Source organism: Halopseudomonas formosensis (assembly GCF_900115905.1).
GTDB lineage: Bacteria > Pseudomonadota > Gammaproteobacteria > Pseudomonadales > Pseudomonadaceae > Halopseudomonas > Halopseudomonas formosensis.
Genome location: NZ_FOYD01000007.1, coordinates 86,492 through 142,695 on the forward strand (window position 1 = coordinate 86,492; position 56,204 = coordinate 142,695).

A 56,204-nucleotide genomic window follows, 5' to 3' on the forward strand; every position below is an offset into this window, starting at 1 on the left:
TTCATCTCGTGGTAGAAGTCGTTACCTTCACGGGTACGCTCACCCACACCGGCGAACACGGACAGACCGCTGTGCGCCTTGGCGATGTTGTTGATCAGCTCCATCATGTTCACGGTCTTGCCCACACCGGCACCACCGAACAGACCGACCTTGCCACCCTTGGCGAAGGGGCAGATCAGGTCGATGACCTTGATACCGGTTTCCAGCAGATCGGTACCACCGGCCTGCTCGGCATAGCTGGGCGCCGCGCGGTGGATGCCCCACTGCTCGTCGCACTGAACCGGGCCGGCTTCGTCGATCGGCTCGCCCAGTACGTTCATGATGCGGCCCAGGGTGCCTGCACCAACCGGTACGGAAATGGCCTTGCCGGTGTTGGTCACGTCCAGGCCACGCTTGAGGCCTTCGGTGCTACCCATGGCGATGGAACGGACGATGCCGTCACCCAGCTGCTGCTGGACTTCCAGGGTGGTTGCTGCGCCGACGACTTTCAGCGCGTCATAGACGTTCGGCACCTGATCGCGCGGGAATTCCACGTCGATGACGGCACCGATGATTTGAACGATACGTCCGCTACTCATTGTTGGTTCCTCTAAGTGGTATGAAACCGTTTCGTCTTGCCGGTCCTGTCTGCCCTGGCCGGGTCAGACCGCCGCGGCGCCGCCGACGATTTCCGAAATTTCCTGGGTGATCGCTGCCTGACGAGCCTTGTTGTAGATAAGCTGCAGACTGTCGATGATGTCGCCCGCGTTGTCGGTGGCGTTTTTCATCGCGATCATCCGGGCTGCCTGTTCGCTGGCACTGTTCTCGACCACGGCCTGGTAGACCTGGGACTCGATATAGCGCTTCAGCAGACCGTCCAGCAGCAGCTGGGCATCCGGCTCGTATACATAGTCCCAGCGCTCCTGCAGCTCATCGGTATCCGAGGCCACCAGAGGAATCAGTTGCTCTACCCGGGGCTTCTGCACCATGGTATTGACGAACTCGTTGGACACCAGATACAGACGGTCGATGCGGCCCTCGTTGTAGCCGTCAAGCATGACCTTGACGCTACCGATGAGGTCGTTCAGCGAGGGTTCCTCACCCAGACCGCTGATCGCCGCGACGACGTTGCCACCGTAGCTGCGGAAGAACTGGGCACCCTTGGTACCGATCACGCACAGTTCGGTTTCGACGTTACGGTCACGCCACTCCTTCATGTTTGTTACCAGTGCCTTGAACAGGTTGGTGTTCAAGCCACCGCAAAGACCACGATCCGTGCTGACCACGATATAACCAACCCGCTTGACTTCACGCTCCTGCATGAAGGGGTGGCGATATTCGGGGTTGGCATTGGCCAGATGGCCAATGACCTGACGAATCCGCTCAGCGTAGGGGCGGCTGGTCGCCATGCGCTGCTGTGCCTTGCGCATCTTGCTGACCGCCACCTTTTCCATGGCGCTGGTGATCTTCTGAGTACTCTTGATACTCGAAATTTTACCGCGAATCTCTTTTGCGCCTGCCATGTCACACCTTTCAGGTTAGCCCGTGGCCGTATCGCACGAAGCGGGATGAAGCCTTGCCCCATCCCGCCCTCGGCTTACCAGCTTTGGGTCGCCTTGAAGTTTTCGATGCCAGACTTGATACCGGCTTCGATCTCGTCGTTGTAGTCGCCTTTCTCGTTGATCTTGGCGAGCAGATCGGCCTTCTCGCGCTTGAACCAGGCCAGCAGGGCGGTCTCGAAAGCACCTACCTTGTTGATCTCGATGTCGGCGAGGAAACCTTTCTCGGCGGCGTACAGGCTGATGGCCATTTCCGCAACGGACATGGGCGCATACTGCTTCTGCTTCATCAGCTCGGTCACGCGCTGACCATGCTCCAGCTGCTTGCGGGTCGCTTCGTCCAGGTCAGAGGCGAACTGGGCGAAGGCCGCCAGTTCACGGTACTGAGCCAGAGCGGTACGGATACCACCGGACAGCTTCTTGATGATCTTGGTCTGGGCCGCACCACCTACACGGGATACCGACACACCGGCGTTGACCGCAGGGCGGATACCGGAGTTGAACAGGTCGGACTCCAGGAAGATCTGACCGTCGGTGATGGAGATCACGTTGGTCGGTACGAAGGCGGATACGTCACCGGCCTGGGTTTCGATGATCGGCAGCGCGGTCAGGGAACCGGTCTTGCCCTTCACTTCACCCTTGGTGAACTGCTCGACGTACTCCTCGGAAACGCGGGAAGCGCGCTCCAGCAGACGGCTGTGCAGGTAGAACACGTCACCGGGGTAGGCTTCACGTCCCGGCGGACGACGCAGCAGCAGGGAGATCTGGCGGTAGGCCACAGCCTGCTTGGACAGGTCGTCGAACACGATCAGGGCGTCTTCACCGCGGTCGCGGAAGTATTCACCCATGGTGCAACCGGAGTAGGGTGCCAGGAACTGCAGGGCAGCCGACTCGGAAGCGGACGCGGCAACGATGATAGTGTTGGCCAGGGCGCCGTGCTCTTCGAGCTTGCGCACCACGTTGGCGATGGTGGACTGCTTCTGACCGACGGCAACGTAGACGCAGCGGATGCCGCTGTCCTTCTGGTTGATGATGGCGTCGATGGCCATGGCGGTCTTGCCGATCTGACGGTCACCGATGATCAGCTCACGCTGGCCACGGCCGATCGGAATCATCGAGTCGACTGCCTTGTAACCGGTCTGTACCGGCTGGTCTACCGACTTACGCCAGATCACGCCGGGCGCAACCTTCTCAACGGCGTCGGTCAGTTTGGCCTCGATCGGGCCCTTGCCATCAATCGGATTACCCAGGGCGTCAACCACGCGGCCCAGCAGCTCCGGACCAACCGGAACTTCCAGGATGCGGCCGGTGCACTTGGCTTCCATACCTTCGGCCAGGGTCAGGTAGTTACCCAGGATAACGGCACCGACGGAGTCCTGCTCCAGGTTCAGTGCCATACCGTAGACACCACCCGGGAACTCGATCATTTCGCCGTACATTACGTCTGCCAGACCGTGAATGCGCACGATACCGTCGGAAACGCTGACGATGGTGCCGACATTCCGGGCCTGGGTGTTCACATCGAGCTTCTCGATGCGCTGCTTGATAATTTCGCTAATTTCGGAAGGATTCAATTGCTGCATGCCATGTCCCTCAAATCAGGATTTCAACGCCTCGGCCAGCTTGGCAAGCTTGCCGCGGACCGAACCGTCGATGACCAGGTCACCCGCACGAATCAACACACCGCCGATAAGGGACGGATTGATGGTCACATGAGGAGTTACTGTGCGGTCTAACCGCTTGGATAAAGCGGTTGCCAGCGTTTTCTGTTGATCGTCAGTCAGCTCGAAGGCGGACTCCACCTCGACTGAGATACTGCGATCGTGTTCCGCCTTGTACTGCTCAAAGAGCTCGGCGATGTCCGGGATCAGGAGCAGACGGTCGTTATCGGCCAGGGTACGGATGAAGTTTCCGAACTCCGGAGTAACGCTGCCTTCGCATACCATGAGCAGATCATCGGCCTTGCGTTCCCGAGTCAGGGACGGGTCACGCATTCTCTCGACAAAAACCGGATCGGCGGCTACGGCGGCTGTCAGAGCCAGCATGCCCGACCAGGCATCCAGCGCAGCAGCAGAAGTAGCAAACTCGAAAGCCGCTTTTGCATAAGGCCGAGCCAGCGTAGTGATAGTAGCCATGCTCGCCTCGCTTAGAGTTGTGAGGCCAGTTTGTTGACCAGCTCACTGTGGGCCGCAGAGTCCACTTCGGACTCCAGGATCTGTTCGGCACCCTTGACGGCCAGCGCGGCAACCTGGGCGCGCAGCTGATCCTTGGCGCGGTTCATTTCCTGTTCGATTTCAGCCTTGGCAGCTGCAATCAGACGTTCACCTTCGGAACGTGCCTGCTCTTTGGCTTCCTCGATGATGAGGTTGGCACTCTTGTTGGCCTGCTCGAGGATCTGAGCAGCCTGTTCCTTGGTCTCACGCAGGGTCTGGGTAGCTTTTTCCTGAGCCAGGCTCAGGTCACGCTGGGCGCGGCCAGCCGCATCCAGGCCTTCGGCGATTTTTTTCTGGCGTTCCTGCATGGCGCGGGTTACCGGCGGCCATACGAACTTCATGGTAAACCAGATAAAAATAGCGAAGGCAATCGTTTGACCAAACAGCGTCAGATTAATATTCACAGCGATTTACCTCGTGCTATTTCGTTGAGTCCTGGAGGACAAGATCGACACGGCAGGACCATTGTCCTGCCGTTCATCGTTACCAGTCAGGAATTAACCGGCAACGCCAGGTGCTACAACGAAGATCAGGTACATCGCGATACCAACGCCGATCATCGGCACGGCGTCGAGCAGACCGGCCATCAGGAAGGTCTTGGTTTGCAGTTGCGGAGCCAGCTCAGGCTGACGGGCAGTGGATTCCAGCAGCTTGCCGCCCAGGATGGCGAAGCCGATACCGGTACCCAGAGCGCCCAGACCGATCATGATAGAGGCTGCGATGATAACGAGTTCCATAATTACTCCTAGAGATCAAAGGTTGTAGTTCAAGTTGGTTGAACAAGGGCTCGCGGCTGCTTAATGATTGTCCTCATGGGCAGCACTCAAATACACCACAGTCAGCACCATGAAGATGAAGGCCTGCAGCGGAATTACCAGAATATGGAAGATTGCCCAGGGCACATTGAGTACCCATTGCACGTAGAAGGGCAGCAGTGCAATCAGGATGAACACCACTTCGCCGGCATACATGTTACCGAACAGACGCAGCGCCAGACTCAGCGGCTTGGTCAGCAGACCCAGCACTTCCAGGAACAGGTTGAACGGAATCAGCGCCCAGTGGTTGAACGGAGTCAGGGTCAGCTCGCGGGTGAAGCCGCCCACACCCTTGATCTTGATGCTGTAGTAGATGATGAGTGCGAACACCGCGATCGACATGCCGAAGGTGGCATTGGGATCAGTGGTGGGCACTATCTTGAAGTAGTCCAGACCCAGCGCCATGCCGATGCCCGGGATGTAGTCCACCGGGATCCACTTCAGCGAGTTCATCAGGAAGATCCAGACGAAGATGGTCAGGGCCAGGGGTGCAATCAGCGGATTGCGACCATGGAAGGTGTCCTTGACGATACCCTGGACGAATTCGACGACGATCTCGACAAAATTCTGCAGACCGCTGGGGGTATCGACGGTGGCGCGCTTGGCAACGAAGCGGAACAGCCCGAGGAAGATCAGTCCCATGAAGATCGACCAGCCCAGGGTGTCCACATGAACCGCCATGAAGCCCATGTCGGCTGCCTCGGAACTGGTACGGGCCAGTGTCCAGGTCGCCTCTTCGACGATGCTGCCGTCGGCACGTTGATAACCTGCCGGCAGTTTACCGAAGGTCAGGTTCTGCAAGTGGTGCTGAATGTATTCAGCGGATGTAGTTGCCATATTTGCCTCAGACCTAATGCTTTGGAAAGCCCCTGACGATCAGCAGTGCGCTGGCCCCTGTTGCCAGCACCGCCAGGTAACTGCCGAACACGGCAGCCACGTTGAGCGGTTCCACTGCAAGCCATACCGTAATGAACAGTACAGCCGTCAATATCAGTTTGCCTGCCTCGCCGGAGTAAAACTCCCCGACGATGGCGCGGGCCGAACGGGCTCCGCTGTAACGGAACACCCGGAAGGCGAAATAGCTGTTGGGGATGAGCGCCACAAGTCCTCCCAACAAACCCGAGTAGCCTGCTACCAAGCCCTGGAAAAGCCACAGGACGAGCGCTACCCCAAGTGTCACTACCAGTTGCAACATCAAGACCGGGAACGCGGGAGTTCGGTGAAAGGGAGCCTTGTTGGGCGTCTTTACGACCATGCTGCCCCTCATCATTGCGACCTGCTCAACCGCGCACTCTGTGCAACAGACTGATGCATTTTGCCCAGCCAAAATAGCGCGAGGAGTATAGGTGCATTACGTAGTCGATTCAACTACAGCTGTTGATTTACGTGGTGCGCTGCAATGTCGCAGTTGTTACTTGATGTGCATGAGCACGCCGTCAAGTTCGTCCAGCGAGTTGTAGCTGATCACCAGTTTGCCCTTGCCTTTGGCACCGTGCTGGATCTTCACTTCGGCGCCGATGCGCTCGGCCAGATCCTGCTGCAGGCGCTCGATGTCCGGATTGCTGCGCGCAGGACCCGATTCACGGCGCGGGTTCAGCCACTGGCGCACCAGTGCTTCGGTCTGCCGCACGGTCAGGCCGCGGGCCACCACCTGGCGCGCTGCCTCACTCTGCTGTTCGGTGGGCAGGCCGAGCAGGGCACGGGCATGGCCCATCTCGATATCGCCGCGCTCGAGCATGACCTTGACGTCGTCGGCCAGGGACATCAGCCGCAGCAGGTTGGTGATGGTGACGCGGGATTTGCCCACCGCATCGGCTACCTGCTGCTGGGTCAGTTCGAATTCCTGCTGCAGGCGTTGCAGCGCCAGGGCCTCTTCGATGGGGTTGAGGTCCTCGCGCTGGATATTCTCGATCAGCGCCATGGCGATCGCGGCTTCGTCGGGCACTTCCCGGATCACGGCCGGGATGCGGTCCAGCCCGGCCTGCTGGGAGGCACGCCAGCGTCGCTCGCCGGCAATGATTTCATAACGATCATCGGCAATGGGTCGGACCACGATCGGCTGCATCACGCCCTGGGCCTTGATCGAGCTGGCCAGCTCCTCCAGCGCCTGGGGATCCATGTCCCGCCGGGGCTGATATTTGCCACGCTGGATCAGATCAACCGGAAGCTCACGCAGTTGTTGATCCTGAGCGCCGTCGTTGGAAGTCGCGTTGACGCCGGTCTGCCCCAAGAGTGCATCCAGCCCCCGTCCCAAGCCGCGTTTCTTGACCGCCATGCCTGTGCTGTCCTTTACCAAAAGAGTGGATTGTTCAACCGGCCGCCTCACTGGCTGCCTTGCGCGTGCGCCGTACCAGCTCCCCGGCCAGAGCCAGATAGGCCACGGCACCGCGGGACTGCTTGTCGTAGGCCAGCACCGGCAGCCCGTAGCTGGGTGCCTCGGCCAGACGCACGTTGCGCGGGATGACCGTCTGGTACAGTCGGTCCCCGAAATGCTCGCTCAGCTGCTCGGACACTTCCCGGGTCAGGCTGTTGCGCGGATCATACATGGTCCGCAGCAGCCCCTCGATCTTCAGGTTCGGATTGAGCACCGAGCCGATGCGCTGGATGGTGGTGACCAGCGCCGAAAGTCCTTCCAGCGCGTAGTACTCGCACTGCATGGGAATGATCACCCCGTCGGCGGCCACCAGGCCATTGACGGTGAGCATGTTGAGTGACGGCGGGCAGTCGATGAGGATGAAGTCGTAATTCTCGCGGACCCCGGCCAGGGCATAGCGCAGCCGACTCTCCTTCATCTTCATCTCCAGCAGCTCGACCTCGGCTGCAGTGAGATCGGCATTGGCCGGCAGCAGCGCATAACCGCCGGCTTCGCTGGTCTGCAGCGCATCGGCCAGGGTGCAGCGGTCGGTCAGTACGTCATAGACCGAGCGTTCCAGCTGGGACTTGTCCACACCGCTGCCCATGGTCGCATTGCCCTGGGGATCCAGATCGATGAGCAGCACCTTGCGCTTGGTTGCCGCCAGCGAGGCGGCCAGATTCACCGTGGTGGTCGTCTTGCCGACGCCGCCCTTCTGGTTGGCAATAGCCAGTACCTTGCCCACAGGAATCTCCTCTCGGTTTACCTTACGCCGTCCGTTGCAGAACCAGCAGATGCCGGCTGGCATCACTGCCCGGTACCGACAACTCGATACTGCGCTGCACACGGAAATCGTCGGCCAGCGCCTGCAGTTCATCCTGCGGATACAGCCCCTTCATCGCCAGCCACCGGGTCTGCGGTGTGCTCAGATGCCGGGTCAGTTCGGTGAAGTCGGCCAACGAGCTGAATGCTCGGGACACTATACCGTCAAAAGGCCGATCTGGGGAAAAGGCTTCCACCCGGCTGTTGACCACCTGCATGTTGTCCAGACCCAGCTCCAGCCTGACCTGGGTGAGGAAGCGGGTCTTCTTGCCATTGCTGTCGAGCAGGGTGAAATCGCTGTCCGGCAGCATGATCGCCAGTATCACCCCGGGCATGCCGCCGCCGCTGCCCACGTCCAGCCAGCGCCCCTGCTCTACATGGGGCAACACGCTGAGACTGTCGAGCAGGTGGCGACTGACCATCTCGTTGGGATCACGCACTGCCGTCAGGTTGTATGCCTTGTTCCATTTGTTCAGCAGCGCCATGTAGGCCAGCAGCTGCTCGGCCTGGTGCTCACTCAGGGCAATGCCCATCTGCTCAGCGCCGCGCGACAGCTGCCGTGCGTGATCGACCATCAACCTCAAGCCTCCCGGGACAATTTGCCATCATTGAGCGCATTGCGCTTCTTCAGATGGATGAGCAACAGACTGATAGCGGCTGGGGTAACGCCGGGCACCCGTGATGCCTGACCCAGGGTCTGGGGACGGATACTGGCCAGTTTCTGGCTGATTTCCTTGGACAGGCCATTGAGCGCGGCGTAATCCAGATCCTCCGGCAGGCGGGTTTCCTCGTGCTGACGCAGCCGGGCGATCTCATCCTGCTGACGCTCGATGTAACCGGCGTACTGGGTCTGGATCTCCACCTGTTCGGCGGCATCGGCGGGAATATCCACGCTGCCGGTCAACTCGGTCAGGGTGCGGTAATCCACCTCCGGGCGGCGCAGCAGATCCAGCAGGCTGTACTCACGGGTCAGCGGGGTGTTGAAGCGTTCGGCAAAGGCCTGGCTGACCTCGCTGCCGGGCTGCACCCAGGTACTTGCCAGCCGCTGGGTTTCAGCGGCTATGGCTTCGCGCTTGGCATTGAACACCGCCCAGCGCTCATCATCCACCAGGCCGAGTTCGCGCCCCTTTTCGGTCAGACGCAGGTCGGCATTGTCCTCGCGCAGGACCAGACGGTACTCGGCGCGGGAGGTGAACATGCGGTAAGGCTCGCGGGTGCCCATGGTAATCAGGTCGTCCACCAGTACCCCGATGTAGGCCTCATCCCGGCACGGGCACCAGCTTTCCAGATCCCGGGCGCGGCGTGCTGCGTTCAGTCCGGCCAGCAGTCCCTGGGCTGCGGCCTCCTCATAGCCCGTGGTGCCGTTGATCTGCCCGGCGAAGAACAGCCCGCCGATGACCTTGGTTTCCAGCGAATACTTCAGGTCCTGGGGGTTGAAGTAGTCATATTCGATGGCATAGCCCGGGCGCAGGATATGGGCGTTTTCCATACCGCGGATCGAGCGCACCAGCTCCAGCTGCACATCGAAGGGCAGCGAGGTGGATATGCCGTTGGGGTACAGCTCGTGGGTGGTCAGACCCTCCGGCTCGATGAAGACCTGGTGCGAATCCTTGTCGGCGAAACGGTGGATCTTGTCCTCGATCGACGGACAGTAACGCGGACCCACACCCTCGATCACCCCGGTGTACATCGGCGAGCGATCCAGGTTGTTGCGGATGATGTCGTGGGTGCGCTCGTTGGTATGGGTGATCCAGCAGTTGACCTGCTCGGGATGCTCCTCGACGCTGCCGAGGAAGGACATCACCGGAATCGGCGTATCGCCCGGCTGGGGAGTCATCTTCGAGAAGTCCACGGTGCGACCGTCGATCCGCGGTGGGGTGCCGGTCTTCAGCCGGTCCACCCGCAGGGGCAGTTCACGCAGGCGACGGGCCAGTGCGATGGCCGGTGGATCACCGGCGCGGCCACCGGAGTAGTTGTCCAGTCCGATATGGATCTGGCCACCGAGGAAGGTGCCTGTGGTCAGTACCACGTTATCGGCCAGAAACCGCAGGCCCATCTGGGTAACCACACCGCGGACCTGGTCCTGTTCGACAATCAGATCGTCGCAGGCTTGCTGGAATATCCACAGATTCGGCTGGTTTTCCAGCATGTAGCGGATGGCGGCCTTGTACAGCACCCGGTCAGCCTGGGCGCGGGTGGCTCGCACCGCAGGCCCCTTGCGGCTGTTGAGCACGCGGAACTGGATGCCGGCACGGTCGGTAGCGCGGGCCATGGCGCCGCCCAGGGCGTCCACTTCCTTGACCAGATGGCTCTTGCCGATGCCGCCGATGGCCGGGTTGCAGCTCATCTGCCCCAGGGTCTCGACATTATGGCTGAGCAGCAGGGTTCGGACCCCCATGCGGGCAGCCGCCAATGCGGCCTCGGTACCCGCATGGCCGCCACCTACCACAATCACGTCAAAACGATCCGGAAAATCCAACACGCACCTCGTTGTCCGGACGCTGGCCGGACGATCGGGAAAAGGGGCTGATTATAGGCGCAGAGCGAAAAAATTGCAGCAGCCGCTGACCATTTTTTGACCAGCCCACCCAGGACCCGGAATCCGGCCTGTTAATAGAAATAGAAAGAACAGAGATTTAAAAAGATAGATACTGATGTTGTATATGGTCAGCCACTTTTCTGTGGATAAACCTGAAAACCCCAGATAATACAGTCGGTTGCCAAAAGCATAACCCTGTGTTCTGCCTGCGCACAGGCCGTGTGGATACCCCGGCGCATGCTGTGCATAACCAGCCGGCTTATCCACAGCGGATTTCTCCACAGTCTTCTGCCTCCGGTTATGGTCAGGGTTGAGGGGCGTTTGTCCACAGGGCTCAGGGAGGTCGAAAAAGGACACTGGGGCATCCAAGGCCGGCGCGAAGAAGCCGGTATCAACTGCCGATCTGGCTCTTGAATTGTCGGGGGGTAACACCGAACCAGGCCTTGAAGGCTCGATGGAAGGTACTGACATCGGCATAACCGAGGGCTTCGGCTATGTGGGCGATGGGCAGGTTTCTTGCCACCAGCAGCTCCAGTGCCCTCTCCTTGAGCAGGCCTTCCTTGAGTTTGCGAAAGCTGGTGCCCTGATCATCGAGATGGCGTTGCAGGGTACGCCGGGTCACCCCCACCGCTGCGGCGACGGTATCTATGTCCGTCTGCACCAGCTGCTCGCCGTCCATATGGTGCTTGATCTGATCGAGAAATCCCTGGCCTGCATTCTGCGCACGCAGCAGACCTTCGGCGTATCCCAGCGTCAGTTGATACAGATGCTCGTCGCGCCCGGCTATAGGCTCGTCCATGCCTTCGCACGCCAATTCCAGGATGTAGAGTTCGCCAGCGGCCTGTACCGGGCATTGCAGCAAAGCGGATATCCCCTCGGCATCAAGACCCGCCGGCAGGCAAAGTGAAGCCCGGATCCTGCGCGACGAGATCGAACCCAGGGTCTTCAGAGCGGCAGTGATAACGGAAAGCGAATGTTGCGGGTGCACCGCCACGGAGGACCGAGCCGGGACGTAGGTGCACAGCAGGCTGTTGCTGCTGTTGATATCGTTGACCCGAAAGAGGCCATTCTGACTGATCAGCATCTGATATCGCACCAGCAGCTCCACCGCCGTGCGTATCGACGGGCTGTGCAGCAGCAGGGGGAACAGCAGCCCGGTAGAGCGGGGACTCAGACGCAGGCCTACCTCCACACCGAGATTGCTGAAGTCGGACGTGGCGACGGCCCGGTGCCACAGGGTGCGGGCTTCCACCAGATCAACCTGCTGTCCGGGGGCCAGGCGCCCCTGTTCTATGCTCTTTATCCCTCGACACAGGGCCGCCACATCCAGCCCCAGAGCGGAGAAGGTTTGAAGCAGGCCGTTGACCCACAGGTTGTTGATCTGCCGATGGTCCATGGTGATGCCCATTCGATTGGCATAAAGCACATTCCGTGATTCAGGCAGTGTGGCACATAATGCACACTTGTTGCGTCAACTCCCAATGAGCGGCTGCGCTTCATCCCATATGATCAGGGCGAGCGAGTCATCAGCTGTGTCTTCGAGCCGTTTCCATCGCCAGTTTCGAGCGGGAGTACAAGAAATGACCTTTACCATAACACCCAGTCAGGGCGCCTGCGGCGCCACCATATCCGGCCTGGATCTGTCCCGGGAGCTGGACCCGAGCGTGATCAGGGATATTCGAGAGGCCTGGCTGAGGCACCATGTGCTCGCCTTTCCCGACCAGAATATGGATGACGAGGACCTCGAACGCTTCAGCCTGTACTTCGGCTCCTTCGCCGGTGATCCCTACATCGCGCCGCTGGACGACCGCCCCAATGTCATCGAGATCCGTCGAACGGCGGATGAAACCACCCCCATCTTTGCCGATGCGTGGCACACCGACTGGAGCTTCGGCAAGAACCCGCCGGCGGCCACCATACTGCATGGCATTGTCATACCGCCCCATGGCGGCAATACCGACTTCGTCAACCAGCATGCGGCGTTGAAGGCAATGCCCGCGGAGCTGCGCGAACGCATCGAGGGCAAGCAGGCCATCCACTCGGCGCGCCTGGCCTATGCGCCGACCGGTATGTATGGAGAAAAGGAGAAGGCCAGCGGCAAGCAACGCGGCTTCAGGATCCATACCTCCGAATCCGCCTACGATACCCAGCTGCACCCGCTTATCCGCAGGCATCCGGAGACCGGCGAGGAATGCCTGTTCGGTTGCCTCGGTTACATCATAGGTATAGACGGAATGGAGGAGTCCGAGGCCGAACAGCTGTTGCTGGAACTCTATCTCTGGCAGACCCGGCCTGAGTTCCAGTACAGCCATCAATGGCAACCCGGGATGGTGGTCATGTGGGACAACCGCTCCGTGCTGCACAAGGCCAACGGCGGTTATGAAGGTTACGAGCGCAAGCTCCATCGTACAGTGGTGGCCTGACCATGGACGACGCATTCATGACGGAACTGGCTCAGGCCATGGCCACGCACTCGCCGTTGCCGCGCTTTCCATCCGGCATCACGGTGGAGCAGGCCTACGCCGGGCAACCTGCGGTGAGTCGGAAGGTGGGACCCACCGCAGGCTACAAGGCAGGCATCACCAACGAACTCATACAACGCAAACTGGGGCTGGATCAGCCCCTGCTCGGGCATCTTTACCGCAGCGGAGAACAACCGGGCGGTGCCGTGCTTGCTCACCGGCCGCACGCGGCCATCGAATGCGAACTGGGGATCATCGTGGATGCACAGGGGCAGCCATGCTGGATTGTTCCGGCATTGGAATTTGTGCATCTGCGCTTTACCGCGCCAGAGGATGTGTCGGCAGCCAACCTGGTGCTGTGCAATCTCGGCGCTGACCAGTTCATGCTCGGTCAACCCCAGCCCTGGCTGTCCGGATTGGAAGCGCTGATGGAAAGCAGCACAATTCGGCTGTTTCGGGATAACCAGCTGATTCAACAGGCCTGCGCCCTGTCCTCGATGAATGGACCAGAGGAGGCGGGGGAGTGGATGCTTGACCAGATACAGAACCATCAGTGGCCGGTTACCGAGGGCACATTACTGATGACCGGCACCTGCGGTGATGCCATACCCTTTCAACCGGGCAGCTATCGGGCTGATTACGGGCCGCTCGGTCAGATCGAATTCAGTATTGCCCCTGTGTGACCGTGCCGGGCACGGTCACTTGCCGATACAGAAGCTGGAGAAAATCCGCCCCAGCAGATCATCCGGGCTGAATTCCCCGGTTATTTCCCCCAGGGCTTGTTGCGCCATGCGCAGGTCCTCGGCCAGCAGCTCGCCGGCGCCGAGCAGGGTCAGTTGCTGCTGACCATGATCCAGATAGTCGGCGGCCTGTTGCAGTGCTTCCAGGTGCCGGCGCCGGGCGCTGAACAGACTTTCGGCGGTCTGTTCGAAGCCCATGCAGGTCTTCAGGTGCTCCCGCAGCAGCTCCACCCCCTCGCCGCTGCGGGCACTGAGCCGCAGGACAACGCTGCCATCCTCGGCCTGTTGCATGCCCACGGCTTCGCCGCTGATGTCCACCTTGTTGTAGATCAGGGTGATCTTTGCCGGGTCCGGGTGCTGATCCAGAAACTCCGGCCACAGGCTGTCGGGGTGGCGTGCCTCCGGCTGGCTGGCGTCCACCACCAGCAGAATGCGGTCGGCGTCGGCGATGGCGGCCATGGCCCGCTCGACACCGATGCGTTCAACCACATCGTCGGTATCGCGCAGGCCGGCGGTGTCGATGATATGCAGGGGCATGCCATCGATGTGGATATGTTCGCGCAGGATATCCCGGGTGGTGCCGGCAATATCGGTGACGATGGCGCTGTCCCTGCCGGCCAGGGCATTGAGCAGGCTGGATTTGCCGGCATTGGGCCGGCCGGCGATCACCACAGTCATGCCATCGCGCAGCAACGCGCCCTGACCGGCTTCACGCTGGACCTGACGCAGATCTTCCTGCACCTGCTGCAGCTGGGAAAGGACATGGCCGTCTGCGAGAAAATCGATTTCCTCCTCCGGAAAGTCGATTGCCGCCTCGACGTAAATGCGCAGCTGGATCAGGGCTTCGGTGAGCGCCTGTACCCGCTGCGAGAAGGCTCCCTGCAGGGACTGCACCGCGTTGCGGGCCGCCTGTTCCGAGCTGGCCTCGATCAGGTCGGCGATGGCCTCGGCCTGGGCCAGATCGAGCTTGTCATTGAGAAAGGCGCGCTCGCTGAACTCGCCGGGCCGGGCCAGGCGCACGCCGGAGTCCAGGCAGGCCTTGAGCAGCATGTCCATCACCACCGGGCCGCCATGGCCATGCAGTTCCAGCACATCCTCGCCGGTAAAGGAATGCGGGCCGGGGAAGTACAGGGTCAGGCCCTGATCCAGCACCTGCCCGGCGGCAGTGAAGGCACCGTAATGGGCGTGGCGCGGCCGCGGCGTGATGCCGCTGATGCGTTGGGCCACCTGCAGGGCAGCCGGGCCGGACACCCGGACGATGCCGACCCCACCCTGGCCCGGGGGCGTGGCGATGGCGGCGATGGTATCGGCGTGATATGGGCGGCTCATTGAGGGCTCCTGTGGATCAAACCTGGTCCGCACTGCGGGCGGTCGCGCCGGGCTCGGCGCGCGTACAGCAAAACGCCCCGAAATCGGGGCGTTTGCGTGGATGCCGGCTGGGCGATCAGTCTTTTGCCGCGGCGCCTTCGATCTGCCGGGTAATGTACCACTGTTGCGCGATCGACAGGATGTTGTTGACCACCCAGTACAGCACCAGACCGGCCGGGAACCACAGGAAGAAGAAGGTGAAGATCACCGGCAGCATCTTCATCACCTTGGCCTGCATCGGGTCCGGCGGGGTCGGGTTGAGCAGCTGCTGGATATACATGCTGATGCCCATCAGGATCGGCAGGATGAACAGCGGATCCTTCAGCGACAGGTCGGTGATCCAGCCGATCCACGGAGCCTGACGCATCTCGACGCTTTCCATCAGGGTCCAGTACAGCGCGATGAACACCGGCATCTGCACCAGGATCGGCAGGCAGCCACCCAGCGGATTGATCTTCTCCTTCTTGTACAGCTCCATCATGCCCTGGGACAGCTTCTGGCGATCGTCGCCATACTGTTCGCGCAGCGCCTGCATCTTGGGTGCGACGCGGCGCATGTTGGCCATGGACCGATAGCTGGTCGCCGACAGGGGGAAGAAGGCCAGCTTGATCAGGATGGTCAGCAGGATGATGCTCCAGCCCCAGTTGCCGACCAGACCATGAATCAGGCTCAGAATCCAGAACAGCGGCTGGGCGATGAACCACAGGAAGCCGTAGTCGACGGTCAGGTGCAGGCCGGGGGAGATTTCCTTCAGGCGATCCTGAATCTTGGGACCGGCGTAGAACTGGGCACCGATCTCCGCCTGCTCACCGGCGGACACGTTCACCGAGGGGCTGACGAAACCGACCAGGTAGTTGCCCTGGCTGTCCTTGCGGGTCTGATAGACGTGCTGGCCATCGGCGGCGGGCACCCAGGCGCTGACGAAGTAGTGCTGCAGCCAGGCGGCCCAGCCACCGGTCACTGTCTCGCGTAGGTTGCCCTTGTCCATGTCCTTGAGCTTGAGCTTCTCGTAGGAACCATCGGCGCTCCAGTAGGCGGCGCCGAGGAAGGTGGCCATGCCGGTAGCGGTGGAGCTCGACGGATCGCCACTGCCATCACGCTTGATCTGACCGTAGAGACCGCCGTTCCAGGTCTCGCCGCTCTGGTTGTCGATCAGGTAGTCGACCTTGATCAGATAATCGCCACGGGTGAAGGTGAAACGCTTGGTGTAGTTGACGCCGTTCTCGCTGAAGCGCAGATCGACGGCGAGGTTGTCCTCCCCCTCGGCCAGCTGGTAGCTGGTCTGTTCTGCCTGGTACAGCGGACGACCGTTGGCCCGGGCATCCGGCCCGTTGCGACCGGCCAGACCACTCTGGGCAATGTAGGTGCGCTGGCTACTGTTCTCGAGCAGCTGGAAGGGAACATCCGGACGCTGCTGGTGCACCGGGTACTCCGGCAGCGCCAGGGAGACGATATCACCACCGCGCGGATCTATGGTCAGGCGCAGGGTGTCGGTCTCGATGCTGATCAGACCACTTGCGGTCGAGGCTGTGGTGGTCGGTTGCAGAGCCGGAATATCCGAGCCGTCCGCCTCGACTGCCAGGGGAACATCACCATTGTCGGTCACCGCATCGGCCGGGGTACCGGGCAGGGCAGGAACGTCCGCTGTCTGGGCCTGCGGGCTGCTGCCGTTGACTGCCGCTTCGGCGACCGGGTCAACATAATCCTTGTTCCACTGCAGGATCATCAGATAGGTGATCACAGCCAGCGCAGCGATGAGGATGTTTCTTTGCATGTTCATGGTTATTCAGCCATCTGAGACGAACAGTTGTTCTTGAGTGGTACAGGATCATAGCCACCCGGGTTCCAGGGATGACAACGGGACAGGCGCCGTGCACTGAGCAGACTACCCTTGAGCAAGCCATGTTCTTCGATGGCTTCCTGGGCATAGCAGGAACAGGATGGGTAGAAACGACAATGACTGGCCATCAGCGGACTGATAGCGTAACGGTAAACCTTGATCAGTCCTAACGCGAGATTACGCATTGGATGACGGGCGTCCGGAATTGCTGGAGCGGTGGTATTTGTCAGCGGCCTTGTTCAGCCGGCGCCACATGTCCCGGAACAGGACATGCAGCGCTGCATTGTCAAGCTCGCCCAGACCCTTGCGGGCCAGGACGACGATATCCAGATTGTCCAGTTCGGCACGGTGGTGTCTGAAGGACTCGCGGGCAATGCGTTTTACCTTGTTGCGGTCAACGGCCCGCCGGACATTCTTCTTGGCAATGACCAGTCCCAATCGCGGATGATCCAGGCTGTTGTGCCTGGCCAGCAGCAGGATATGGGAACCAGAGGCCTTGCAGGTGGCTCCATCGAATACGCTCTTGAACTGCGCGGGCGTCAACAGCCGGTGTTCAGGAGTGAACCCGAGATTCACCTGCAAATCCGGTCTTAGGCTGACAGCTTGTGACGGCCCTTGGCGCGACGACGAGCCAGAACTGCACGACCGTTCTTGGTAGCCATACGAGCACGGAAACCGTGGTTGCGCTTACGCTTCAAAACGCTGGGTTGGAAAGTTCTTTTCATCTTCAGATACCTGAGTAATTCACAAAAGAGCAGTGAAGCCCTTTCAAGGGATCGGAGATTCTAGAGAAGAAGCCTGCTCAGGTCAATTTGATTTCCAAGGGGGATGAGTAAATTAGGAATAAAGAAAGACAGATCTTTAAAAGACTATGGATGTTGATGTATATAGGCAGGCGTTTTTCTGTGGATAACCGCGGCCAGGGTGCGCCGTTGCTGGCTGATCGGGGAAGGACAAGCCGGTGGGTACTCTGTTCACATCACCCGTCCGTGGTTGTGTCGGGCTTGTGGATAAGCGGGCATGATATCCACAGCCGGATTTATCCTCAGACAAACCGCCGACCTGCCAACAGGGTCATACAGGGATTGTCCACAGATTTCAGGAAGCCGCGCGGCTCAAGGGCCGGGAGCTTTCAGGCGACTTTTTTCACGCGCGTTCAGGCGGGTGTTCCGGTATCGGGAACCCGGTCTGCAGATGCTCGGGCGTGTGGATAAGTGAGGGCCGAAAGGCTAGAATGCAGGATGCTCGCAGGCCCGTCAGGCTGGCCGTCCTGCACCATCTTTCACCAAGCTGAACCGGGCCCTCGCGACCCGGAGTCGGGGGAAATTAGTGTCTGTTGTACTCTGGCAGCAATGCATGGAATTCTTGCGCGATGAGCTTCCTTCCCAGCAGTTCAATACCTGGATTCGTCCACTGCAGGTAGAAGGCGACCATGCGGAACTGCGCTTGTACGCTCCGAACCGCTTCGTGCTGGATTGGGTGAATGACAAGTACCTCAATCGCATTCAGGAACTGCTGGATGATCTGTCCCAGGGACAGGCGCCTTTCGTGTCCCTGGTGATCGGTAGCCGGCGCAGCACCCCTGCTCCGGCCCCGAGCCCGGTGACTGCACCGGTGGCTGCGCCTGCCGTGGGCGGGGACACTGCCCCTGCGGCACCGGCTCCGGTGGTGTCCCAGGGGCATGGCTTCCAGCCGGACGCGGCCAATCAGGGCAACGCCGAGGACGAACCGCAGCCGCCGCAGCGCGCCGATCAGGGCAGTACTCTGATCAAGCACACCAGCTACCTCAATCGCAGCTTCACCTTCGAGAATTTCGTCGAAGGCAAATCCAACCAGCTGGCCCGCGCTGCGGCCTGGCAGGTGGCCGACAACCCGCGGCACGGTTACAACCCGCTGTTCCTCTATGGTGGCGTGGGTCTGGGCAAGACTCACCTCATGCATGCGGTGGGTAATCATCTGCTGAAGAAGAACCCGGCGGCCAAGATCGTCTATCTGCATTCCGAGCGCTTCGTGGCCGACATGGTCAAGGCGCTGCAGATGAACGCCATCAACGACTTCAAGCGCTACTACCGCTCGGTGGATGCACTGCTGATCGATGATATCCAGTTCTTTGCCAAGAAAGAGCGGTCACAGGAAGAATTCTTCCATACTTTCAATGCCTTACTTGAAGGCGGCCAGCAGGTCATCCTCACCAGTGACCGTTATCCGAAGGAAATCGACGGCCTTGAAGAGCGCCTCAAGTCCCGTTTTGGCTGGGGGTTGACCGTGGCGGTCGAGCCGCCCGAGCTGGAAACCCGGGTAGCCATTCTGATGAAGAAGGCCGAGCAGTCGCGTATCGACCTTCCCCACGACGCTGCCTTCTTCATTGCCCAGCGCATCCGCTCCAACGTCCGCGAACTCGAAGGTGCTCTGAAAAGGGTGATCGCCAGCGCCCACTTCATGGGCCGGGATATCACCATCGAGCTGATCCGCGAGTCACTCAAGGACCTGCTGGCACTGCAGGACAAGCTGGTCAGCATCGACAACATCCAGCGCACCGTGGCCGAGTACTACAAGATCAAGGTGGCGGATATCCTGTCCAAGCGCCGCTCGCGCTCGGTGGCCAGACCCCGTCAGGTTGCCATGGCGCTGTCCAAGGAACTGACCAACCACAGCCTGCCGGAGATCGGTGACGCCTTTGGCGGACGGGATCACACAACTGTGCTGCATGCCACACGAAAGATCGCAGAATTGCGTGAAACTGATGCGGATATCCGCGAAGATTACAAGAACCTGCTACGGACACTGACCACCTGAGTGTGTGCCAAGCAAATTGCCAACCTGCACGAGGTCGAAGGAAGACAATGCAATTTACCATCCAGCGCGAAGCCCTGTTGAAGCCCCTGCAACTGGTGGCGGGTGTCGTCGAACGCCGGCAGACCCTGCCGGTTCTTTCCAATGTCCTCCTGGTGGTCGATGGAAATACGCTGTCGTTGACCGGTACGGATCTGGAAGTGGAACTGATCGGCCGGATCACCCTGGAAGAACCTGCCGAAGCGGGCGAGATCACAGTGCCGGCGCGCAAGCTGATGGACATCTGCAAGTCGTTGCCGGATGAGGCCAGCATCAACTTCCGCATCGAAGAAGGCAAGGCGGTGGTCAAGGCCGGGCGCAGCCGCTTCACCCTGGCGACCCTGCCGGCGGCGGATTTCCCGAACGTGGAAGACAGTGCCGGCTCCATGAGTTTTGCTGTCAGCCAGAACAAGCTGCGCCGTCTGATCGAGCGTACCGGTTTTGCCATGGCTCAACAGGACGTGCGCTACTACCTCAATGGCATGCTGCTGGAAATCAACGCCGGTCAGCTGCGTGCGGTCGCTACCGACGGTCATCGCATGGCCATGTGCACCGTGGACGCCAATATCGACTATCAGGAAAAGTACCAGCTTATCGTGCCGCGCAAGGGCATTCTGGAACTGGCCCGCCTGCTTGCGGAAGCGGATGATCTGATCAATATCGTGCTGGGCAGCCATCATATCCGCGCGACCACCGGTGACTTCACCTTCACCTCCAAGCTGGTTGATGGCAAGTTCCCCGACTACGAACGGGTTCTGCCCCGTGGTGGTGACAAGGTGGTCATCGCCGATCGCCATTCCCTGCGCAATGCCTTCAGCCGTACCGCTATTCTGTCCAATGAGAAGTACCGTGGCATTCGTCTGATGCTCAGCGACTCGCTGCTGAAGATCCAGGCCAACAACCCGGAACAGGAAGAGGCGGAAGAGGATGCAGTGGTGGATTACTCCGGCAGCCCGTTGGAAATCGGATTCAACGTCAGTTATCTGCTGGACGTGATGAACGTATTGAGTGAAGAGCAGGTGCGCATCACCCTCTCCGATGCCAACAGCAGTGCCCTGGTTCAGGAAGCCGAGTCGGACGATTCCCTCTACGTCGTCATGCCCATGCGTCTCTGAGCGCCATGCCGCTCAAGCGTCTCTCAGTCACCGGCGTGCGCAATCTGCAGCCGGTGACATTACACCCCTCTCCCCGCATCAATCTCATCCATGGCGCCAATGGCAGCGGCAAGACCAGCCTGCTGGAAGCCATTCACCTGCTTGGTCTGGCCCGTTCCTTCCGCAGCACCCGCCTGCAACCGGTCATACGTTACGGCGAACAGGCCTGCACCGTCTTCGGTGAAATCGCGCAGCGCAGTGGGGTAACCAATTCCGTTGGGATTACGCGCAGCAAGGAACCCGATTACCAGATCCGTATGGATGGGCAGAAGGTGCGCAGCCTTGCGGAACTGGCTGCGGCCCTGCCCTTGCAGTTGATCAACCCGGACAGCTTCCGGTTGCTGGAAGGAGCGCCGAAACAGCGTCGACAATACCTGGATTGGGGTGTGTTCCACGTGGAACATCAGTTTCTCCCGGCATGGCAACGCTTGCAAAAAAGCCTCAAGCAGCGTAACAGCCTGCTCCGACGTGGTAGAATACAACGTTCCATGCTGCAGCCCTGGGAGATAGAGCTGGTGGCAGCGGGGGAGCAGCTGGATGCTTTCCGGCAGGCTTACCTGCAGCAGCTCAAGCCCGTGTTCGAGGATATCCTCGCCCAGCTGGTGCCGTTGGAGGACCTCACCCTCAGCTATTACCGCGGCTGGGATCGGGAGAAGCCACTGGCGCAGGTGCTGGATGAGCAGTTCGAGCGCGACACCCAGCTTGGCTATACCCAGGCCGGGGCCCAGCGGGCTGATCTGAGGTTGCGTTACCGCGGTATGAATGCGGTGGATGTGCTGTCCCGGGGGCAGCAGAAGTTGGTTGTCTGCGCGCTGAAGATTGCTCAGGGTTATCTGATGAAGCAACACGGCGCGCAGCAGGATTGTGTTTTTCTGGTGGACGATCTGCCGTCAGAGCTGGACGAACACCACCGCAGGGCGCTGTGCTCGCTGCTGGAAAACCTGGAGTGCCAGGTTTTTATCAGTTGTGTTGAACTGGCTACCCTGCGGGAATGTTGGAAAACCGATACACCCGTGTCGATGTTCCACGTGGAACATGGGCATATTGTGCAGACCGAAGATGTCTGGGAGTGATTACAGAATGACCGAACAAAAAGCTTACGATTCATCAAGTATCAAGGTTCTCAAGGGCCTTGATGCGGTGCGTAAACGCCCCGGCATGTATATCGGCGACACCGACGACGGAACCGGCCTGCACCATATGGTGTTCGAAGTGGTGGACAACTCCATCGACGAAGCCCTGGCGGGGCATTGTACTGATATCAGCATCACCATTCATACCGATGAATCCATTACCGTCCAGGACAACGGCCGGGGTATCCCCACCGATATTCACGAGGAAGGGGTGTCGGCAGCGGAAGTGATCATGACCGTCCTTCATGCGGGCGGCAAGTTCGACGACAACAGCTACAAGGTATCCGGCGGCCTGCACGGCGTGGGGGTTTCCGTGGTCAACGCCCTCTCTGAGGAGCTGGTAATGACCATTCGCCGGGGCGGCAAGGTGTGGGAGCAGACCTATCACCACGGCGTCCCACAGGCCCCTCTGGCGCCGATCGGGGACACGGATACCACAGGCACCCAGATCCATTTCAAACCTTCCGCCGAGACCTTCACCAACGTCACCTTCAGCTGGGATATTCTGGCCAAGCGACTGCGCGAGCTGTCGTTCCTCAACTCGGGAGTGGGCATCCATCTGGTCGATGAGCGCACCGGCAAGCGTGAGCTGTTCCGTTACGAAGGCGGGCTGAGTGCCTTTGTTGAATACCTGAACCAGAACAAGACCACCATCAACTCGGTGTTCCACTTCAACGTTCAGCGCGATGACGGGATCGGCGTGGAAGTGGCCATGCAGTGGAACGACAGCTTCAACGAGAACCTGCTGTGTTTCACCAACAACATTCCCCAGCGCGACGGCGGTACCCACCTGGCGGGCTTCCGCAGCGCCCTCACCCGCTCGCTCAACAGCTATATCGAGCAGGAAGGTCTGTTGAAGAAGTTCAAGGTCAGCACCTCCGGTGACGATGCCCGTGAAGGTCTGACCGCGATCATTTCGGTCAAGGTGCCCGATCCCAAGTTCTCCTCCCAGACCAAGGACAAGCTGGTTTCTTCGGAAGTGAAGACCGCGGTCGAGCAGGAAATGAACAAGTTTTTCGCCGATTATCTGCTGGAGAAGCCCAACGAGGCCAAGGCCGTGGTCGGCAAGATGATCGATGCCGCCCGCGCCCGTGAGGCCGCCCGCAAGGCCCGGGAAATGACCCGGCGCAAGGGCGCTCTGGATATTGCCGGTCTCCCCGGCAAACTGGCCGACTGCCAGGAAAAGGACCCGGCGCTGTCCGAACTCTACATTGTGGAAGGTGACTCCGCGGGCGGCTCTGCCAAGCAGGGACGTAACCGCAAGACCCAGGCTATCCTGCCGCTCAAGGGCAAGATCCTCAACGTGGAAAAGGCGCGTTTCGACCGCATGCTCTCCTCCCAGGAAGTGGGCACCCTGATCACCGCTCTGGGCTGCGGCATTGGCCGGGAAGAGTTCAATATCGAGAAGCTGCGCTACCACAACATCATCATCATGACCGATGCTGACGTCGACGGTGCGCACATCCGGACCCTGCTGCTGACCTTCTTCTTCCGGCAGATGCCTGAACTGATCGAAAAGGGCTACATCTACATTGCCCAGCCGCCGCTGTACAAGATCAAGAAGGGCAAGCAGGAACAGTACCTCAAGGATGACGAGGCACTGGAGGATTACCTCACCCAGTCCGCGCTGGAGGATTCCTACCTGTACGTCAACGAGCATGCCCCGGGCATCACCGGTGAAGGGCTTGAGCGTCTGGTCAACGAATACCGCAGCGTGATGAAGATCCTCAAGCGCCTCGGCCGTCTCTATCCCCAGGAGCTGATGGAGCAGCTGATATACCTGCCGCGCCTCTCCAAGGAGCATCTCGCGGACAAGGAGTTCATGGATAACTGGTTGATTTCATTCGAAAAACTGGTCAAGGAAGAGGAGCGTTCCGGTCAGGAGTACCTGGTCAGCCTGCGTGAGGACAAGGAGCGTCAGCTGTGGCTGCCCGAGGTGGAAAGCATCAGCCACGGCCAGACCAGCTATATCACCTTCAACCGCGATCTGTTCGCCAGTAACGACTATCGTTCCATCGCTGACCTCGGTGAAAAGCTGCAGACCCTGCTCGAGGAAGGCGCCTACATCCAGCGTGGCGAGAAGAAGAAGCCCATCCGCTACTTCAAGGAAGCCATCGAATGGATGATGAACGAAACAGCTCGTCGTCATACCATCCAGCGCTACAAGGGGCTGGGTGAGATGAACGCCGACCAGCTGTGGGAAACCACCATGGATCCGGAAAACCGCCGCATGTTGCAGGTCACCATCGACGACGCCATCGCCGCCGACCAGATCTTCAACACCCTGATGGGCGACCACGTGGAACCCCGCCGCGAGTTCATCGAGCAGAACGCCCTGGCAGTATCCAATCTCGATGTTTGATGCGTAGCTACGGGGCTCCAGCCAGGAGGGGCCCTCAGAAACAAGGAAGAAGGCCCGACAGGTGACTGCCGGGCCTTCTGTGCGCCAGGGGGAGGGCCGCTGCGCTTGGCTACCTCCATCTCACTTACCCGGAGCCTTGCCATGAAGCTGGTCTGCATCTCGGATACCCACAGCCTGCACCGGGAAATCCCTCATATCCCGGACGGAGACGTGCTGATCCACGCCGGTGACAGCCTCGGTCAGGGCACGCTGGAAAATATCGAAGAGCTCAATGTCTGGCTGGGTTCCCTGCCCCACAGGCACAAGATTGTCATCGCGGGTAATCACGACTGGGCCTTTCAGGATGAGCCCGAGCAGGCCCGCGCCCTGTTGACCCACGCCATCTATCTGCAGGACAGCGGGGTCGAGATTGAGGGTATGCGTTTCTGGGGCTCGCCCTGGACACCGACATTCATGCACTGGGCGTTCATGCTGGACAGGGGGAAGCCCCTGAGCGATGCCTGGGGGCTGATTCCGGATAACACCGATGTGCTGATCACCCACGGCCCGCCGCAGGGGGTTGGCGACACCAGTTGTATCGGTGGAAGCAATGTCGGTTGCCGGGATCTGCTGGATCGAATCGATGAGCTGCGCCTGAAAGCCCATATCTTCGGGCATATCCACGAGGGCTATGGCAGCTATCAACGGGATGACACTACCCTGATCAACGCCAGTACCTGTACCGAGCGCTATGAACCGACCAACCCGCCAGTGATCTTCGAGCTGGGCTGAGGCACAAGGCGAAGAACATTGCCGGAGGTTCATTATGTCTATATTCTCCGACATATGGAAATGAAAAACGCGCTCGACACCTTTGCTGCACTCTCTCAGGAAACCCGTTTGGAGGTTTTTCGGCTTCTTGTGCGCCATGAGCCCCAGGGACTGGCCGCGGGCGAAATTGCCCGCCAATTGGCGGTCCCTCACAACACCATGTCAGCTCATCTTGGGGTGCTGACCCGAGCGCATCTGGCGGTATCTCAGAGGCAGGGTCGCTCCATCATCTACCGAGCGAACCTGGATCATATGAAAAAGACCATTTCGTTCATGGTTCGCGATTGTTGCGCTGGCCACCCGGAAGTATGCGAGCCGCTAATGGCTGCTTTGTCAGGATGCTCCCCCACCACAGAAGAGAATCAACCAGCATGAAAATCCAGATTTATCACAACCCGAAATGCGGCACCTCTCGTAACACCCTGGCGATGATAGTGGCTTCTGGCGAAACACCGGAAGTCATCGAATATCTCCAGACGCCGCCGACGCGGGAGCGTCTGGTCGAGCTGATCGCAAGTATGGGAATACCAGCGCGAGCACTCCTGCGCCAGAAAGGCACCCCCTACGATGAACTCAACCTGGGCGATGCCAGCTTGACGGATGAGCAGTTGATAGATGCCATGATGGAGCATCCGATCCTGATAAACCGGCCCATCGTGGTTACCGACAAGGGCGTACGGTTGTGTCGGCCTTCTGAGTTGGTCTTGGATTTGTTGGCCGAGCCGGTAAAGGAATTTACCAAGGAAGACGGTGAAGTCGTACGTTACGATGGGAAGGAAGCATGAGCAGCACCAGTCCTGTCGACGACTTACCCAATATTGATCCGGATGAACTACACCCTATCAATATTGACGCGCTGGCTCACCCGGATGATCCTCGCCATCCACCGCGCATTCTGATGCTCTACGGGTCCCTACGCGAGCGCTCTTTCTCACGGCTCGTTTCCGAGGAAGCGGCTCGACTGCTGCGCTGGTACGGCTGCGAGGTGCGTACCTTCAATCCATCTGGCCTGCCCCTGCCGGACGATGCGGATGCCGAGCACCCGAAGGTGCGTGAGCTGCGTGAGCTGACTACCTGGTCGGAGGGAATGATATGGGTCAGCCCAGAGCGCCACGGCGCCATGACCGGCATCATGAAAGCCCAGATTGACTGGATTCCACTGGCATTGGGTGGCGTGAGACCAACCCAGGGAAAAACCCTGGCGGTGATGGAGGTCTCCGGGGGGAGTCAGAGTTTCAATGCGGTGAATCAGATGCGCATTCTCGGGCGCTGGATGCGGATGATCACCATCCCGAACCAATCTTCTGTACCCAAGGCTTTTACCGAGTTCGATGACGAGGGCAGGATGAAGCCATCACCCCTTTATCTGCGCATCGTGGATGTCTGTGAGGAACTGGTGAAGTTCACCTGGCTGACAAGGGGGCGGTCCAGCTACCTCACCGATCGCTATTCCGAGCGCGTGGAAACTGCTGAAGCGGTATCCCGACGGGTCAATCAGCGCAGTCTTTGAATCACAGGTCCATTTCATGTTGGCACTTGCTGTATTTGCGATCACTCTCGTGCTGGTGATCTGGCAACCCAGAGGGTTGGGTATCGGCTGGAGCGCGCTCGGTGGGGCTCTGGTTGCGCTGCTGCTGGGCGTCGTCCAGTGGACGGATGTCGAAGTGGTCTGGGATATCGTCTGGGACGCGACCTTCACCTTCGTCGCGCTGATCATCATTTCATTGATACTGGACGCCGCCGGTTTCTTTACCTGGGCCGCTCTGCACGTCGCTCGCTGGGGTAATGGCAAGGGGCATATGCTGTTTCCGCTGATCGTGGTGCTGGGGGCCCTCATAGCTGCATTCTTTGCCAATGATGGGGCGGCGTTGCTTCTGACCCCCATAGTGATCGCCATTCTGTTGCGGTTGAACTTCCCCCCGCCTGCCGCTTTTGCTTTCATCATCGCTACCGGCTTTGTCGCTGACACTACCAGCCTGCCTCTGGTGATCTCCAATCTGGTGAATATCGTCAGCGCCAATTACTTCGATATCGGCTTTGATCGTTATGCTGTCGTCATGGTGCCGGTCAATCTGGTGTCGCTGGCGGCCACCCTGATGGTGCTCTGGCTGGTGTTTGGGCGGCAGATACCTGGACATTATTCGGTCGCTGCGCTGGACCCGCCCCATTCCGCAATCAGGGATATGCTGGTGTTTCGCGCAGCTTTCCCCATCCTTCTGCTGCTGCTTATTGCCTATTTCGTTACAGCGCCGTTGGGAGTGGCCATATCGCTGGTGACCGGCACCGCTGCGCTTTTGCTGATGGCGATTGCGGGGCGCTGGTGGAAGAAAGGTGAGGGCGCTGTGGTTTCGGTAAGCCACGCCCTGCGCCACGCGCCATGGCAGATCGTACTGTTCTCGATGGGGATGTATATGGTGGTCTATGGTCTGGGCAATGCTGGTCTGACCAACCTGGGAGCTGCCGCCCTCCATTGGCTTGCGCAACAGGGTGATCTGGTCGCGACGGTGGGCACCGGATTCCTCTCGGCCGTGGTGGCCTCCATCATGAACAACATGCCGTCGACTTTGGTGGGCGCACTGGCCATCGACCAGGCGCAGGTTTCGGCAACGACCCGGGAGCTGATGATCTACGCCAATATCATAGGTAATGATCTGGGCCCGAAATTCACGCCCATTGGCAGCCTGGCAACGCTGCTGTGGCTACATGTTCTGGCGGACAAGGGCTACCGGATCACCTGGGGGCAATACATGAAGATTGGCTTGCTGATCACCCCGCCGGTTCTGTTCGCTACCCTCTTGGCCCTTGCCTGGTGGTTACCGGCCATCGCCGTCCATCAAGGGTAGCTCCAACAGCTTGCTCATTCCGGCTTCGGCAAGACCGGCGGCGTGGAGTCCATATAGGTCAGGAAATCCGCCCAGATCTGCAGGGTTCGCTGCCGGGTCAGCTGCAGAACGCAGTTCCCGGTCATGATGCCGCGGATGCTTCCGCCGGACCATTGCTGATAGACCGCATCGCAATAGGTCTTGCGGTAGTTCATCCAGGCGTCCTGGGACTCTTGCAGCAGGTCCACCACCGCCGGATCGTCGGAATAGCGCTGCAATGCTGCCTGCAGATATCGGCCGAGCTGTTCATCCGCTGCTGTCACCTGCTCGGCGATGCACAGGTTCATATCCAGGGTGGTGCCGGCGTGTTCCTCGCAGTCCGGGGGCTCCGCGTGAATGAAGGGGGTGAAGGCCAGCGGCAACAGCAACAGGTAGTTCTTCATGCACGGCTCCTCCGAGTCGGGGGCAACGCCATCAAGTATGGTACCGACCGCAGCCCTGGCCAATCCGGGGATCTGCCCGCGCTATCTGAAATCGTCCGTCAGGTCGCTGTCGCGCAGCACCTTCATCTCGTTCTCTTCATAGCTGAAGCCTTTCTCCAGGCGTGCCCTGAGCGTGAGGTCGGTGCGCGAGTCGGCGTGCTTGAGGGCTTCGTCGAGGCTGATGGCGCCGCTCTGGACCAGCTCGTAGAGGTGCTGGTCGAAGGTCTGCAGGCCCAGCTCGGCGCTGCGACTCATGGCGGATTTGATTTCCTCGAGCTCGTCCCGGGCGATCAGGTCGACGATATAGGGAGTGCGCAGCAGCAGTTCGACCGCAGCGACGCGCTTCTTCTCCACGCCGGGAACCAGGCGCTGGCCGATGACCGCAGCCAGGTTCATGGCAATGTCCCCGAGGACCTGATTGCGCGCTTCCTTGGGGAACATGTTGACCATGCGCTCAACGGCCTGTGAGGCGTTTGTAGCGTGCAGCGTGGCCAGTACCAGGTGACCGGTATCACTGTAGTGCAGCGCGTGCTGCATGGTCTCCAGATCGCGTATCTCGCCGATCATGATCACGTCCGGGGATTCGCGCAGGACGTTGCGCAGGGCCTCGGCAAAACTCATGGTATCGAGCCCGACTTCCCGCTGGTCGATGATGGCTTTCTGGTGCCGGTGCAGGAACTCGATCGGGTCTTCGATGCAGACAATGTGCCCGGCGCGGTTGGCGGTGCGGTAGTCGAGCATGGAGGCCAGGGTGGTCGATTTGCCGGAGCCGGCGGCGCCGACAACCAGAATCAGGCCGCGGTCGAGCATCACCAGCTTTTCCAGAACCGGGGGCAGCCCCAGCTCGGCGATACGCGGGATCTTGTTGTTGATGTGCCGCACCACCATGGCCACTTCGCCACGCTGGTAGTAGACGTTGACCCGGAAGCGCCCCGCATTGGGCACGCCCACCGCCAGGTTCATTTCCAGGGTGCGTTCGAACTCGGCAATCTGCTTCTGACTCATCAGCTGGTAGGCCAGCTGCTTGACCTCGCCCGGGCCCAGAGGCTTTTCCTCAAGCGGGTGATAGTGACCCTCGCGCTTGAGGGTGACCGGGGCACCTACACTGAAAAACAGGTCGGAGCCGTTGCGTTCGGAAAGCGCGTGCAGATAACGAAAGACGTCCATGGAATGACACTGTCCTGACTGAAATCAACCCTGAGCATAGCTCAGCGCTGCTGGATCTCGAGCATGGTCTGCTGCACCCAGTTTTCGGCCTGCTTGTGGGCCTCGACTATGGAACGCGGATCCTGCCCCTTGGGATGGATGGCCGGCCCGATATGCACCTGTACGGTGCCGGGCCGCTTGCCCCAGCCACGGCGCGGCCAGAACTCGCCGGCATTGTGTGCCACCGGCACTATGGGCGCGTTGTTGGCGCAGGCCAGCGCGGCGCCGCCGCGGCTGAACCTGATCGGCTCACCGGGGGCGACACGGGTCCCCTCCGGGAATACAAGTACCCAGAGGCCCTCACGCAGCCGCTGGCCGCCGATACGGTTGAGCTGCTGCAGGGAGCTGCGGGCCTTGCTGCGGTTGATGGCGATGGGTTTCATCAGGGCAAAGGCCCAGCCGAAGAAGGGAACGTACAGCAGCTCCTTCTTGATCAGCTGGGTCTGGGGGGCGAACACCAGTTGCAGGAAGAAGGTTTCCCAGGTGCTCTGGTGGTTGGCGAGGATCACACCGGGCTGGTCCGGGATGTTCTCCAGACCGGTCACCCGGTAATTGATGCCGACCACCGTTCTGGCCAGCCAGACAGCCAGACGGCACCAGCACTGCAGCACCAGCTTGAAACGCAGCCGGTACGGCAGGAAGGCGCCGATCAGGATCATGGGGATGGCCCAGAGCACGGCGCTGGTGGACAGCAGCAGGTAGAACAGGATGACACGCAGGCCCATGAACACGGACATGATCAGTTTTCCAGCAGGTGAGTGACAACGGCAGCCAGATTATCGAACACGCGGGTACCTTCTGGCAGTGCCTTTTGTTCCGTTTGTGCGCCCTTTCCGGTGCGCACCAGATAGGGGCGGCAGCCGACTGCCACGCCCGCCTGCAGATCGCGCAGGCTGTCGCCGACGGTGGGCACGCCGTTCAGGGAGACCTGATAGTGCTCGGCGATACTGCGGAACAGGCCGGACAACGGCTTGCGGCAGTCGCAGCCGTCATCGGGACCGTGCGGACAGTGACGGATCAGATCGACCCGGCCGCCCTGCTCCGCGACCAGCTCGCGCAGGCGGCGGTGCATGGCTTCCAGGGTTTCTTCGCTGAAATAGCCCCGGGCCAGGCCGGACTGGTTGGTGGCCACTGCCACTGTCCAGCCGGCCTTGCTCAGGCGGGCGATGGCTTCAATGGAACCCGGCAGGGGAATCCATTCCTCGACCGATTTCACGAAGGCGTCGGAGTCCTCGTTGATGACCCCGTCGCGGTCCAGAATGATCAGCTTCATCCGAGCAGCGAGATATCGGCCACGCCAAGGAACAGGCCCCGCAGACGGGCCAGCAATGCATAACGGTTGGCGCGGATGCGCTCATCCTCGGCATTGACCAGGACCTGATCGAAGAAGGCATCCACCGGTTCGCGCAGGGCGGCCAGACGGTTCAGGGTGGCGCTGTACTGGCGTTGCCGGGCCAGCGGTGCCACAGCGGCCTCGGCGTCGCTCAGGGCGGCGGCCAGTGCCTGTTCGGCGGTTTCGCTGAGCAGTTGCTGATCCACCGTGCCGGGTACCGTGCTGTCGGCCTTGGCGAGGATGTTGGCTACCCGCTTGTTGGCTGCCGCCAGCGCCTCGGCCTCCGGCAGACGGCGGAAGGCCTGGACCGCCTGCACGCGCTGATCGAAGTCCAGCGGCGAGTCCGGGTGTACCGAGCGTACCGACTGGTACACGGCCACATCGATGCCCTCGTCCTCGTAGCGGGCGCGCAGGCGGTCGAAGATGAAGTCCTGCACCTGGTCGACCAGACCGTCGCTCTTCACGGCGCTGCCGTACTGGTTGACGGCGGTCTGCAGTGCGGTGTGCAGGTCCAGCTCCAGCTGCTTCTCGATCAGGATGCGCAGCACACCCAGCGCCGCCCGGCGCAGGGCGTAGGGGTCCTTGCTGCCGGTCGGCAGCATGCCGATACCGAAGATGCCTGCCAGGGTGTCCAGCTTGTCGGCCAGGGCTACCGCCGCGCCGGTCAGGGTGCTGGGCAGCTCGGCGCCGGCACCCCGGGGCATGTACTGCTCGTTCAGGGCCAGCGCCACATCCTCGGCCTCGCCGTCATGACGGGCGTAATAGTAGCCGGCAATACCCTGCAGCTCGGGGAACTCGCCGACCATCTCGCTGGCCAGGTCGCACTTGCTCAGCAGACCGGCACGGGCCGCGTTGGCCGGGTTGCCGCCGATGCTCTCGGCAATGAAGGCGGCCAGGCTGGATACGCGCAGGGCCTTGTCATAGACGCTGCCCAGCTGGGCCTGGAAGACCACGTTGGCCAGCCGCTGATTGTTTTCCTCGAGCCGGTGTTTCTTGTCCTGCTGGAAGAAGAACTCGGCGTCGGTCAGACGCGGGCGCACCACCTTCTCGTTGCCGGCGATGATCTGCGCCGGGTCGGTGCTCTCGATGTTGGCTACGGTGATAAAGCGCGGCAGCAGCTTGCCCTCGGCATCCAGCAGGCAGAAGTACTTCTGGTTGTCCTGCATGGTGGAGATCAATGCCTCCTGGGGCACTTCGAGGAAGCGTTCCTCGAAGCTGCAGACCAGCGGCACCGGCCATTCGACCAGGGCGGTCACCTCATCCAGCAGGCTGTCCGGCACGATGGCACTGCCCTGCTGCTCGGCGGCCAGCTCGCTGACGCGGCGGCTGATCAGCTCGCGGCGCTCGGCGAAATCGGCGATGACGTGGGCCTTGCGCAGGTCATCCGCATAGCTGGCCGGGCTGCTGATGCTGACCGCAGCAGGATGGTGGAAGCGGTGGCCGCGGGATTCGCGACCGGCCTGGCGGGACAGGATCCGGCAGGGGATCACATCCTCGCCGAGCAGCATCACCAGCCACTGGGTGGGGCGTACGAATTCGGTCTTGCCGGCACCCCAGCGCATGCGCTTGGGAATCGGCAGATCGGCCAGGGCCTGGTCGACGATACCCGGCAGCAGTGCGTTGGCCGGCTGACCGGGAATGGTCTGCACGAAGCGCAGGCGCGGTCCGCTCTGGTCCAGCTCGCTCAGCTCGACCCCGCACTTGCGGGCAAAGCCCAGGGCCGCCGGGGTCGGCTGACCGTCGGCGCCGAAGGCGGCCTGCAGCGGCGGGCCGTCCATCTGCTGGGTGCGGTCCGGCTGCTGGGTAGCCAGTTGCTCGACGCGCACGGCAAGCCGGCGGGGAGCGGCGTAATGACGGGCCGCCCGGTAGCCCAGGCCGGCTTCCTTCAGACCCTTCTCGACACCGGCGAGGAAGGCCTCGGCGAGCTGTCTGAGGGCCTTGGGGGGCAGTTCTTCGGTGCCCAGTTCAACCAGAAAATCCTGTGCCTGCATCATTCGGCCTCCTTCAGTCTGGCCAGTACTTCGTCACGCAGCTCCGGGGTGGCCATGGGGAAGCCGAGGCGGGCGCGGGCGTGCAGATAGGCGTGGGCGATCGAGCGTGCCAGGGTGCGTACCCGCAGGATGTAACGCTGGCGCTCGGTCACCGAGATGGCCCGGCGGGCGTCCAGCAGGTTGAAGGTGTGCGAGGCCTTCATGACCATTTCATAGGCCGGCAGCGGCAGCTCGGCCTCGATCAGCCGGTTGGCTTCGCTTTCATAGAAGCTGAACAGCTCGAACAGCTTCTCGACGTTGGCCTGCTCGAAGTTGTAGGTCGACTGCTCCACCTCGTTCTGGTGGAACACGTCACCGTAGGTGACCTTGCCGAACTGGCCGTCGGAATAGACCAGATCGTAGACCGAGTCCACGCCCTGCAGGTACATGGCCAGGCGCTCGAGACCGTAGGTGATCTCGCCGGTGACCGGGTAGCACTCGACCCCGCCGACCTGCTGGAAGTAGGTGAACTGGGTCACTTCCATACCGTTGAGCCAGACTTCCCAGCCCAGACCCCAGGCGCCCAGGGTGGGCGACTCCCAGTTGTCCTCGACGAAGCGGATGTCGTGCACCAGCGGGTCGATGCCGATGTGGCGCAGGGAGTCCAGGTACAGCTCCTGGATATTGTCCGGGTTCGGCTTGAGCACCACCTGGAACTGGTAGTAGTGCTGCAGGCGGTTGGGGTTCTCGCCATAGCGGCCGTCGGCCGGACGGCGGCTGGGCTGGACATAGGCCGCGTTCCAGATTTCCGGGCCGATCGAACGCAGGAAGGTGGCGGTATGGAACGTCCCTGCACCCACCTCCATGTCGTAGGGCTGCAGGATTACGCAGCCTTGTTCCGCCCAGTAGCTCTGCAGGGCGAGAATCAGGCCCTGGAAGGTCTGGGCAGCAGGATTGGTCTGTGTCACTTTTTTCACCGGTCAACTGTGAAGTAAAGGGCGAAGTATACATTCTGCCGGGACGGCATACAGCATGCCCGGCTATTTGTCGGCACTGCCGTGCTGCTGCCGCTGGTGCAGCGCAGATGCGCTACACCGTGGCCGGGCTCAACTGACCACCCGGTAACAGGGTGTGTAGGCGGTGCCATTGGGCAGCTTCATGCGCTGCTGGTCGACGAAGGCCTGCAGCAGGGCATCCAGGGGCTCCATGATCTGTGGATCACCGTGCAGCTCGTAGGGGCCGTACTGCTCGATCCGGCGTATGCCGTGCTCCTTGACGTTACCCGCGACTATGCCGGAAAAGGCCCGGCGCAGGTTGGCGGCCAGCAGATGCGGGGGCGTGTCGCGCCGCAGCGCCAGGGCCGCCATGTTCTCGTGGGTAGGGTCGAAGGGATGCTGGAAATCCTCGTCGATCCTCAGCAGCCAGTTGAAGTGGAAGGCGTCGTTGCGCTCGCGACGGAAGCGCTCGACCTCTATCAGCCCCTTCTTCATGTGGCGGGCGACCCGGGCGGGGTCCTCGATGATGATCTCGTAGCGGGTCTGGGCGGCGTTGCCCAGGGTGGCGCCGACGAAATCATGCAGCTGGTGCAGATAGTCCGCTGCGCTGCGCGGGCCGGTGAGGATCAGCGGGAACGGCAGTTCGGCATTGTCCGGGTGCAGCAGTATGCCCAGCAGGTAGAGGAACTCCTCGGCGGTACCCACGCCGCCGGGGAAGATGATGATGCCGTGGCCAACACGGATGAAGGCCTCCAGGCGTTTCTCGATATCCGGCAGTATCACCAGCTCGTTGACTATGGGGTTAGGTGCTTCGGCGGCGATGATGCCCGGCTCGGTCAGCCCCAGGTAGCGGGCATCCAGCACGCGCTGCTTGGCATGGGCAATGGTGGCGCCCTTCATCGGGCCTTTCATCACCCCGGGGCCGCAGCCGGTGCAGATGTCGAAATAGCGCAGGCCCAGTTCATGACCTACCCGCTTGCTGTACTTGTACTCCTGGTCGTTGACCGAGTGCCCGCCCCAGCACACCACCATCCGCGGTTCCACGCCCGGGGTCAGGGCGCGGGCGTTGCGCAGCAGGTGGAACACATAATCGGTGATGCCGCTGGAGGTGCTCAGGTCCGCCCGGTTGTTGTGCAGCTCGCTCTCGGTGTAGACGATATCGCGCAGGGCGCTGAACAGCATCTCGCGGACACTGGAGATCATGTGCCCGTCGACGAAGGCGTGGGCCGGGGCGTTGCGCAGCTCCAGGCAGACGCCGCGATCGAGCTGATGGATGAATACCTCGAAATCGGCGTAGGCTTCGAGGATGCTGCGTGCATCGTCCACCCGTACGCCGGTATTGAGAATCGCCAGGGCACACTGGCGGAACAGCTCATAGGTGCTGCCGGAGCCGACTTCGCTGAGTTTGCGGACTTCGCGCCGGGACAGCACTTCCATGCTGCCCCGGGGGGTTACTGTGGCGTGAATCTTGTGTGCAGGCATTGTTGCTTCCGTTTGATCTGGACGGTCATATTACGCCATAGCCGGCCCCAGGGTGCAGAGCCGACCGTGCGCGTCGGCGTTTCGACGACTAGGATTATCCGGTCGTTCCCTTCAGGTGCTTGCCATGCCCGTCGATGTCCCTGCCCCCTGCCGTTGTCGGTGGTGTACCACTGACCCGCTCTACCAGCGCTACCACGATCAGGAGTGGGGCGTGCCCAGCCGGGACCCCGGGCACCTGTTCGAGATGCTGGTGCTCGAGGGCCTGCAGGCCGGCCTGTCGTGGATCACCATCTTGCGCAAGCGCGAGCGTTACCGGGAGGTCTACCGCGGCTTCGATGTCCGGTTCATGGCGGCGCAGACGGACGCTGACCTGGAGCAGCTGGCGGAGGACCCCGGCATCATCCGCAATCGCCTGAAGCTGCGGGCGGCCCGGCAGAATGCGAAGGCCTGGCTGAGGCTGGCCGGGGAACAGGATCCGGTCGACTGGCTCTGGCAGTTCGTCGGTGGAAAGCCGCAGATCAATCATTTCGCCGACCACGGCCAGGTGCCGGTCACCACGCCGGAGGCCCGGGCCATGAGCCGTGCACTGAAACAGGCCGGCTTCAGTTTCGTTGGTCCTACCATCTGCTACGCATTCATGCAGGCGACCGGGATGGTTATGGACCATACTGAGGACTGCTTCCGCTATCCGGAACTGGGCGGCAAGACCGGTGCCGCCCCACAACAACAATGAACGAGAACGAGGGGAGAGCTACATGCGACTGACCAGACGACTCGGCCTGCTCGCCGCTGCCGCTACGCTGACCATCACCACCGCCGTCAGCGCGGCACCGACCTACATCAACATCCTCACCGGCGGTACCAGCGGGGTCTACTACCCCATCGGTGTGGCCATTTCCCAGCTCTACGGCAAGATTGACGGCGCCAGGCCCTCGGTTCAGGCGACCAAGGCCTCGGTGGAGAATCTCAATCTGCTGCAAAGCGGTCGTGGCGAACTGGCCTTTGCGCTGGGCGACTCGGTATCCGATGCCTGGAACGGCGTCGAGGATGCCGGTTTCCGGGCGCCGCTCACCAAGCTGCGGGCCATTGCCGGGACCTACAACAACTACATCCAGGTGGTCGCCAGTGCCGAATCGGGCATCCGCAGCCTGGAGGATCTCAAGGGCAAACGCATCTCCGTCGGCGCACCCAAGTCCGGCACCGAGCTGAACGCCCGGGCGATCTTCGCCGCCGCCGGCCTGAGCTACGATGACATGCGCCGGGTCGAGTTTCTGCCCTATGCCGAATCGGTGGAGCTGATCAAGAACCGCCAGCTCGATGCCACTCTGCAGTCCTCGGGTCTGGGCATGGCAGCCATCCGCGATCTTGCCAGCACCATGCCGGTGACCTTCGTTGCCATTCCCGCCGAGGTGGTGGAAAAGATCGATAACGCCGCCTATCAGCCCGGGGTGATCCCCGCCGGCACCTACGACGGTCAGGACGAGGATGTGCCCACCGTGGCCATCACCAATATTCTGGTCAGTCATGAAGGGGTAGATGAGGAGACGGCCTATCAGATGACCAGGCTGATCTTCGATAACCTCGACGCCCTGGGCAACGCCCATTCCGCCGCCAAGGCAATCAGCCTGGATAACGCGGCGCAGAACCTGCCCATCCCACTGCATCCGGGGGCGGAGAGGTACTATCGGGAAGCAGGCATTCTGCAATAACCGGCGGCAGGGGGTAGCCCATGAGCGAGTATCAGGGGCTCCACGCGAGCCCCGCCGAGTGGCCCAGGGCCCTGTTCTATGTGGCCCTGGCATTTTCCTGTTACCAGATCATCACCGCCGCGTTTCACCCGGTTTCCACTCAGGTGCTGCGGGCCGGGCACGTCGGTTTTCTGCTGATGCTGGTGTACCTGGTCTATCCGGTGCGTGGCAGCGACCGGCCCTGGCAGCCCCTGGCCTGGGTACTGGCCCTGGCCGGCATGGCGACCTTCTTCTATCAGTGGTACTTCGAGGCCGATCTGATTCAGCGTTCCGGTGATCTGACCACGGCGGACATGGTCATCGGTCTGATGCTGATAGCGCTGGTATTCGAGGCCGCGCGGCGGGTCATGGGCATTGCCCTGCCGATCATCTGCGGGTTGTTCCTGGCCTACGGCCTGTTCGGCAATCACTTGCCCGGCGACCTGGCGCACCGGGGGTACGGCCTGGATCAGATCGTCAACCAGCTGTCCTTCGGTACCGAGGGACTCTACGGGACGCCCACCTACGTGTCGGCAACCTACATCTTCCTGTTCATTCTGTTCGGCTCCTTCCTCGAGCAGGCCGGGATGATACGGCTGTTCACCGACTTTGCCATGGGGCTGTTCGGCCACCGGGCCGGGGGGCCGGCCAAGGTGTCGGTGGTGTCCTCGGCGCTCATGGGCACCATCACCGGCTCGGGGGTAGCCAACGTGGTGACCACCGGGCAGTTCACCATTCCGCTGATGAAGCGCTTCGGTTACAGGGCCGCCTTTGCCGGGGGGGTTGAGGCCACTGCCAGCATGGGCAGCCAGATCATGCCACCGGTCATGGGCGCGGTAGCCTTCATCATGGCCGAGACCATCAACGTGCCCTATGTCGAAGTGGCCAAGGCGGCGCTGATCCCGGCTCTGCTGTATTTCGGATCGGTGTTCTGGATGGTGCACCTGGAGGCCAAGCGCTCGCAGCTCAACGGCCTGCCGAAGGAGGAGTGCCCCAGTGCCTGGGATGCGGTGCGCCAGCGCTGGTTCCTGCTGATCCCCCTGTTCGTGCTGATCTGGCTGCTGTTCTCCGGGCGCACGCCCATGTTCGCCGGTACCGTGGGTCTGGCCCTGACGGCCATCGTGATCCTCGGCTCGGCCCTGATCCTTCGGCTGTCCTCCACTGCCCTGCGGGTCGTGTTCTGGGTAGCGCTCGGAATCCTCTGCGCCGGTTTCTTCCAGCTGGGCATCGGCGTGATCTTCGGCGTCATCGGCCTGCTGGTGCTGGCCTGCTGGTTCGTCCGCGGCGGGCGGGACACCCTGCGGGTATGCCTGCATGCGCTGGTGGAAGGGGCACGCCACGCGGTGCCGGTGGGTATCGCCTGCGTGCTGGTGGGGGTGATCATCGGCATCGTTTCGCTGACCGGGGTTGCCTCCACCTTTGCCGGCTATATTCTGGCCATAGGTCAGGACAACCTGTTCCTGTCCCTGCTGCTGACCATGCTGACCTGCCTGGTGCTGGGCATGGGTATTCCGACCATTCCCAACTACATCATCACCAGCTCGATAGCCGCTCCGGCGCTGCTGGATCTGGGCGTGCCGCTGATTGTCTCGCACATGTTCGTGTTCTATTTCGGCATCATGGCCGACCTGACGCCGCCGGTGGCCCTGGCCTGCTTCGCCGCCGCGCCGATCGCCCGGGAGAGTGGTCTGAAGATCAGCCTGTGGGCCATCCGCATTGCGGTGGCTGGCTTCGTTGTCCCCTTCATGGCGGTGTACAGCCCGGCGCTGATGATGCAGGGGGGCGATCTCTGGGCGACGCTGTACATGCTGTGCAAGGCAGGTTTTGCGATCGGCCTCTGGGGGATCGTGTTCACCGGTTATCTGGCCCAGCGTCTGCGCTGGTGGGAGGCGCCACTGGGCCTGCTGGCCGGGGCGCTGATGATCCTCGCCCTGCCGGTTACCGATGAACTGGGCTTAGGCCTCGGACTGCTGTTTGTCATCCAGCATCTGTGGCGCGCCCGGCGTGCTCGGCAGACCGCATGATGCAGCTCTGCCTGGGCCTGGCGGGGGTGATTTGGGCTCAGCTGCCGGTGACCGGCTTCACCCTGGCCTGGCAGCACAGCGTCGAGCGGATCCGCTGGGAGGAGGACTACCGGGTGGAGCCGTCCGGGCTGCGCCTGCAGGAGGCGCGGGTGCGCGGCAGTGGAGCCGGTATGGAGATCCCCGAGGATGCCGTGCTGCGTGACGGCAGCTGGCATTACCGGCCGCAGCTGGCCCCCCTGGCCCAGCTTCGGCTGGCGCGCAGCACGGCCGAGCGGGCCGCTGACTACCAGCTGTGTACTGCAGGCCAGTGTCGGGCATTGGCTCACTGGCTGGGACCGCCGAGTGCCGGGCAGCCGGTGGTCGAGCTGTGGAGCTGCGCCCCGGCGGTGGGCTGAGGCCGAAGGGCAGGCTACAATGGCGCTTTTTGCAGAAATGGGGTGTGCTCGGTGGAAAAGCTCAAGGGCGCTATCGTGGTGGGGTCACTCAAGCTGTTCGCGCGGCTGCCGTTCGGCGCGGCACAGCGGGTCGGCGCCTTTGTCGGCTGGCTCATGTGGAAGCTGCCGAATCGCTCGCGGGAGGTGGTACGTACCAACCTGCGCCATTGTTTTCCGGAGCTGTCGGAGCAGCAGCGCGAGCGGCTGGTAGGCGAGACCCTGGTCAATATCGGCCGCAGCTTTGCCGAAAGTGCCTGCGCCTGGATGTGGGACCCGGCCAGGACCGTGGCTCTGATCCGCGAGGTGGAGGGTGAGCATCTGCTGGATGAGGCCCTGGCCTCCGGCAAGGGCGTGGTCGGCATCACCAGTCACCTGGGCAACTGGGAAGTGCTCAACCACTGGTACTGCCGCAAGTGCTCGCCGATCATCTTCTACCGCCCACCCAAGCAGAAGGCGGTGGACGAACTCCTGCAGAGACAGCGGACCCAGCTGGGCAACAAGGTGGCGGCCTCCACCCGCGAGGGCATCATCAGTGTCATGCGCGAGGTGCGCAAGGGCGGTGCTGTGGGTATTCCCGCCGATCCCGAGCCGGCACTCAAGAGCGGCATGTTCGTGCCCTTCCTCGGGGTCCAGGCGCTGACCAGCAAGTTCGTGCCTGGGCTGCTCAAGGGTCATGCGGCCCAGGGGATCTTCCTGCATTGCATACGCCTGCCGGATAACAACGGTTTCAAGGTGATTGTCGAGAAGGCCCCCGAAGCGTTATACAGTGATGACGAGCAGGAAGCCGTCACCGCGCTGAGTGCGACCATCGAGAGCTATGTGCGCCGGTGGCCCAGTCAGTACATGTGGAGCATGAAGCGCTTCAAGAAGCGCCCCGCCGGAGAGAAGAAGTGGTACTGACCGGCGGCTGATCCCAAGGACAGCAACGATGAGCAACAAGCGGGTTTACCCCCGGACCATGATGAAGGCACGGATCAAGATCACCCATCCCGAGCTGGGCGAGGTGTTCGGCTATACCCGGGATCTGTCCGATGGCGGGGTGTTCGTCGAGAACGCCCGGCTGGCCGAGCTGGCCCCCGGCACCGAGGTCGATGGCCAGGTGCAGGACATGCCATTCGAAGCGCCCGTGCTGCGCATGGTCATCCAGCGCGTGGTGGCCGGTGAAGGCGCCGGCATGGCATTCGTCGACCCCTGAGCGCTCAGCGCCGCCAGAACATCGGCGTCAGCAGTACCAGCAGGGTGAAGACCTCCAGGCGGCCCAGCAGCATGGCGAAGCTCAGCAGCCATTTCACCAGGGCGCTGAGCTCACCGTAGTGTGCATTCACCTCCCCCAGCCCCGGCCCCAGATTGTTCATGCAGGCCGCCAGTGCCGAGAAGGCGGTGACGAAATCCAGCCCGGTCCCAAGCAACAGCAGAAACAGCACCGCGAAGGTGAACACGTAGACCGAGCAGAAGCCCCATACCGCCTCCACCACCCGGTCTCCCACCGGCCGCTGGCCCAGCTTGACCGGGAACACCCCGTTGGTGTGCAGCAGGCGCTTGATCTCGCGCACTCCCTGCTTGAATACCAGCAGTACTCGGATGATCTTCATGCCGCCGCCGGTGGAGCCGGCACAGGCCCCGGCGAAGCTGGCATACAGCAGCAGGAAGGGCAGCACTGAAGGCCAGGCCGAATAATCGGTGACAGTGAAGCCGGTGGTCGTGGCAATGGACACGGCCTGGAACAGGGCGAAGCGGATGGCCGAGGCCGGCGCATAGTACTGATGGGCGATCAGCAGCAGCGCGGTGACCAGCACCAGGCCCAGCAGTATCATCAGGTAGGCGCGGCATTCCGGATCGCGCCAGTAGCTGCCCACGGAACGGAAACGCCAGGCGGTGAAGTGCAGCGCGAAGTTGATCCCCGACAGCACCATGAAGAACACGCATATCAGCTCGATGACCGGACTGTTGTAGTAGCCGATGCTGGTGTCGTGGGTAGAGAAGCCGCCGATCGCCACGGTGGAGAAACTGTGACCGATGGCATCGAACAGGCGCATGCCCGCCGCCCAGTAGGCCAGAGCGCAGGCCAGGGTCAGGCCGGTGTAGATGAACCAGAGCACCTTCGCCGTTTCGGCGATGCGTGGAGTCAGCTTGTTGTCCTTCAGCGGGCCAGGCATCTCCGCCCGGTACAGCTGCATGCCGCCGACGCCCAGCAGCGGCAGTATCGCCACTGCCAGTACGATGATCCCCATGCCGCCGAACCACTGCAGTTGCTGCCGGTAGAACAGCAGCGCCCGGGGCAGGGTATCGAGCCCGGTGATGACAGTGGCGCCGGTGGTGGTCAGGCCGGAGAAGGATTCGAACACCGCATCGGCCACGCTCAGATCGGGCAGCTCCAGCAGGTACAGCGGTACCGCCCCGAACAGGCCCAGCACCGCCCAGAAAAGTACGGTGATCAGATAGCCGTCCCGGGTACGCAGCTCGTTGCGCTGGTGGCGTACCGGCAGCCAGACCAGCAGGCCCACCATCAGGGTGATGGCAAAGCCGGTGAGGAAGGCGTCCCGCGCCGGTTCGCCAAAATAGTGACCGACCGCAGCCGAAGGCAGCATTGCCAGGGAGAACAGCATCAGCAATATGCCGATGATGCGCTGGATCTGGGAATATTGCATGGGCGTCTACCTGTCCGGAAAGGATGTCAGAGGAACGTCAGGCCGATCTGGAACAGCCGCTCTACATCGCGGATATGCTTCTTGTCGATCACGAACAGGATGACGTGGTCATCGCTTTCTATTACCAGACTGTCGGAGGCAATCAGCACCTTCTGTCCGCGGACCACGGCGCCAATGGTGGTGCCCGGCGGCAGCTTGATGTCGCGGATGGCGCGGCCGACCACCTTGGAGGAGCGGGCATCGCCATGGGCGACGATCTCGATGGCCTCCGCCGCCCCACGGCGCAGGGAGTAGACGTTGACGATATCGCCGCGGCGGATGTGTGTCAGCAGGGTCCCCAGGGTCGCATGGGATGGCGAGATGGCAATCTCGATCTGACCGCCCTGCACCAGATCCACGTAGGCCGGGTTGTTGATCAGCGCCATGACCCGGCGTGCCCCCAGTCGCCTGGCCAGCAGCGAGGACATGATGTTGGCCTCGTCGTCGTTGGTCACGGCGCAGAAGATATCCACTTCCTCGATATTCTCGTCGATCAGCAGTTCCCGATCCGATGCGCTGCCGTAGAGCACTATGGCCCGATCCAGATGCTGGGCCAGATAGTCGGCGCGGGCCCGGTTGTTCTCGATGATCTTGACCCGGTAGCGGGTCTCGATGGCCTCGGCCAGGCGTTCGCCGATATTGCCGCCGCCGGCGATCATCACCGTCTTGTTGCTGCGCTCGACCCGCCGCAGCTCGCTCATCACCGCGCGGATATCCTCCGAGGCGGCGATGAAGAACACCTCGTCGTCGGCCTCGATGATGGTGTCGCCCTTGGGGGTGATCGGCCGGTCGCGGCGGAAGATGGCGGCAACCCGGGTATCCACGCTGGGCATGTGCTGGCGCAGATAGCGCAGCTCCTGACCCACCAGGGGGCCGCCGTGATAGGCACGCACCGCCACCAGCTGTACCTTGCCCTCGGCAAAGTCCAGCACCTGCAGGGCACCGGGATGCTGGATCAGGCGCTTGATGTAGTTGGTAACTGCCTGCTCGGGGCTGATGACCACGTCCACCGGCAGGTGATCGTTGCCCAGCAGGCCGTCCCGGGTGAGGTAGGCCGATTCGCGGATGCGGGCAATCTTGGTGGGGGTACGGAACATGGAATAGGCCACCTGGCAGGCAACCATGTTGGTCTCATCGCTGCTGGTCACCGCGATCAGCATGTCCGCATCGTCTGCGCCGGCCTGGCGCAGAACGGTCGGCAGGGAACCACGGCCCTGGATGGTGCGGATGTCCAGGCGATCACCGAGCACCCGCAGGCGGGTAGCGTCCACGTCCACCACGGTGATGTCATTGGCCTCGCTGGCCAGCTCCGCTGCCAGGCTGCCGCCCACCTGTCCTGCACCGAGAATGATGATCTTCATGGATTCGTCCTGTTATCCGCGCTCAGCCCTTGTCCAGCTTGACCAGTCTGGCCAGATAGAAACCGTCATGGCCCTCTGGCTGGGGCAGCAACTGGCGACCGGCGGGCTGGGTCGCGCCCTCGCCCACCTCGACAGGCAGCTGCCGGGCACCGCTGTGGCGCTGCAGAAAGGCTTCGATGACTCGGGTGTTCTCCTCGGGCAGCACCGAACAGGTGGCATAGACCAGAATGCCGCCTACCTCGAGGGTCTGCCACAGGGTATCCAGCAGCTCGCCCTGCAGGGCAGCCAGCGCGGCTATGTCCTCGGACTGGCGGGTCAGCTTGATGTCCGGATGACGGCGGATCACCCCGGTGGCGGAGCAGGGCGCGTCCAGCAGTATGCGCTGGAAAGGTCTGCCATCCCACCAGCTGGCCAGCTCCCGCCCATCGGCCGCCTTGAGTGTAGCCTGCAGCTGCAGACGCTGCAGATTCTCGCGCACCCGCTCCAGGCGGCTCGGCTCCAGATCCAGCGCCACCAGCTCGCTGAGCCCGGGCTCGAGTTCCAGGATATGGCAGGTCTTGCCGCCGGGTGCGCAACAGGCGTCCAGCACCCGCTGTCCCGCCTTGAGATCGAGCAGCGGAGCGGCGAGCTGCGCGGCTTCGTCCTGCACACTGACCTCTCCCTCGGCAAAGCCCGGCAATTGATGTACATCCCGGGGCGCCTGCAGGGTCAACCCGTCCACCGAGAAACGGCAGGGGCTGGCCTCGATGCCGGCTTCCCGCAGGCGGGCCAGATACCGGTCGCGGGTGCCGCGCAGGCGGTTGACCCGCAGGGTCATCGGCGGGTGCAGATTGTTGGCGGCGCAGATGGACTCCCAATGATCGGGCCAGTCGGCCTTGAGGCGTTTCTGCAGCCAGCGCGGGTGGGCGGTGCGAATGACCGGGTCGCGTTCCAGCTGGGCCAGCAATTCATTGCCCTCGCGCTGGACCCGCCGCAGGACGGCGTTGAGCAGTCCCTTGGCCCAGGCCTTCTTCAGGCGCACCGCGGCATCCACGGTTTCACTGATGGCGGCGTGGCCGGGTATGCGTGTGTACAGCAGCTGATAAATGCCCACCAGCAGCAGGGCGTGAATATCGCGGTCGGCGGCTTTCAATGGCTTCTGCAGCAGCTGCTCCGCCAGACCCTGCAGGCGGAAGTACCAGCGCGCCGTGCCGAAGGCCAGCTCCCGCGCCAGGGCCTGATCCCGCGGGGCGACCTGAGCCAGCTGAGGGGGCATGCTGGTACCCAGCGACGCCTTGCCGGCCATGACCAGCGCCAGCGCGTTGGCGGCAGCCAGGCGCGGACTCACTGGCCGTTTTCCAGGCGCTGGCCGGGTACGAACTGGTCGCGCCGGGCGTTGTACAGATCGGCAAAGGCCAGCGGCTTGCCGCCGGGCAGTTGCAGCCGGGTCAGACGCAGGGCCTGATCGCCACAGGCCACCAGCAGGCCCTGGCGGCTGCACTGAAGAATCTCCCCGGGTGCGCCATTGCCCTCCTCCACTTCGGCATTCCAGACCTTGAGGGGCTGCCCCTGCCAGAGTGCATGGGCCAGCGGCCAGGGGTTGAAGGCGCGGATCATCAGCGCCAGTTCGGTGGCCGGCCGATGCCAGTCGATACGTGCATCGGCCTTGCCCAGCTTGTGGGCATAGGTTGCCAGGCTGTCATCCTGAACTTCGCCGATCAGGGTACCGGCTGCCAGTCCGGCGATGGCCTGCACCACCGCCGGCGGTCCTATCTCGGCCAGTCGGTCATGCAGGCTGCCGCCGGTGTCGTCGGGGCTGATCGGTGTGCTCACCTTGAGCAGCATGGGACCGGTGTCGAGTCCGGCCTCCATCTGCATCACGGTCACGCCGGTCTCGCTGTCACCTGCTTCGATGGCCCGCTGTATGGGCGCCGCACCGCGCCAGCGTGGCAGCAGCGAGGCGTGGCTGTTGATGCAACCCAGTCGCGGGATATCCAGTACCGCCTGGGGCAGGATCAGGCCATAGGCAACCACCACCAGCAGGTCCGGCTGCAGCGCCGCCAGTTCGGCCTGGGCCTCGGGTGCGCGCAGGGTCTGCGGCTGATACACCGGCAGCGCATGCTGCAGCGCCAGTTGCTTGACCGCGCTCGGGGTCAGGCGCTGACCACGGCCGGCCGGGCGGTCAGGCTGGGTGTAGACCGCGACTATGTTCAGTCCGGCCTGCAGCAGCGCCTGCAGATGGGCGGCGGCAAACTCGGGGGTGCCGGCGAAAACGATGCGTAGATCCGCGCTCTTCATCACACTCTTTTCCTGCGTAAAGAAAAAAGGCTTGCCGTAGCAAGCCTTCCAGCCCTGACCGGCTCAGGCGTTGGCCTGGGCCCGGTGCAGCTTTTCCAACTTCTTGCGGATGCGATCCCGCTTGAGGTTGGACAGGTAATCCACGAACAGCTTGCCGTTGAGGTGATCGCACTCGTGCTGGATGCATACCGCCAGCAGGCCCTCGCAGATCATCTCGAAGGCTTCGCCGTCACGGTTGAGCGCCTTGACCCGGACCCGCTCCGGACGGGTTACCGTCTCGTAGAAACCGGGGACCGACAGACAGCCCTCCTGCATCTCGTCCAGCTCCTCGGTGAGGATCTCCAGCTCCGGGTTGATGAACACCAGAGGCTCGTTGTGCTCCTCTGACAGGTCGATGACGATGACCCGCTCGTGCACGTTCACCTGGGTAGCCGCCAGGCCGATACCCGGCGCTGCATACATGGTTTCGAACATGTCATCCACCAGTTGGCGGATGCGTTCGTCAACCACGGCGACCGGCTTGGCAATGGTGCGCAGCCGGGGGTCGGGAAACTCAAGAATATTCAATATGGCCATGTCGGTTTGTGATGCACTTGTAGAACTGAGACGAAAGGTGCTGCTAATATGCTTGCAGCTTGGAAGTATAGCTGGTCCGCATGCCGGTTTGGGCAGGGACCTGGGTGCTGGCCTCTATAATAAAGGGATTCGTGTCATGAGGAAAACATTACTCGGCCTGATGCTGCTCGGTGTGAGCGTTCTGGTACAGGCACAGGAGTCGGTGTTCAAGGAAAACCACCCGCAGCAGTACGAAGTAGTCAAGGGCGATACGCTCTGGGGCATCGCCGGCCGGTTTCTCAACCTGCCCTGGAAGTGGCCCGAGATCTGGCACGCCAACCCGCAGATCAACAACCCCCATCTGATCTATCCGGGTGACATCATTTCCCTGGTGTATATCGACGGCCAGCCCCGTCTCATGGTCAATCGTGGCCAGGGCGGCACCATCCGTCTGTCGCCCACCGTGCGCACCACCCCCATGGCCGAGGCCATTCCGACCATTCCGCTGGAAGCCATCAATGCCTTCCTCAATGCCGGCCGCATCCTGGATGACGCCGATGCGCTGGAAGCCGCACCCTATATCATCGGTGGCGAAGCCGAGAGCGTGGTAGCCGGGGCGGGTAACAAGGTCTATGCCCGTGGAGAGGTTGACGAAGCCGTGCCGGCCTACGGCCTCTACCGCCGTGGCAAGGCCTATACCGATCCGCAGACCGGCGAGTTCCTCGGCCTGCATGCCCAGGAGATCGGCAACGTCCAGGTGCTGGCCACCGAAGGTGACATCACCACCCTCATGGTCAACCGCAGCCGTCAGGAAGTGCGCATCGGCGACCGCCTGCTGGAGACCGAAGAGCGCGCCGTATCTTCCACCTTCTTTCCCAGCGATCCTGAAGGTCAGGTCGATGGCCTGATTCTGGACGTGCCCAACGGCGTCACCCAGATCGGTCAGTATGACGTAGTCATCCTCAACAAGGGCGCCCGCGACAACCTCAAGGAAGGCAATGTTCTGGCCATCTACAAGACCGGTGAACTGGTCCGCGACCGCATCCAGAACGAACGCGTGCGCCTGCCCGATGAGCGTGCCGGTCTGCTGATGGTGTTCCGCGTCTATGATCGCATGAGCTACGGTATCGTTCTCAATGCCCAGCGCCAGCTGGCCATCATGGACAAGGTCCGCAATCCCTGAGCTACCCCGGGATGCCGCCCGCTCGGGCGGCATCTGTCCCCACCTCACCTGCCCCACCAGATTTCCCCGAGCCCTGCCATGCTTTGCGATTCGACTGACCGCCGTCTGGCCTGGTTGGCCCTGAGTCTGCTGCCCGGCGTTGGCCCCGCAGCACGCCGCCTGTTGCTGGATCAGGTTGATGATCCCCTGGCCCTGCTCCACGACCTTGATTGCCCGGTTGCGGGCCGCCTGCCGCCCCGCGTGCAGCAGGGGCTGAGCCTCTATCGCCAGGGTGATCCTCGCATCGACCGGCACATCGAGCAGAGCCGGGCGTGGCTGCAGCAGGCCGACTGCCATCTGCTGACCATTGACGACCCGCACTACCCGCCCCTGCTGCGCGAAATCAGTGACCCGCCGCTGGTGCTCTTCGTTCAGGGTTCTGCACAACTGCTGAGCGATCCGCAGATCGCCATGGTCGGCACCCGGCATCCCGGTCCCCACGGCGCCAGCACGGCCAGGGCCTTCGCCCGGGATTTCACCGAGAACGGCCTGACCGTGACCAGTGGCATGGCGCTGGGCATCGACGGTGCCTGCCATCAGGGCGCGCTGGATGTCCATGGCCAGACCATAGCCGTGTGGGGCACCGGGCTGGCCAACTGTTACCCGCGGCGCCATCGCCGGCTGGCCGAGGAGGTTCTGGCCAACGGCGGCGCACTGGTGTCCGAGCAGCCGCCCGGCACGGCGCCCCATGCCGGTTTGTTTCCCCTGCGCAACCGCATCATCAGCGGGCTGAGCCTGGGCACCCTGGTGGTCGAGGCCAGTCTGAACAGTGGCTCGCTGATCACCGCGCGCCTGGCGATGGAGCAGAACCGCGAAGTGTTTGCCATACCGGGGTCGATTCACAACCCCCGGGCCAGAGGCTGCCATCGCCTGCTGCGCGACGGTGCCATACTGGTGGAAACCGTCGACGATGTGCTGCAGGCCCTGCGTCTGCCTCTGCACCGTGCGCTGGCCGAGGCACCATCGCAGACGCAGGTGACCCACCCGCTGTGGCGCTGGCTCGGGCATGATCCGGTCACTGCGGACTGGCTCGCGCTGCAGAGCGACATGCCGATTCATCAGGTACTCCAGGGGCTGATGGAGCTCGAACTCGACGGGCTGGTACTGCATACCCCGCAGGGATATTGTCGGGCCGGTGCAAGCTGACCTTGAGCGACGGCGGCGCCTCAGCTAATGTCGCCACTCGCAGATCAGGGGGTGGAATATGCTGGCAGAATGGCGGTTGGGACAGATTCGACGGGTGCTGTATTCCGGGGGCGTGATTGCCTATCCGACCGAAGCGGTATGGGGCCTGGGGTGTCACCCCCTGCATGGCCATGCGGTGAAGCGGCTGCTGGAGCTCAAGCAGCGGCCGGTGGAAAAGGGGCTGATTCTGGTCGCCGGCGATATCGAGGAGTTCGGTTTCCTGCTCTGGGACCTTCCCCAGCATCAGTTGGCCAAACTGCAGTTGTCCTGGCCGGGGCCCAACACCTGGCTGGTGCCACACCAGAACCGACTGCCACACTGGATCACCGGCGAGCATGACACAGTGGCTCTGCGGGTCAGTGCCCACCCGCTGATCCGTCAGCTGTGTGCAGCCTGCGGACCGCTGGTGTCCACCTCGGCGAACCCTGCCGGGCGCCCGCCGGCGCGCAACCGGCTACGGGTGGAACAGTATTTCCACGGCCGGCTTGATGATGTGGTGGCGGGCAATTTGGGTGAGCAGCGCAATCCAAGTATCATCCGGGATCTGCAGACCGACGCCATTATCCGCCCCGCCTGAGAGGTACCCCGTGAACGAGATTCCCACCGCCACCGACATAGCCGCCGTCAAGGACTACCTGATGGGGCTGCAGGACCGTATCTGCGCTGCGCTGGAGCAGGCCGACGGTCAGGCTCGCTTTGTCGAGGACGACTGGCAGCGCCCGGGGGGCGGCGGTGGCCGCTCGCGCATCATCGAACAGGGTGCGCTGCTGGAGAAGGGCGGTGTCGGCTTCTCCCATGTCCATGGCGACGGCATGCCGCCCTCGGCCACCGCGCACCGGCCGGAACTGGCCGGCCGCAGCTTCCAGGCCATGGGCGTGTCCCTGGTGATGCATCCGGACAACCCCCATGTGCCCACCTCCCACGCCAACGTGCGCTTCTTCGTTGCCGAGAAGGCGGGCGCCGATCCGGTCTGGTGGTTCGGTGGCGGTTTCGATCTGACCCCCTACTATGCCACCGAGGAAGACTGCATCCACTGGCACCGCGTGGCCCGGGATGCCTGTGCGCCCTTCGGTGAGGATGTTTATCCGCGTTTCAAGAAATGGTGTGACGACTACTTCTACCTCAAGCACCGCAACGAAGCCCGGGGTGTCGGCGGCCTGTTCTTCGACGACCTCAACGAGTGGGGCTTCGAGCGCTGTTTCGCCTTCCTGCGGGCGGTGGGCGATGCCTATCTGGAGGCCTACCTGCCGATCATCGAGCGGCGTCGCAACACCCCCTGGACAGAGCAGCAAAAGGCTTTTCAGGAATACCGCCGTGGCCGCTATGTGGAGTTCAATCTGGTCTGGGACCGCGGCACCCTGTTCGGGCTGCAGTCCGGTGGCCGCACCGAGTCCATCCTCATGTCCCTGCCGCCCACGGTGCGCTGGGGCTATAACTGGCAGCCGGAGCCGGGCAGTGCCGAGGCTCGCCTGGTGGAGGAGTTCCTGCCGCCGCGCGACTGGCTGAAGGAGGAGCACTGATGGACAGGTATGCGGTCATCGGCAATCCGATTGCCCACAGCAAATCCCCGCTGATCCACGGACTTTTCGCCCGCCAGACCGGCCAGCAGCTGACCTATGAGGCGCTGCTGGCGCCGCTGGATGACTTTGCCGGCACCCTGCGCGCCTTCCTCCGAGAGGGGCTGGGCGCCAACGTCACCGTGCCCTTCAAGGAGCAGGCCTGGGAGCTGGTGGACACCCGTACCCCGGCCGCCGAGCTGGCCGGCGCGGTCAACACCATTGCGCGGCAGGCAGACGGCCGGCTGCTGGGCGATAACACCGACGGCAAGGGGCTGGTAAGGGATATCCAGCACAATGCCGGCTTCAGTCTGAGCGGCAAACGCGTTCTGCTGGTGGGTGCCGGCGGTGCCGCCAGAGGGGTGATCCAGCCTCTGCTGGAGGCACAGCCGGCGCAGCTGTGCGTGGTCAACCGTACCGTGGAGAAGGCCGAGCATCTGGCCAGGCTGTTCCGCGATCTGGGCCCGATCAGTGCCGCCGGATTCGACTGGATCGAGGAGCCGGTGGACCTGATCATCAATGCCACCTCCGCCAGTCTCGACGGTCAGCTGCCGCCGATCTCGCCGGGGCTGATCCAGCCGGGGCTGACCTGGTGCTACGACATGATGTACGCCAGCGAGGCCACGGTATTCAACCGCTGGGCCGCCGAGCAGGGCGCGGCACGCTGCCTTGACGGCCTCGGCATGCTGGTCGAGCAGGCCGCCGAGGCCTTTGCGCTGTGGCGCGGGGTACGCCCGGAAACGGCCCCGGTACTGGCCGCGCTGCGCTGAGCGACTTGCCGCCGCTCAGAGGCTGTTGGTGAGGTGGCCGCCGTCCACGTTGATCACGGTGCCGGTCATGAAGGAACCGGCCTCGCTGGCCAGCAGCAACAGCGGCCCGTCCAGTTCCTCCAGCTGGCCCAGGCGGCGCATCGGCACCTTGTCGCGGATGTAGTCCTTGCCCTGTTGGGTATCGAACCAGTCGCTGTTGATCTCGGTACGGAAATAGCCGGGGGCAATGGCGTTGACGCGGATCCTGTTGCGCGCCAGCTCCTGGGCCATGGCCTTGGTCAGCTGGACCACACCGGCCTTGGCCACAGCATAATGACTCAGAGCGGTACCCACCCGCAGCCCCAGAATCGAGGCGATATTGATGATGCAGCCGCCCTGCCCGGCCTGGGCCATGGCCAGGCTGGCGCGGTGGGCTACGCGCCAGGCGCCGTCCAGGTTGGTGTCCATCATGCTGCGCCAATTGCCTTCGGTCATGTTGAGGAACATCACCGGGTCACCGATGCCGGCGTTGTTGACCAGGATATTCACCACACCCCACTGCTCTTCCGCCTGCTCGAAGGCGCGCTTGACGCTGTCGCTGTCGGTCACGTCCATGGTCACTGCCAAGGCCTGGGAGCCCTGCGCCTGCAGCTCCGCTACCAGTGCGGCCAGCCGGTCGGTGCGCCGCGCGGCAACCACCACCCGTGCTCCGGCCTCGGCCAGGGTACGGGCAAAATGGGCACCCAAGCCGCTGGAGGCGCCGGTAATCAGCGCAGTCTTGCCGCTCAGATCAAAACGCTGTGCAATCATTTGTTCCTTCCTCTCTGGACTCTCTCCCGAGTATCCACGATTCAGCTGGACCGCTCCAGCAACCCGGATGGGATGAATATCGGCGGATCAGCCATTACACTCATGGCCAGGGTTGCGCCACGGTGCGCCGGTTTCCGAGGAGCTTTGCGTGCGGGATGATCACTGATGCGGGATAACCTGCGGCTGCAGCCGCCCGGGGGTGATGGCTGGCTCGCCTGGCTGCGCCATTATCGTGCCGCCTGGCTGAGCGGTGATCTGGTCGCGGGCCTGGTCACGGCGATCATGATCATTCCCCAGAGCATGGCCTATGCCATGCTTGCCGGTCTGCCGGTGCAGATCGGACTCTACGCCAGCCTGCTGCCGCTGATCGGTTATGCCCTGTTCGGCACCAGCATGAGCATGTCGGTCGGCCCGGTGGCGGTGACCGCGCTGATGACCGTGGCCCTGCTCGGCCCCTTCGCCACCATCGGCTCGGCGGAGTACCTGCAGCTGGCCATCTGGCTGGCGCTGCTGTCGGGGGTGCTGCTGTTCGTGCTCGGCCTGCTGCGGATGGGCTTTCTCGCCAATTTTCTCAGCCATCCGGTGATCAGCGGCTTCATCAGCGGCGCCTCCATCCTCATCCTGCTCAGCCAGTTTCCCCATCTGCTCGGGCTGGAGCAGCTGCCGGGCTCGCCGGCGGCACTGCGCGAGCAGTGGACCCCGGTCAATACACTGGTGCTGACCATGGGGCTGGCGGCGCTGATCTGGCTGCTCTACGCCCGCAGCCGTTTGAGCGGCCACCTGCAGCGGCTGGGTTTCAACCCGGCGCTGGCCGGCGTGCTGGCGCGACTGGCGCCCATTCTGGTGGTGGCCCTGGGCCTGGCGATCAGCCTGTCCGCCGATCTGGCCGGGCGCGGGGTGCCGGTGGTGGGCAGCCTGCCCGCCGGCCTGCCAGCCCTGGCGTGGAGTACGCCCGACCTGCCCACGCTGAAACTGCTGCTGTTGCCGGCGGCGCTGATCAGTCTGGTCAGCTTCGTCGAAAGCGTGTCCATCGCCCAGTCGCTGGCCCGTCGCAAGCGCCAGAGCATTGACCCGGACAAGGAACTGCTGGCACTGGGGGCGGCCAACGTCGGATCAGCGTTGACCGGCGGTTTTGCCGTCTGCGGCGGCTTTTCCCGCTCGGGGGTGAATATCGAGGCCGGGGCCAATACCCCCCTGGCCGGGGTGGTCTCGGCGGCGGTCATTGCCCTCATTCTGGTGACACTGGCGCCCCTGTTTGCAGCCCTGCCGCTGGTGGTGCTGGCGGTGGTCATTCTGGTAGCGGTAGCGCCGTTGATCGACGTGGCCGGACTGCGCCGCACCTGGCGCTACGACCGCCGCGAGGGCGCGACTCTGGTGGCAACCGCCGCGGGGGTCATCTGGCTGGGGATCGAGGCGGGCATAGTGCTGGGCGTTGGCCTGTCCATCGTTACTCAGCTGTGGCGGGGCAGCCGGCCGCACATCGCCGTGGTGGGCCGGGTTCCCGGCACCCAGTATTTCCGTAATACCCGCCGCCACCTGGTGGAGATCGAGCCGCGATTGCTGGCGGTGCGTATCGACGAGAACATCTTCTTCGCCAATACCCGGGCGATCGAGCGGGCCATCCTGCAGGCCCTGCGCGACTATCCGGACACCCGGGATCTGCTGCTGATTCTCTCGGCGGTCAACCATATCGACAGCACCGGGCTGGACATGCTCTGCGAGCTCAGCCAGGGCCTGCGTGACAAGGGCATCGCCGTGCATCTGGCCGAGGTCAAGGGGCCGGTAATGGATCGACTGTCCGACACCGACTGGATCGAGGAGCTGGTCAGTGGCGTCTATCCCAGCACCCATATCGCCTTCAATACTCTGGGCGACAACCCCGGCGCTGCTCTGGATCAATCCGCCGGCAGAACAGCCTGATACCATTGTCTGCTGGATTTAGCCGCCCCGGGCGGTTATACCAGCCTGCGGCAGCTTCGCGCTGCCAGATCAGATAACAGACAAGGAGTAGTAACAGTGTTCAGAACCGTGCTCGCCGGCGCCCTGGCCGCCGTGGTAATGGGGGCCGGCATGACCGCCCAGGCCGAAGTTGTTTCCCCCGAGGACCAGATCAAGCTGCGCAAGGCCGGCTACAGCTACATGTCCTGGAACATGGGCAAGATCAAGGCGCAGGTGATCGATCAGAGCGTGGCCTATGACCAGGGGCAGATTCTGGCCGCTGCCCGTACCCTGGATGCCATTGCCAATTCCGGCATGGGTGCCCTGTACGGGCCGGGTACCGACCGCCAGGTCGGCGCGCAGCAGACCCGGGTCAAGCCCGAGATGTTCGACAACTTCCCCGATGTGGCGCAGTTGTCGGCTGGACTCGCTGCCGCCACCGGCAAGCTGGTCGACGCCGCCGAGGCGGACGATCGCGCCGCTCTGCGCACCGCCTTTGCCGAGGTCGGCCAGAGCTGCAAGGCCTGCCACGACAAGTACCGGCAGCGCTGATCCAACCGCCCTCCGGGCCCGATCCGCGGGCTTACCAGGCCGGTGCCGCCGCTGGGGGCGGTGCCGGTATCCAGCTGCCATTGGCCAGCCACAGCGCAGCGCCAGCCAGCAGCAGAGCCAGTGCCAGCGCCAGTGCCGCCTTCAACGGCGAACGAGTGCGGGGTGCAGTCTCGCTCTCCGCCAGAGCCGCCCAGCCGTGGATCATGGAACCGATCAGCCGCTTGCCCCGCAGTTGATGCACGATCACCGCCAGCACATGCAGGCCCAGCAGGATATACAGCCATAGCTCGGTCTGGCGATGCAGACTGCTCAGGGTCGAGATGGTTGACGACGAAACGGCCCGGGTCAGTGGGCCATTGAAGGCGATCTCATCGCTGGCGAACAGCCCCGATACCGCCTGGAAGCCGAGCAGGCCGAGCATGGCCAATACCGACAGTGCGCCGAGCGGATTGTGTCCGGGCCGCTGCCAGTTGCCGCGCAGATAGGCGCCCAGCGCAGCGGGGGTCGGAAAGAAACTGCAAAAACGGGAATGGGTCGAGCCCAGCACGCCCCAGGCCAGGCGGAAGGCAATCAGGCCAACGACGGTCAGTCCGAAGCGCCCATGCCATTCGATCCAGGCCGCACCGAGATTGATGGTCACCAGTGCACCGGTGACGGCCACGGCCAGCGCCCAGTGAAAGAGTCTCAGGGGAAGATCCCAGACCTTGATCCGTACCACGCGACTGCTCCTTGCTGATTCAAAGCCGCAAGGCTAAACGCAGTGCCGGACCCCGGCAAGGGATGGAAGGTCGCAGTTACAAAGGGAGTAACGCCATACCGGCCACGGCAGTAGCCCGTATGGCGTTGCTGCTTCCCGGAGCGATCAGAGTCGCGGTCGGCGTCCCATGATGAAGGACACGATGAACAGGACGAGAAACACGACGAACAGAATCTTGGCGATGCCCGTTGCGGTCCCGGCAATGCCACCGAAGCCCAGAACCGCAGCGATGATGGCGATGATCAGAAATGTGATAGCCCAGCTCAGCATGGTAGTTCTCCTCGATTGGTTTTATATTCAGCGCTCCTGCGCCGACTTCAGTCTTCCATGCCACCGACCCGCAGGGAGCCGGCATTCACACCGCGGACGCCGCGGATGTTCTCGGTGATCTCGACCGCCAGGGACTTCTCGGCCTCACTGGCAACCGCGCCACTCAGGGTGACCTGACCGTTACGGGTCTCGACGGCAATGTCCAGGCCGTCCAGATTGCTGTTGAACAGGAAGCTGGATTTGACCTTGCTGGTGATCCAGGCGTCGCTTATCGCTCCTCCGGCGTTGTCCACCTGCTCCCTGGCCCGGTCGGCGGTGCCGCCCTCGGCGCTGACACTGAGCTTGTTCTCAACCCGGCGTACGCCTTCGGTATTGCGGGCCAGACGCTCCGCGAGCTCGCTGGCCGCCTCGCTGCCGGCACGGCCTTCCAGAGTAACCACGCCATCGCGGCTGGTAACATTGATGTCCAGCCCCTCGGTGTTGCGATTCCACAACAGTTTCGACTTCACGGTGGCGGTAGTAGTTGCATCATTGAAGCGGCTGGAGAAGCTGCGCTCGCCGTCCGCAGCGCGCTTGACCTCTTCACCGCTGACCTGCAGCTGGTTGTCCACCTCGTTGATGCCTTCCACGCCCAGGGCGACTTGCGCGGCCAGATCACGCTCGACCTCGGACTCCACTTCACCGGTCAGGATGGCTACCCCGTTCTCCACTTCCACGTCTATGCTGAAAGGACTCAGATGGCGGTTGAGGGCGAAGGCAGTCCACACTGAGCCTTCCTGACGGGCTTCGGTCAGCTGACGGCTCATGTCCCCGTCGGCGGCATGGGCGG

58 protein-coding genes (2 of these 58 running past the window's edge) are annotated in these 56,204 nt (G+C 62.4%); 24 read left to right on the forward strand and 34 right to left on the reverse strand.

Going from position 1 to position 56,204, the window contains the following annotated elements; all coding sequences use genetic code 11:
- The 13 genes from atpD to BM046_RS11055 form a co-directional block, all read right to left on the reverse strand.
- On the reverse strand, positions 1-578 hold the 5' end (the start) of the coding sequence (gene atpD / locus BM046_RS10995; protein WP_090539442.1) for a F0F1 ATP synthase subunit beta. Its footprint begins 799 nt before the window's first position; the window shows 578 of its 1,377 coding nt (coding positions 1-578); it begins with the start codon at positions 576-578; its stop codon lies beyond the left edge, outside the window.
- Positions 579-641: 63 nt separating this feature from the next.
- Positions 642-1,502, reverse strand: a complete 861-nt coding sequence (gene atpG / locus BM046_RS11000; RefSeq protein ID WP_090539444.1) for a F0F1 ATP synthase subunit gamma — start codon at positions 1,500-1,502, stop codon at positions 642-644.
- Between the two features lie 74 nt (positions 1,503-1,576).
- Complete coding sequence (atpA, locus tag BM046_RS11005) at positions 1,577-3,121, reverse strand: F0F1 ATP synthase subunit alpha (RefSeq protein WP_090539445.1); 1,545 nt, start codon at positions 3,119-3,121, stop codon at positions 1,577-1,579.
- 15 nt (positions 3,122-3,136) lie between these two features.
- The gene (locus BM046_RS11010) at positions 3,137-3,673 is read right to left on the reverse strand and encodes a F0F1 ATP synthase subunit delta (protein ID WP_090539447.1); all 537 of its coding nucleotides are present in this window, start codon (positions 3,671-3,673) and stop codon (positions 3,137-3,139) included.
- A gap of 11 nt (positions 3,674-3,684) precedes the next feature.
- The gene (locus tag BM046_RS11015) at positions 3,685-4,155 is read right to left on the reverse strand and encodes a F0F1 ATP synthase subunit B (protein WP_090539450.1); all 471 of its coding nucleotides are present in this window, start codon (positions 4,153-4,155) and stop codon (positions 3,685-3,687) included.
- A 93-nt stretch (positions 4,156-4,248) separates the two neighbouring features.
- The gene (gene atpE / locus BM046_RS11020; RefSeq protein WP_044499327.1) at positions 4,249-4,488 is read right to left on the reverse strand and encodes a F0F1 ATP synthase subunit C; all 240 of its coding nucleotides are present in this window, start codon (positions 4,486-4,488) and stop codon (positions 4,249-4,251) included.
- A 60-nt stretch (positions 4,489-4,548) separates the two neighbouring features.
- Complete coding sequence (atpB, locus tag BM046_RS11025) at positions 4,549-5,403, reverse strand: F0F1 ATP synthase subunit A (RefSeq protein ID WP_090539453.1); 855 nt, start codon at positions 5,401-5,403, stop codon at positions 4,549-4,551.
- Between the two features lie 13 nt (positions 5,404-5,416).
- On the reverse strand, positions 5,417-5,821 hold the full coding sequence (locus tag BM046_RS11030; RefSeq protein WP_090539596.1) for a F0F1 ATP synthase subunit I: 405 nt from the start codon (positions 5,819-5,821) through the stop codon (positions 5,417-5,419).
- A 156-nt stretch (positions 5,822-5,977) separates the two neighbouring features.
- Positions 5,978-6,841, reverse strand: coding sequence for a ParB/RepB/Spo0J family partition protein (locus BM046_RS11035; protein ID WP_090539455.1), 864 nt, complete (start codon positions 6,839-6,841; stop codon positions 5,978-5,980).
- Between the two features lie 34 nt (positions 6,842-6,875).
- Positions 6,876-7,664: a ParA family protein gene (locus tag BM046_RS11040; RefSeq protein WP_090539457.1), complete on the reverse strand. Its 789-nt coding sequence runs from the start codon at positions 7,662-7,664 to the stop codon at positions 6,876-6,878.
- 22 nt (positions 7,665-7,686) lie between these two features.
- Complete coding sequence (gene rsmG / locus BM046_RS11045) at positions 7,687-8,316, reverse strand: 16S rRNA (guanine(527)-N(7))-methyltransferase RsmG (RefSeq protein WP_090539598.1); 630 nt, start codon at positions 8,314-8,316, stop codon at positions 7,687-7,689.
- 5 nt (positions 8,317-8,321) lie between these two features.
- Positions 8,322-10,220, reverse strand: a complete 1,899-nt coding sequence (gene mnmG / locus BM046_RS11050) for a tRNA uridine-5-carboxymethylaminomethyl(34) synthesis enzyme MnmG (protein WP_090539459.1) — start codon at positions 10,218-10,220, stop codon at positions 8,322-8,324.
- Positions 10,221-10,671: 451 nt separating this feature from the next.
- On the reverse strand, positions 10,672-11,676 hold the full coding sequence (locus tag BM046_RS11055) for an AraC family transcriptional regulator (protein ID WP_177197846.1): 1,005 nt from the start codon (positions 11,674-11,676) through the stop codon (positions 10,672-10,674).
- A gap of 184 nt (positions 11,677-11,860) precedes the next feature.
- Here BM046_RS11055 and BM046_RS11060 point away from each other — a divergent pair, with 184 nt between their 5' ends.
- The gene (locus BM046_RS11060; protein ID WP_090539462.1) at positions 11,861-12,703 is read left to right on the forward strand and encodes a TauD/TfdA dioxygenase family protein; all 843 of its coding nucleotides are present in this window, start codon (positions 11,861-11,863) and stop codon (positions 12,701-12,703) included.
- Between the two features lie 2 nt (positions 12,704-12,705).
- A complete protein-coding gene (locus BM046_RS11065) occupies positions 12,706-13,425 on the forward strand; it encodes a hypothetical protein (RefSeq protein WP_090539464.1) in 720 nt (239 codons plus the stop codon).
- Positions 13,426-13,440: 15 nt separating this feature from the next.
- On the opposite strand, the gene mnmE is transcribed toward BM046_RS11065, so the two are convergent.
- From mnmE to rpmH, 5 genes are all read right to left on the reverse strand, one after another.
- Positions 13,441-14,811, reverse strand: coding sequence for a tRNA uridine-5-carboxymethylaminomethyl(34) synthesis GTPase MnmE (gene mnmE, locus BM046_RS11070; RefSeq protein ID WP_090539466.1), 1,371 nt, complete (start codon positions 14,809-14,811; stop codon positions 13,441-13,443).
- Between the two features lie 115 nt (positions 14,812-14,926).
- On the reverse strand, positions 14,927-16,630 hold the full coding sequence (yidC, locus tag BM046_RS11075) for a membrane protein insertase YidC (RefSeq protein ID WP_090539468.1): 1,704 nt from the start codon (positions 16,628-16,630) through the stop codon (positions 14,927-14,929).
- 2 nt (positions 16,631-16,632) lie between these two features.
- Positions 16,633-16,875 carry a membrane protein insertion efficiency factor YidD gene (yidD, locus tag BM046_RS11080; protein ID WP_090539470.1) on the reverse strand — a complete coding sequence of 81 codons (243 nt, stop codon included), beginning with the start codon at positions 16,873-16,875 and terminating at the stop codon, positions 16,633-16,635.
- Complete coding sequence (rnpA, locus tag BM046_RS11085) at positions 16,868-17,266, reverse strand: ribonuclease P protein component (protein WP_090539472.1); 399 nt, start codon at positions 17,264-17,266, stop codon at positions 16,868-16,870. The genes yidD and rnpA overlap by 8 nt, the downstream gene beginning before the upstream one ends.
- A gap of 14 nt (positions 17,267-17,280) precedes the next feature.
- Complete coding sequence (gene rpmH / locus BM046_RS11090) at positions 17,281-17,415, reverse strand: 50S ribosomal protein L34 (RefSeq protein WP_074779021.1); 135 nt, start codon at positions 17,413-17,415, stop codon at positions 17,281-17,283.
- A gap of 604 nt (positions 17,416-18,019) precedes the next feature.
- On the opposite strand from rpmH, the gene dnaA reads away from it, so the two are divergent.
- From dnaA to BM046_RS11135, 9 genes are all read left to right on the forward strand, one after another.
- Positions 18,020-19,486, forward strand: a complete 1,467-nt coding sequence (gene dnaA / locus BM046_RS11095; RefSeq protein WP_090539473.1) for a chromosomal replication initiator protein DnaA — start codon at positions 18,020-18,022, stop codon at positions 19,484-19,486.
- A 47-nt stretch (positions 19,487-19,533) separates the two neighbouring features.
- Positions 19,534-20,637, forward strand: coding sequence for a DNA polymerase III subunit beta (dnaN, locus tag BM046_RS11100; protein WP_090539475.1), 1,104 nt, complete (start codon positions 19,534-19,536; stop codon positions 20,635-20,637).
- Between the two features lie 5 nt (positions 20,638-20,642).
- Entirely contained in the window at positions 20,643-21,749 is a 1,107-nt protein-coding gene (recF, locus tag BM046_RS11105; RefSeq protein WP_090539477.1) for a DNA replication/repair protein RecF, read from the forward strand.
- A gap of 7 nt (positions 21,750-21,756) precedes the next feature.
- On the forward strand, positions 21,757-24,171 hold the full coding sequence (gene gyrB / locus BM046_RS11110; RefSeq protein ID WP_090539479.1) for a DNA topoisomerase (ATP-hydrolyzing) subunit B: 2,415 nt from the start codon (positions 21,757-21,759) through the stop codon (positions 24,169-24,171).
- A 141-nt stretch (positions 24,172-24,312) separates the two neighbouring features.
- On the forward strand, positions 24,313-24,942 hold the full coding sequence (locus BM046_RS11115; RefSeq protein WP_177197847.1) for a metallophosphatase domain-containing protein: 630 nt from the start codon (positions 24,313-24,315) through the stop codon (positions 24,940-24,942).
- Between the two features lie 18 nt (positions 24,943-24,960).
- Positions 24,961-25,356, forward strand: coding sequence for an ArsR/SmtB family transcription factor (locus tag BM046_RS11120; protein ID WP_235818629.1), 396 nt, complete (start codon positions 24,961-24,963; stop codon positions 25,354-25,356).
- Positions 25,353-25,766: an arsenate reductase (glutaredoxin) gene (arsC, locus tag BM046_RS11125; RefSeq protein WP_090539483.1), complete on the forward strand. Its 414-nt coding sequence runs from the start codon at positions 25,353-25,355 to the stop codon at positions 25,764-25,766. The genes BM046_RS11120 and arsC overlap by 4 nt, the downstream gene beginning before the upstream one ends.
- Positions 25,763-26,491 carry an arsenical resistance protein ArsH gene (arsH, locus tag BM046_RS11130; RefSeq protein WP_090539485.1) on the forward strand — a complete coding sequence of 243 codons (729 nt, stop codon included), beginning with the start codon at positions 25,763-25,765 and terminating at the stop codon, positions 26,489-26,491. Before arsC ends, arsH begins: the two co-directional genes overlap by 4 nt.
- Positions 26,492-26,507: 16 nt before the next feature.
- The gene (locus BM046_RS11135) at positions 26,508-27,824 is read left to right on the forward strand and encodes an arsenic transporter (RefSeq protein WP_090539488.1); all 1,317 of its coding nucleotides are present in this window, start codon (positions 26,508-26,510) and stop codon (positions 27,822-27,824) included.
- 14 nt (positions 27,825-27,838) lie between these two features.
- On the opposite strand, the gene BM046_RS11140 is transcribed toward BM046_RS11135, so the two are convergent.
- The 7 genes from BM046_RS11140 to ppnN all read right to left on the reverse strand — a co-directional run bounded on the left by BM046_RS11140 (position 27,839) and on the right by ppnN (position 35,271).
- Positions 27,839-28,246 carry a lysozyme inhibitor LprI family protein gene (locus BM046_RS11140; protein ID WP_090539490.1) on the reverse strand — a complete coding sequence of 136 codons (408 nt, stop codon included), beginning with the start codon at positions 28,244-28,246 and terminating at the stop codon, positions 27,839-27,841.
- Positions 28,247-28,327: 81 nt separating this feature from the next.
- Complete coding sequence (locus BM046_RS11145) at positions 28,328-29,452, reverse strand: PilT/PilU family type 4a pilus ATPase (RefSeq protein ID WP_090539492.1); 1,125 nt, start codon at positions 29,450-29,452, stop codon at positions 28,328-28,330.
- Between the two features lie 41 nt (positions 29,453-29,493).
- On the reverse strand, positions 29,494-30,228 hold the full coding sequence (locus tag BM046_RS11150) for a lysophospholipid acyltransferase family protein (RefSeq protein WP_090539494.1): 735 nt from the start codon (positions 30,226-30,228) through the stop codon (positions 29,494-29,496).
- Positions 30,229-30,230: 2 nt separating this feature from the next.
- Positions 30,231-30,764, reverse strand: coding sequence for a D-glycero-beta-D-manno-heptose 1,7-bisphosphate 7-phosphatase (gmhB, locus tag BM046_RS11155; protein WP_090539496.1), 534 nt, complete (start codon positions 30,762-30,764; stop codon positions 30,231-30,233).
- On the reverse strand, positions 30,761-32,815 hold the full coding sequence (glyS, locus tag BM046_RS11160; RefSeq protein WP_090539602.1) for a glycine--tRNA ligase subunit beta: 2,055 nt from the start codon (positions 32,813-32,815) through the stop codon (positions 30,761-30,763). Before glyS ends, gmhB begins: the two co-directional genes overlap by 4 nt.
- On the reverse strand, positions 32,815-33,762 hold the full coding sequence (glyQ, locus tag BM046_RS11165) for a glycine--tRNA ligase subunit alpha (RefSeq protein WP_090539497.1): 948 nt from the start codon (positions 33,760-33,762) through the stop codon (positions 32,815-32,817). The genes glyS and glyQ overlap by 1 nt, the downstream gene beginning before the upstream one ends.
- Before the next feature lie 138 nt (positions 33,763-33,900).
- Entirely contained in the window at positions 33,901-35,271 is a 1,371-nt protein-coding gene (gene ppnN / locus BM046_RS11170) for a nucleotide 5'-monophosphate nucleosidase PpnN (protein ID WP_090539499.1), read from the reverse strand.
- Positions 35,272-35,395: 124 nt separating this feature from the next.
- On the opposite strand from ppnN, the gene BM046_RS11175 reads away from it, so the two are divergent.
- From BM046_RS11175 to BM046_RS11200, 6 genes are read left to right on the forward strand one after another with little or no spacing between them, the layout of a single operon-like run.
- Positions 35,396-36,004, forward strand: coding sequence for a DNA-3-methyladenine glycosylase I (locus tag BM046_RS11175; protein WP_090539501.1), 609 nt, complete (start codon positions 35,396-35,398; stop codon positions 36,002-36,004).
- Positions 36,005-36,026: 22 nt separating this feature from the next.
- A complete protein-coding gene (locus tag BM046_RS11180; RefSeq protein ID WP_090539503.1) occupies positions 36,027-36,980 on the forward strand; it encodes a TAXI family TRAP transporter solute-binding subunit in 954 nt (317 codons plus the stop codon).
- Positions 36,981-37,000: 20 nt separating this feature from the next.
- On the forward strand, positions 37,001-39,022 hold the full coding sequence (locus tag BM046_RS11185; RefSeq protein WP_090539505.1) for a TRAP transporter permease: 2,022 nt from the start codon (positions 37,001-37,003) through the stop codon (positions 39,020-39,022).
- A complete protein-coding gene (locus BM046_RS11190; protein WP_090539507.1) occupies positions 39,019-39,417 on the forward strand; it encodes a DUF1850 domain-containing protein in 399 nt (132 codons plus the stop codon). The genes BM046_RS11185 and BM046_RS11190 overlap by 4 nt, the downstream gene beginning before the upstream one ends.
- A 51-nt stretch (positions 39,418-39,468) precedes the next feature.
- Positions 39,469-40,356 carry a lysophospholipid acyltransferase gene (locus BM046_RS11195; protein ID WP_090539509.1) on the forward strand — a complete coding sequence of 296 codons (888 nt, stop codon included), beginning with the start codon at positions 39,469-39,471 and terminating at the stop codon, positions 40,354-40,356.
- Between the two features lie 28 nt (positions 40,357-40,384).
- A complete protein-coding gene (locus BM046_RS11200; protein WP_090539511.1) occupies positions 40,385-40,651 on the forward strand; it encodes a PilZ domain-containing protein in 267 nt (88 codons plus the stop codon).
- A gap of 4 nt (positions 40,652-40,655) precedes the next feature.
- Here BM046_RS11200 and BM046_RS11205 read toward each other — a convergent pair whose 3' ends face one another.
- The 5 genes from BM046_RS11205 to def all read right to left on the reverse strand — a co-directional run bounded on the left by BM046_RS11205 (position 40,656) and on the right by def (position 46,357).
- On the reverse strand, positions 40,656-42,104 hold the full coding sequence (locus BM046_RS11205; protein ID WP_090539513.1) for a TrkH family potassium uptake protein: 1,449 nt from the start codon (positions 42,102-42,104) through the stop codon (positions 40,656-40,658).
- A 26-nt stretch (positions 42,105-42,130) separates the two neighbouring features.
- A complete protein-coding gene (gene trkA / locus BM046_RS11210) occupies positions 42,131-43,504 on the reverse strand; it encodes a Trk system potassium transporter TrkA (protein ID WP_090539515.1) in 1,374 nt (457 codons plus the stop codon).
- 22 nt (positions 43,505-43,526) lie between these two features.
- Complete coding sequence (rsmB, locus tag BM046_RS11215; RefSeq protein WP_090539517.1) at positions 43,527-44,831, reverse strand: 16S rRNA (cytosine(967)-C(5))-methyltransferase RsmB; 1,305 nt, start codon at positions 44,829-44,831, stop codon at positions 43,527-43,529.
- Positions 44,828-45,781, reverse strand: a complete 954-nt coding sequence (gene fmt, locus BM046_RS11220) for a methionyl-tRNA formyltransferase (RefSeq protein WP_090539518.1) — start codon at positions 45,779-45,781, stop codon at positions 44,828-44,830. The genes rsmB and fmt overlap by 4 nt, the downstream gene beginning before the upstream one ends.
- Positions 45,782-45,844: 63 nt before the next feature.
- On the reverse strand, positions 45,845-46,357 hold the full coding sequence (def, locus tag BM046_RS11225; protein ID WP_090539521.1) for a peptide deformylase: 513 nt from the start codon (positions 46,355-46,357) through the stop codon (positions 45,845-45,847).
- A 136-nt stretch (positions 46,358-46,493) separates the two neighbouring features.
- On the opposite strand from def, the gene BM046_RS11230 reads away from it, so the two are divergent.
- From BM046_RS11230 to aroE, 5 genes are all read left to right on the forward strand, one after another.
- Positions 46,494-47,519 carry a LysM peptidoglycan-binding domain-containing protein gene (locus tag BM046_RS11230; RefSeq protein WP_090539523.1) on the forward strand — a complete coding sequence of 342 codons (1,026 nt, stop codon included), beginning with the start codon at positions 46,494-46,496 and terminating at the stop codon, positions 47,517-47,519.
- A 78-nt stretch (positions 47,520-47,597) separates the two neighbouring features.
- On the forward strand, positions 47,598-48,704 hold the full coding sequence (gene dprA / locus BM046_RS11235) for a DNA-processing protein DprA (RefSeq protein ID WP_090539525.1): 1,107 nt from the start codon (positions 47,598-47,600) through the stop codon (positions 48,702-48,704).
- 58 nt (positions 48,705-48,762) lie between these two features.
- Entirely contained in the window at positions 48,763-49,320 is a 558-nt protein-coding gene (locus tag BM046_RS11240) for an L-threonylcarbamoyladenylate synthase type 1 TsaC (protein ID WP_090539527.1), read from the forward strand.
- A gap of 37 nt (positions 49,321-49,357) precedes the next feature.
- Positions 49,358-50,263 carry an oxygen-dependent coproporphyrinogen oxidase gene (gene hemF / locus BM046_RS11245; RefSeq protein WP_407046231.1) on the forward strand — a complete coding sequence of 302 codons (906 nt, stop codon included), beginning with the start codon at positions 49,358-49,360 and terminating at the stop codon, positions 50,261-50,263.
- Entirely contained in the window at positions 50,263-51,069 is an 807-nt protein-coding gene (gene aroE, locus BM046_RS11250) for a shikimate dehydrogenase (protein WP_090539531.1), read from the forward strand. The genes hemF and aroE overlap by 1 nt, the downstream gene beginning before the upstream one ends.
- A 15-nt stretch (positions 51,070-51,084) precedes the next feature.
- On the opposite strand, the gene BM046_RS11255 is transcribed toward aroE, so the two are convergent.
- Complete coding sequence (locus BM046_RS11255; protein WP_090539533.1) at positions 51,085-51,858, reverse strand: SDR family NAD(P)-dependent oxidoreductase; 774 nt, start codon at positions 51,856-51,858, stop codon at positions 51,085-51,087.
- Between the two features lie 165 nt (positions 51,859-52,023).
- On the opposite strand from BM046_RS11255, the gene BM046_RS11260 reads away from it, so the two are divergent.
- Together BM046_RS11260 and BM046_RS11265 are read left to right on the forward strand one after the other, a co-directional pair.
- Positions 52,024-53,778 carry a SulP family inorganic anion transporter gene (locus BM046_RS11260; RefSeq protein ID WP_090539535.1) on the forward strand — a complete coding sequence of 585 codons (1,755 nt, stop codon included), beginning with the start codon at positions 52,024-52,026 and terminating at the stop codon, positions 53,776-53,778.
- 96 nt (positions 53,779-53,874) lie between these two features.
- On the forward strand, positions 53,875-54,348 hold the full coding sequence (locus BM046_RS11265) for a c-type cytochrome (RefSeq protein ID WP_235818630.1): 474 nt from the start codon (positions 53,875-53,877) through the stop codon (positions 54,346-54,348).
- Positions 54,349-54,379: 31 nt separating this feature from the next.
- On the opposite strand, the gene BM046_RS11270 is transcribed toward BM046_RS11265, so the two are convergent.
- From BM046_RS11270 to BM046_RS11280, 3 genes are all read right to left on the reverse strand, one after another.
- Positions 54,380-55,066, reverse strand: a complete 687-nt coding sequence (locus BM046_RS11270; RefSeq protein WP_090539537.1) for a cytochrome b/b6 domain-containing protein — start codon at positions 55,064-55,066, stop codon at positions 54,380-54,382.
- A gap of 144 nt (positions 55,067-55,210) precedes the next feature.
- Positions 55,211-55,375, reverse strand: coding sequence for a DUF1328 domain-containing protein (locus BM046_RS11275; RefSeq protein ID WP_090539539.1), 165 nt, complete (start codon positions 55,373-55,375; stop codon positions 55,211-55,213).
- 47 nt (positions 55,376-55,422) lie between these two features.
- A protein-coding gene (locus BM046_RS11280) for a BON domain-containing protein (protein ID WP_090539541.1) crosses the window boundary here: on the reverse strand, positions 55,423-56,204 show its 3' portion. The gene runs 67 nt beyond the window's last position; 782 of the gene's 849 nt are visible here — the last part of the coding sequence; the start codon falls outside the window, past its right edge; it ends in the stop codon at positions 55,423-55,425.

Excerpts from the sequence above, each read along its gene's own strand:
- BM046_RS11260 (WP_090539535.1), top strand. The coding sequence starts at position 52,024 with ATGCGGGATAACCTGCGGCTGCAGCCGCCCGGGGGTGATGGCTGGCTC.
- atpE (WP_044499327.1), bottom strand. The coding sequence starts at position 4,488 with ATGGAACTCGTTATCATCGCAGCCTCTATCATGATCGGTCTGGGCGCT.
- BM046_RS11115 (WP_177197847.1), top strand. The coding sequence starts at position 24,313 with ATGAAGCTGGTCTGCATCTCGGATACCCACAGCCTGCACCGGGAAATC.
- rsmG (WP_090539598.1), bottom strand. The coding sequence starts at position 8,316 with ATGGTCGATCACGCACGGCAGCTGTCGCGCGGCGCTGAGCAGATGGGC.
- BM046_RS11055 (WP_177197846.1), bottom strand. The coding sequence starts at position 11,676 with ATGGACCATCGGCAGATCAACAACCTGTGGGTCAACGGCCTGCTTCAA.
- yidC (WP_090539468.1), bottom strand. The coding sequence starts at position 16,630 with ATGAACATGCAAAGAAACATCCTCATCGCTGCGCTGGCTGTGATCACC.
- mnmE (WP_090539466.1), bottom strand. The coding sequence starts at position 14,811 with ATGAGCCGCCCATATCACGCCGATACCATCGCCGCCATCGCCACGCCC.
- BM046_RS11035 (WP_090539455.1), bottom strand. The coding sequence starts at position 6,841 with ATGGCGGTCAAGAAACGCGGCTTGGGACGGGGGCTGGATGCACTCTTG.
- BM046_RS11255 (WP_090539533.1), bottom strand. The coding sequence starts at position 51,858 with ATGATTGCACAGCGTTTTGATCTGAGCGGCAAGACTGCGCTGATTACC.
- BM046_RS11200 (WP_090539511.1), top strand. The coding sequence starts at position 40,385 with ATGAGCAACAAGCGGGTTTACCCCCGGACCATGATGAAGGCACGGATC.
- glyS (WP_090539602.1), bottom strand. The coding sequence starts at position 32,815 with ATGCAGGCACAGGATTTTCTGGTTGAACTGGGCACCGAAGAACTGCCC.
- BM046_RS11140 (WP_090539490.1), bottom strand. The coding sequence starts at position 28,246 with ATGAAGAACTACCTGTTGCTGTTGCCGCTGGCCTTCACCCCCTTCATT.
- rpmH (WP_074779021.1), bottom strand. The coding sequence starts at position 17,415 with ATGAAAAGAACTTTCCAACCCAGCGTTTTGAAGCGTAAGCGCAACCAC.
- BM046_RS11175 (WP_090539501.1), top strand. The coding sequence starts at position 35,396 with ATGCCCGTCGATGTCCCTGCCCCCTGCCGTTGTCGGTGGTGTACCACT.
- BM046_RS11010 (WP_090539447.1), bottom strand. The coding sequence starts at position 3,673 with ATGGCTACTATCACTACGCTGGCTCGGCCTTATGCAAAAGCGGCTTTC.
- arsC (WP_090539483.1), top strand. The coding sequence starts at position 25,353 with ATGAAAATCCAGATTTATCACAACCCGAAATGCGGCACCTCTCGTAAC.
- aroE (WP_090539531.1), top strand. The coding sequence starts at position 50,263 with ATGGACAGGTATGCGGTCATCGGCAATCCGATTGCCCACAGCAAATCC.
- recF (WP_090539477.1), top strand. The coding sequence starts at position 20,643 with ATGCCGCTCAAGCGTCTCTCAGTCACCGGCGTGCGCAATCTGCAGCCG.
- yidD (WP_090539470.1), bottom strand. The coding sequence starts at position 16,875 with ATGCGTAATCTCGCGTTAGGACTGATCAAGGTTTACCGTTACGCTATC.
- BM046_RS11060 (WP_090539462.1), top strand. The coding sequence starts at position 11,861 with ATGACCTTTACCATAACACCCAGTCAGGGCGCCTGCGGCGCCACCATA.
- trkA (WP_090539515.1), bottom strand. The coding sequence starts at position 43,504 with ATGAAGATCATCATTCTCGGTGCAGGACAGGTGGGCGGCAGCCTGGCA.
- BM046_RS11230 (WP_090539523.1), top strand. The coding sequence starts at position 46,494 with ATGAGGAAAACATTACTCGGCCTGATGCTGCTCGGTGTGAGCGTTCTG.
- gmhB (WP_090539496.1), bottom strand. The coding sequence starts at position 30,764 with ATGAAGCTGATCATTCTGGACCGCGACGGGGTCATCAACGAGGACTCC.
- BM046_RS11275 (WP_090539539.1), bottom strand. The coding sequence starts at position 55,375 with ATGCTGAGCTGGGCTATCACATTTCTGATCATCGCCATCATCGCTGCG.
- arsH (WP_090539485.1), top strand. The coding sequence starts at position 25,763 with ATGAGCAGCACCAGTCCTGTCGACGACTTACCCAATATTGATCCGGAT.
- BM046_RS11150 (WP_090539494.1), bottom strand. The coding sequence starts at position 30,228 with ATGTCCGTGTTCATGGGCCTGCGTGTCATCCTGTTCTACCTGCTGCTG.
- gyrB (WP_090539479.1), top strand. The coding sequence starts at position 21,757 with ATGACCGAACAAAAAGCTTACGATTCATCAAGTATCAAGGTTCTCAAG.
- ppnN (WP_090539499.1), bottom strand. The coding sequence starts at position 35,271 with ATGCCTGCACACAAGATTCACGCCACAGTAACCCCCCGGGGCAGCATG.
- BM046_RS11240 (WP_090539527.1), top strand. The coding sequence starts at position 48,763 with ATGCTGGCAGAATGGCGGTTGGGACAGATTCGACGGGTGCTGTATTCC.
- BM046_RS11205 (WP_090539513.1), bottom strand. The coding sequence starts at position 42,104 with ATGCAATATTCCCAGATCCAGCGCATCATCGGCATATTGCTGATGCTG.
- BM046_RS11135 (WP_090539488.1), top strand. The coding sequence starts at position 26,508 with ATGTTGGCACTTGCTGTATTTGCGATCACTCTCGTGCTGGTGATCTGG.
- fmt (WP_090539518.1), bottom strand. The coding sequence starts at position 45,781 with ATGAAGAGCGCGGATCTACGCATCGTTTTCGCCGGCACCCCCGAGTTT.
- BM046_RS11185 (WP_090539505.1), top strand. The coding sequence starts at position 37,001 with ATGAGCGAGTATCAGGGGCTCCACGCGAGCCCCGCCGAGTGGCCCAGG.
- atpB (WP_090539453.1), bottom strand. The coding sequence starts at position 5,403 with ATGGCAACTACATCCGCTGAATACATTCAGCACCACTTGCAGAACCTG.
- BM046_RS11190 (WP_090539507.1), top strand. The coding sequence starts at position 39,019 with ATGATGCAGCTCTGCCTGGGCCTGGCGGGGGTGATTTGGGCTCAGCTG.
- BM046_RS11145 (WP_090539492.1), bottom strand. The coding sequence starts at position 29,452 with ATGGACGTCTTTCGTTATCTGCACGCGCTTTCCGAACGCAACGGCTCC.
- dnaN (WP_090539475.1), top strand. The coding sequence starts at position 19,534 with ATGCAATTTACCATCCAGCGCGAAGCCCTGTTGAAGCCCCTGCAACTG.
- atpA (WP_090539445.1), bottom strand. The coding sequence starts at position 3,121 with ATGCAGCAATTGAATCCTTCCGAAATTAGCGAAATTATCAAGCAGCGC.
- BM046_RS11065 (WP_090539464.1), top strand. The coding sequence starts at position 12,706 with ATGGACGACGCATTCATGACGGAACTGGCTCAGGCCATGGCCACGCAC.
- atpG (WP_090539444.1), bottom strand. The coding sequence starts at position 1,502 with ATGGCAGGCGCAAAAGAGATTCGCGGTAAAATTTCGAGTATCAAGAGT.
- BM046_RS11030 (WP_090539596.1), bottom strand. The coding sequence starts at position 5,821 with ATGGTCGTAAAGACGCCCAACAAGGCTCCCTTTCACCGAACTCCCGCG.
- def (WP_090539521.1), bottom strand. The coding sequence starts at position 46,357 with ATGGCCATATTGAATATTCTTGAGTTTCCCGACCCCCGGCTGCGCACC.
- BM046_RS11180 (WP_090539503.1), top strand. The coding sequence starts at position 36,027 with ATGCGACTGACCAGACGACTCGGCCTGCTCGCCGCTGCCGCTACGCTG.
- dprA (WP_090539525.1), top strand. The coding sequence starts at position 47,598 with ATGCTTTGCGATTCGACTGACCGCCGTCTGGCCTGGTTGGCCCTGAGT.